Annotated in this window: 50 protein-coding genes and 2 pseudogenes (1 of these 52 running past the window's edge); 28 read left to right on the top strand and 24 right to left on the bottom strand. The window is 69.8% G+C overall.

The window, feature by feature from the left end; genetic code table 11:
* The 4 genes from ABB07_RS12925 to ABB07_RS12910 form a co-directional block, all read right to left on the bottom strand.
* Positions 1 to 714, bottom strand: partial view of a multifunctional oxoglutarate decarboxylase/oxoglutarate dehydrogenase thiamine pyrophosphate-binding subunit/dihydrolipoyllysine-residue succinyltransferase subunit gene (locus ABB07_RS12925; RefSeq protein WP_208898859.1) — the 5' portion only. The gene continues 3,096 nt to the left of window position 1, outside the view; only the first 714 of its 3,810 coding nucleotides appear in the window; its start codon is at positions 712 to 714; its stop codon lies beyond the left edge, outside the window.
* Between the two features lie 303 nt (positions 715 to 1,017).
* Entirely contained in the window at positions 1,018 to 2,133 is a 1,116-nt protein-coding gene (locus ABB07_RS12920) for a HAMP domain-containing sensor histidine kinase (RefSeq protein ID WP_208898858.1), read from the bottom strand.
* Positions 2,130 to 2,870, bottom strand: coding sequence for a response regulator transcription factor (locus ABB07_RS12915; RefSeq protein ID WP_031163266.1), 741 nt, complete (start codon positions 2,868 to 2,870; stop codon positions 2,130 to 2,132). Before ABB07_RS12915 ends, ABB07_RS12920 begins: the two co-directional genes overlap by 4 nt.
* 125 nt (positions 2,871 to 2,995) lie before the next feature.
* Positions 2,996 to 3,673: a spermine/spermidine synthase domain-containing protein gene (locus tag ABB07_RS12910; RefSeq protein WP_208898857.1), complete on the bottom strand. Its 678-nt coding sequence runs from the start codon at positions 3,671 to 3,673 to the stop codon at positions 2,996 to 2,998.
* Positions 3,674 to 3,869: 196 nt separating this feature from the next.
* On the opposite strand from ABB07_RS12910, the gene ABB07_RS12905 reads away from it, so the two are divergent.
* From ABB07_RS12905 to ABB07_RS12880, 6 genes are all read left to right on the top strand, one after another.
* Positions 3,870 to 4,745 (top strand): rhomboid-like protein, encoded by an 876-nt coding sequence (locus tag ABB07_RS12905; protein ID WP_208898856.1) that lies wholly within the window; start codon positions 3,870 to 3,872, stop codon positions 4,743 to 4,745.
* 138 nt (positions 4,746 to 4,883) lie between these two features.
* Positions 4,884 to 7,310: an endopeptidase La gene (lon, locus tag ABB07_RS12900; protein WP_208898855.1), complete on the top strand. Its 2,427-nt coding sequence runs from the start codon at positions 4,884 to 4,886 to the stop codon at positions 7,308 to 7,310.
* Positions 7,311 to 7,475: 165 nt separating this feature from the next.
* On the top strand, positions 7,476 to 8,426 hold the full coding sequence (locus ABB07_RS12895; protein ID WP_244189338.1) for a serine/threonine-protein kinase: 951 nt from the start codon (positions 7,476 to 7,478) through the stop codon (positions 8,424 to 8,426).
* Positions 8,427 to 8,645: 219 nt separating this feature from the next.
* On the top strand, positions 8,646 to 9,242 hold the full coding sequence (locus ABB07_RS12890; protein WP_208898854.1) for a hypothetical protein: 597 nt from the start codon (positions 8,646 to 8,648) through the stop codon (positions 9,240 to 9,242).
* Between the two features lie 171 nt (positions 9,243 to 9,413).
* A complete protein-coding gene (locus tag ABB07_RS12885; RefSeq protein ID WP_208898853.1) occupies positions 9,414 to 9,866 on the top strand; it encodes a hypothetical protein in 453 nt (150 codons plus the stop codon).
* A 14-nt stretch (positions 9,867 to 9,880) separates the two neighbouring features.
* Positions 9,881 to 10,423 (top strand): hypothetical protein, encoded by a 543-nt coding sequence (locus tag ABB07_RS12880; RefSeq protein WP_208898852.1) that lies wholly within the window; start codon positions 9,881 to 9,883, stop codon positions 10,421 to 10,423.
* A gap of 1 nt (position 10,424) precedes the next feature.
* Here ABB07_RS12880 and ABB07_RS12875 read toward each other — a convergent pair whose 3' ends face one another.
* Together ABB07_RS12875 and ABB07_RS12870 are read right to left on the bottom strand one after the other, a co-directional pair.
* Positions 10,425 to 12,791: a SpoIIE family protein phosphatase gene (locus tag ABB07_RS12875; protein WP_208898851.1), complete on the bottom strand. Its 2,367-nt coding sequence runs from the start codon at positions 12,789 to 12,791 to the stop codon at positions 10,425 to 10,427.
* 249 nt (positions 12,792 to 13,040) lie between these two features.
* Positions 13,041 to 13,883, bottom strand: a complete 843-nt coding sequence (locus tag ABB07_RS12870) for a lysozyme (protein WP_208898850.1) — start codon at positions 13,881 to 13,883, stop codon at positions 13,041 to 13,043.
* 236 nt (positions 13,884 to 14,119) lie between these two features.
* Here ABB07_RS12870 and ABB07_RS12865 point away from each other — a divergent pair, with 236 nt between their 5' ends.
* Positions 14,120 to 14,611, top strand: coding sequence for a MarR family winged helix-turn-helix transcriptional regulator (locus tag ABB07_RS12865; protein WP_055708808.1), 492 nt, complete (start codon positions 14,120 to 14,122; stop codon positions 14,609 to 14,611).
* A 67-nt stretch (positions 14,612 to 14,678) separates the two neighbouring features.
* Here the strand turns inward: ABB07_RS12865 and ABB07_RS12860 are convergent, their stop codons facing one another.
* On the bottom strand, positions 14,679 to 15,470 hold the full coding sequence (locus ABB07_RS12860; protein WP_208898849.1) for a protein phosphatase 2C domain-containing protein: 792 nt from the start codon (positions 15,468 to 15,470) through the stop codon (positions 14,679 to 14,681).
* Positions 15,471 to 15,842: 372 nt separating this feature from the next.
* Here ABB07_RS12860 and ABB07_RS12855 point away from each other — a divergent pair, with 372 nt between their 5' ends.
* From ABB07_RS12855 to ABB07_RS12835, 5 genes are read left to right on the top strand one after another with little or no spacing between them, the layout of a single operon-like run.
* Positions 15,843 to 18,881, top strand: coding sequence for a sensor histidine kinase (locus ABB07_RS12855; RefSeq protein ID WP_208898848.1), 3,039 nt, complete (start codon positions 15,843 to 15,845; stop codon positions 18,879 to 18,881).
* Positions 18,878 to 19,381, top strand: coding sequence for a roadblock/LC7 domain-containing protein (locus tag ABB07_RS12850; RefSeq protein ID WP_208898847.1), 504 nt, complete (start codon positions 18,878 to 18,880; stop codon positions 19,379 to 19,381). The genes ABB07_RS12855 and ABB07_RS12850 overlap by 4 nt, the downstream gene beginning before the upstream one ends.
* A complete protein-coding gene (locus tag ABB07_RS12845) occupies positions 19,378 to 19,788 on the top strand; it encodes a DUF742 domain-containing protein (protein WP_208898846.1) in 411 nt (136 codons plus the stop codon). The genes ABB07_RS12850 and ABB07_RS12845 overlap by 4 nt, the downstream gene beginning before the upstream one ends.
* On the top strand, positions 19,769 to 20,380 hold the full coding sequence (locus ABB07_RS12840; RefSeq protein ID WP_167528471.1) for a GTP-binding protein: 612 nt from the start codon (positions 19,769 to 19,771) through the stop codon (positions 20,378 to 20,380). The genes ABB07_RS12845 and ABB07_RS12840 overlap by 20 nt, the downstream gene beginning before the upstream one ends.
* A 35-nt stretch (positions 20,381 to 20,415) precedes the next feature.
* Positions 20,416 to 21,669, top strand: coding sequence for a styrene monooxygenase/indole monooxygenase family protein (locus tag ABB07_RS12835; protein WP_208898845.1), 1,254 nt, complete (start codon positions 20,416 to 20,418; stop codon positions 21,667 to 21,669).
* Here ABB07_RS12835 and ABB07_RS12830 read toward each other — a convergent pair.
* From ABB07_RS12830 to ABB07_RS12815, 4 genes are all read right to left on the bottom strand, one after another.
* Positions 21,642 to 22,685, bottom strand: coding sequence for a C40 family peptidase (locus ABB07_RS12830; protein WP_208898844.1), 1,044 nt, complete (start codon positions 22,683 to 22,685; stop codon positions 21,642 to 21,644). The genes ABB07_RS12835 and ABB07_RS12830 overlap by 28 nt on opposite strands.
* 132 nt (positions 22,686 to 22,817) lie before the next feature.
* Complete coding sequence (locus ABB07_RS12825; RefSeq protein WP_208898843.1) at positions 22,818 to 23,132, bottom strand: hypothetical protein; 315 nt, start codon at positions 23,130 to 23,132, stop codon at positions 22,818 to 22,820.
* Positions 23,133 to 23,142: 10 nt separating this feature from the next.
* On the bottom strand, positions 23,143 to 23,796 hold the full coding sequence (locus tag ABB07_RS12820; RefSeq protein ID WP_208898842.1) for a TetR/AcrR family transcriptional regulator: 654 nt from the start codon (positions 23,794 to 23,796) through the stop codon (positions 23,143 to 23,145).
* A 212-nt stretch (positions 23,797 to 24,008) separates the two neighbouring features.
* On the bottom strand, positions 24,009 to 24,947 hold the full coding sequence (locus ABB07_RS12815; RefSeq protein ID WP_208898841.1) for an AurF N-oxygenase family protein: 939 nt from the start codon (positions 24,945 to 24,947) through the stop codon (positions 24,009 to 24,011).
* 124 nt (positions 24,948 to 25,071) lie between these two features.
* On the opposite strand from ABB07_RS12815, the gene ABB07_RS12810 reads away from it, so the two are divergent.
* Together ABB07_RS12810 and ABB07_RS12805 are read left to right on the top strand one after the other, a co-directional pair.
* On the top strand, positions 25,072 to 26,181 hold the full coding sequence (locus ABB07_RS12810) for a ferritin-like domain-containing protein (RefSeq protein WP_208898840.1): 1,110 nt from the start codon (positions 25,072 to 25,074) through the stop codon (positions 26,179 to 26,181).
* Positions 26,182 to 26,314: 133 nt separating this feature from the next.
* Positions 26,315 to 27,295: a hypothetical protein gene (locus tag ABB07_RS12805; RefSeq protein WP_208898839.1), complete on the top strand. Its 981-nt coding sequence runs from the start codon at positions 26,315 to 26,317 to the stop codon at positions 27,293 to 27,295.
* A gap of 22 nt (positions 27,296 to 27,317) precedes the next feature.
* Here ABB07_RS12805 and ABB07_RS12800 read toward each other — a convergent pair whose 3' ends face one another.
* The 5 genes from ABB07_RS12800 to ABB07_RS12780 form a co-directional block, all read right to left on the bottom strand.
* On the bottom strand, positions 27,318 to 28,775 hold the full coding sequence (locus ABB07_RS12800; RefSeq protein WP_208903407.1) for a penicillin-binding transpeptidase domain-containing protein: 1,458 nt from the start codon (positions 28,773 to 28,775) through the stop codon (positions 27,318 to 27,320).
* 94 nt (positions 28,776 to 28,869) lie between these two features.
* Positions 28,870 to 30,231: an FtsW/RodA/SpoVE family cell cycle protein gene (locus ABB07_RS12795; protein WP_208898838.1), complete on the bottom strand. Its 1,362-nt coding sequence runs from the start codon at positions 30,229 to 30,231 to the stop codon at positions 28,870 to 28,872.
* Positions 30,232 to 30,387: 156 nt separating this feature from the next.
* Complete coding sequence (locus ABB07_RS12790) at positions 30,388 to 31,629, bottom strand: sensor histidine kinase (protein WP_208898837.1); 1,242 nt, start codon at positions 31,627 to 31,629, stop codon at positions 30,388 to 30,390.
* Complete coding sequence (locus ABB07_RS12785; protein ID WP_208898836.1) at positions 31,626 to 32,420, bottom strand: hypothetical protein; 795 nt, start codon at positions 32,418 to 32,420, stop codon at positions 31,626 to 31,628. Before ABB07_RS12785 ends, ABB07_RS12790 begins: the two co-directional genes overlap by 4 nt.
* A gap of 421 nt (positions 32,421 to 32,841) precedes the next feature.
* On the bottom strand, positions 32,842 to 33,351 hold the full coding sequence (locus ABB07_RS12780; RefSeq protein ID WP_208898835.1) for a protein-tyrosine phosphatase family protein: 510 nt from the start codon (positions 33,349 to 33,351) through the stop codon (positions 32,842 to 32,844).
* A gap of 100 nt (positions 33,352 to 33,451) precedes the next feature.
* Between ABB07_RS12780 and ABB07_RS12775 the strand changes: the two genes are divergently transcribed.
* Positions 33,452 to 34,255: an NERD domain-containing protein gene (locus ABB07_RS12775; RefSeq protein ID WP_208898834.1), complete on the top strand. Its 804-nt coding sequence runs from the start codon at positions 33,452 to 33,454 to the stop codon at positions 34,253 to 34,255.
* Between the two features lie 177 nt (positions 34,256 to 34,432).
* On the opposite strand, the gene ligD is transcribed toward ABB07_RS12775, so the two are convergent.
* Entirely contained in the window at positions 34,433 to 35,320 is an 888-nt protein-coding gene (gene ligD / locus ABB07_RS12770; RefSeq protein WP_208898833.1) for a non-homologous end-joining DNA ligase, read from the bottom strand.
* A 44-nt stretch (positions 35,321 to 35,364) separates the two neighbouring features.
* Between ligD and ku the strand changes: the two genes are divergently transcribed.
* Positions 35,365 to 36,432 carry a non-homologous end joining protein Ku gene (gene ku / locus ABB07_RS12765; RefSeq protein ID WP_208898832.1) on the top strand — a complete coding sequence of 356 codons (1,068 nt, stop codon included), beginning with the start codon at positions 35,365 to 35,367 and terminating at the stop codon, positions 36,430 to 36,432.
* A gap of 374 nt (positions 36,433 to 36,806) precedes the next feature.
* Here ku and ABB07_RS12760 read toward each other — a convergent pair whose 3' ends face one another.
* Together ABB07_RS12760 and ABB07_RS12755 are read right to left on the bottom strand one after the other, a co-directional pair.
* A complete protein-coding gene (locus ABB07_RS12760; protein WP_208898831.1) occupies positions 36,807 to 36,950 on the bottom strand; it encodes a hypothetical protein in 144 nt (47 codons plus the stop codon).
* On the bottom strand, positions 36,950 to 37,282 hold the full coding sequence (locus tag ABB07_RS12755; protein ID WP_208898830.1) for a hypothetical protein: 333 nt from the start codon (positions 37,280 to 37,282) through the stop codon (positions 36,950 to 36,952). Before ABB07_RS12755 ends, ABB07_RS12760 begins: the two co-directional genes overlap by 1 nt.
* 685 nt (positions 37,283 to 37,967) lie before the next feature.
* Between ABB07_RS12755 and ABB07_RS12750 the strand changes: the two genes are divergently transcribed.
* The 3 genes from ABB07_RS12750 to ABB07_RS12740 all read left to right on the top strand — a co-directional run bounded on the left by ABB07_RS12750 (position 37,968) and on the right by ABB07_RS12740 (position 40,904).
* Positions 37,968 to 38,243, top strand: a complete 276-nt coding sequence (locus ABB07_RS12750; protein ID WP_208898829.1) for a hypothetical protein — start codon at positions 37,968 to 37,970, stop codon at positions 38,241 to 38,243.
* A gap of 322 nt (positions 38,244 to 38,565) precedes the next feature.
* Entirely contained in the window at positions 38,566 to 38,772 is a 207-nt protein-coding gene (locus ABB07_RS12745; RefSeq protein ID WP_208898828.1) for a hypothetical protein, read from the top strand.
* Positions 38,773 to 39,431: 659 nt separating this feature from the next.
* Positions 39,432 to 40,904, top strand: a complete 1,473-nt coding sequence (locus ABB07_RS12740; RefSeq protein ID WP_208898827.1) for a sialidase family protein — start codon at positions 39,432 to 39,434, stop codon at positions 40,902 to 40,904.
* A gap of 191 nt (positions 40,905 to 41,095) precedes the next feature.
* Here ABB07_RS12740 and ABB07_RS40790 read toward each other — a convergent pair.
* Positions 41,096 to 41,366, bottom strand: a pseudogene (locus ABB07_RS40790) (GntR family transcriptional regulator); the annotation flags it as partial.
* Between the two features lie 147 nt (positions 41,367 to 41,513).
* Positions 41,514 to 41,729 (bottom strand): hypothetical protein, encoded by a 216-nt coding sequence (locus ABB07_RS12735; protein ID WP_208898826.1) that lies wholly within the window; start codon positions 41,727 to 41,729, stop codon positions 41,514 to 41,516.
* Positions 41,730 to 43,199: 1,470 nt separating this feature from the next.
* Between ABB07_RS12735 and ABB07_RS12730 the strand changes: the two are divergent.
* Positions 43,200 to 43,903: pseudogene (locus tag ABB07_RS12730) on the top strand (IS5 family transposase); the annotation flags it as partial.
* A gap of 230 nt (positions 43,904 to 44,133) precedes the next feature.
* Here ABB07_RS12730 and ABB07_RS12725 read toward each other — a convergent pair.
* Positions 44,134 to 44,844 (bottom strand): hypothetical protein, encoded by a 711-nt coding sequence (locus ABB07_RS12725; protein ID WP_208903839.1) that lies wholly within the window; start codon positions 44,842 to 44,844, stop codon positions 44,134 to 44,136.
* A 1,270-nt stretch (positions 44,845 to 46,114) separates the two neighbouring features.
* Positions 46,115 to 46,468 carry a hypothetical protein gene (locus ABB07_RS12720; protein WP_208898825.1) on the bottom strand — a complete coding sequence of 118 codons (354 nt, stop codon included), beginning with the start codon at positions 46,466 to 46,468 and terminating at the stop codon, positions 46,115 to 46,117.
* Positions 46,469 to 47,091: 623 nt separating this feature from the next.
* Between ABB07_RS12720 and ABB07_RS12715 the strand changes: the two genes are divergently transcribed.
* From ABB07_RS12715 to ABB07_RS12690, 6 genes are all read left to right on the top strand, one after another.
* A complete protein-coding gene (locus ABB07_RS12715) occupies positions 47,092 to 47,793 on the top strand; it encodes a hypothetical protein (protein ID WP_208898824.1) in 702 nt (233 codons plus the stop codon).
* A complete protein-coding gene (locus tag ABB07_RS12710; RefSeq protein WP_244189337.1) occupies positions 47,751 to 48,209 on the top strand; it encodes a hypothetical protein in 459 nt (152 codons plus the stop codon). The genes ABB07_RS12715 and ABB07_RS12710 overlap by 43 nt, the downstream gene beginning before the upstream one ends.
* On the top strand, positions 48,209 to 48,535 hold the full coding sequence (locus tag ABB07_RS12705) for a hypothetical protein (protein WP_208898823.1): 327 nt from the start codon (positions 48,209 to 48,211) through the stop codon (positions 48,533 to 48,535). Before ABB07_RS12710 ends, ABB07_RS12705 begins: the two co-directional genes overlap by 1 nt.
* 4 nt (positions 48,536 to 48,539) lie before the next feature.
* A complete protein-coding gene (locus ABB07_RS12700) occupies positions 48,540 to 48,860 on the top strand; it encodes a hypothetical protein (RefSeq protein ID WP_208898822.1) in 321 nt (106 codons plus the stop codon).
* Positions 48,861 to 49,286: 426 nt separating this feature from the next.
* Positions 49,287 to 50,639 (top strand): nucleotidyl transferase AbiEii/AbiGii toxin family protein, encoded by a 1,353-nt coding sequence (locus ABB07_RS12695; RefSeq protein ID WP_208898821.1) that lies wholly within the window; start codon positions 49,287 to 49,289, stop codon positions 50,637 to 50,639.
* Between the two features lie 274 nt (positions 50,640 to 50,913).
* Positions 50,914 to 53,688, top strand: a complete 2,775-nt coding sequence (locus ABB07_RS12690; RefSeq protein ID WP_244189757.1) for an HsdM family class I SAM-dependent methyltransferase — start codon at positions 50,914 to 50,916, stop codon at positions 53,686 to 53,688.
* A gap of 591 nt (positions 53,689 to 54,279) precedes the next feature.
* On the opposite strand, the gene ABB07_RS12685 is transcribed toward ABB07_RS12690, so the two are convergent.
* Positions 54,280 to 54,813: a hypothetical protein gene (locus tag ABB07_RS12685; protein ID WP_208898819.1), complete on the bottom strand. Its 534-nt coding sequence runs from the start codon at positions 54,811 to 54,813 to the stop codon at positions 54,280 to 54,282.
* Between the two features lie 1,201 nt (positions 54,814 to 56,014).
* Between ABB07_RS12685 and ABB07_RS12680 the strand changes: the two genes are divergently transcribed.
* Both ABB07_RS12680 and ABB07_RS12675 read left to right on the top strand, forming a co-directional pair.
* Positions 56,015 to 56,371, top strand: a complete 357-nt coding sequence (locus ABB07_RS12680; protein ID WP_208898818.1) for a PadR family transcriptional regulator — start codon at positions 56,015 to 56,017, stop codon at positions 56,369 to 56,371.
* Positions 56,368 to 56,710: HAAS signaling domain-containing protein (locus tag ABB07_RS12675; protein ID WP_425264713.1), on the top strand; the 343-nt coding region annotated here is incomplete at its 3' end. The genes ABB07_RS12680 and ABB07_RS12675, both read left to right, overlap by 4 nt.

The following is a 56,710-nucleotide window of genomic DNA, read 5'->3' as shown; positions in this document are numbered from 1 at the left end:
GAGGGTCGGCTTGCCGTCCTTCTCGCCGAACGACCAGTTCATCGACGGCATGGCCTTGATGGCCTGCACCATCGCGTACCCGATCAGGTGCGTGAAGGAGATCTTCCCGCCGCGGGCGCGCTTGAGGTGGTTGTTGATGACGATGCGGTTGTCGAACAGCAGCTTCACCGGGACCGCGCGGACCGAGGTGGCGGTCGGCAGCTCCAGCGAGGCGTTCATGTTCTTCGCGACCGCGGCGGCCGGACCGCGCAGCGTGATCAGCTCCGGGCCCTCGGCGGCCGCGGCAGCCTTCGCGACGGGGGCGGCCTGCTTCGGCTGAGCCGGCGCCTGTGCGGGCGTCGCCGGCTTGGCCGGGGCGGGGGCCGGAGCCGCGGCGGGCTTCGGAGCGGCCGCGGGAGCGGCCGGAGCGGCGGCCTGCGGGGCCGGAGCGGCCGGCTGGGCCGGGGGAACCGCGGGCTGGGCCGGAGCGGCCGTGGAGGTGGTCTCTGCGGCCCCCGCGGCCGCAGTACCCGCCGCAGCCGGGGTGGCAGGAGCCCCCGGCTTGTAATCGGCGAAGAAGTCCCACCAGGCGCGGTCTACCGAATTCGGGTCCTGGAGGTACTGCTGATAGATCTCGTCGACGAGCCACTCGTTCGGACCGAACGCGGCAGCGGGGTTCTTCCCGGCTTGGTCGTCGGTGGAGACGCTCGGGTTACTGGGGGACTGTGGCGACACGGCGGCAACCGCCCTCTTCCGCTTCACAAGGTGATGGACAGCGGGAATAAAGGCTACGCCTCCACGGCCGGGAAGGTCAGGTCGAGCAAGGTCATCGTCGCGTAAGTCACATCGGAAATCTTGTTTCAGGGCTTGATATGGCGGGAAACAAGCGTGGTTCCGCAGATGAGAGGGTGCACCGGCCCAGGCCCGGCGCGTGTGCGTTCGACCGATCGCGCGGGCCTGCTCCCGATCACACGTGTCCAGCTGCACGGCAGGGGCGCGGACGCTCGTGGATCTTGTGCTTCCGGTTCGAACTTTACGTCAACTTGAGACGGAGGACAGTCCCGGAAGGGTGACGATGATCCGGCAGCCCCGCTCGGATTCGGCCACACCGATCCGGCCACCGTGCAGATCCACCGCCCAGCGGGCGATCGCCAGGCCGAGCCCGGTGCCGCCGTCGCTGCCCGGCCCGTGCGGCCGGGTCACCGCACCCCGGTTGAACCGCTCGAAGACCCGGTGCCACTCCGACCGGGGGATGCCGGGGCCCTCGTCCAGGACCTCCAGCTCCAGCGACTCCGGCCGCGGCCCGCGCCGCGCCCGCACCGTCACCCGGCCGTGCGGCGGGCTGTGCTTGACGGCGTTGTCGATCAGGTTGGCGACGACCTGGTGGATGCGCTCGGGATCCGCGTGCGCGGTCAGCTCCGGCGGGGAGACGTCCAGGTGCAGATGGACGTCGGTACGGGTGTGGCTGCCGGAGCCGGAGGCCATGCCCGCGCGCACCGAGGCCACCATGTTGGCCTCCTTCAGCACGCCCGACAGGTACGGCCACACCTCGAAGCGCCGCATCTTCAGCGGTACGACGCCGTTGTCGAGCCGGGACAGGTCCAGCAGGGTCTCCACCAGCCGGCCGAGCCGCTCGGTCTGCTTCAGGGCCGTCCGCATGGTCTCCGGGTCGGCCTCGGTGACCCCGTCGACGATGTTCTCCAGCACCGCGCGCAGGCCCGCGATCGGGGTGCGCAGCTCGTGCGAGACGTTCGCGACCAGCTCCTTGCGCTGGCTGTCCTGGGCCTCCAGCTCGTCCGCCATGACGTTGATCGTCCGGGCCAGGTCGCCCAGCTCGTCCCGGCGGCCCTCGCTCACCCGGCGGGTGTAGTCGCCCTCGGAGATCGACCGCGCCACCGCGTTCATCTCGTCCAGCGGCATGGTGAGGGAGTGCGCCACGAACTGCGTGATGAGCAGGGTGGCGATCATGGAGAAGACCGTGATGAAGCGCAGCTCGGTCTTGGTGTGCACCGCGATCATCGACAGACCGGTGGTGATCAGCACCGAGATGACGACGAGCGCGCCCAGCTTGGTCTTGATCGAGAACGGGCGTACGCCGCCCCAGGGATCGTCCCCGGGGCTCCTCCGCGCGGCCTGCCGCCCGCCGTCGCTCATGGGGTGGGCGTCTCCAGCGCGTACCCGACGCCGTGCACGGTACGGATCCGCTCGGCGCCGATCTTCCGGCGCAGCGCCTTGATGTGGCTGTCGACCGTACGGGTGCCGGAGGCGTCCGCCCAGTCCCATACCTCGGCCAGCAGCTGCTCCCGGGAGAGCACCGCGCGCGGGGTGTTCGCCAGGCACACCAGCAGGTCGAACTCGGTGGGCGTGAGGTGGACGTCCTCGGACTTCACCCGCACCCGGCGCTGGGCGTGGTCGATCTCCAGCTCGCCGAGCCGCAGGATGCCGGAGCGCGGGGTGGCCGCGGCCAGCGCCGCCCGCTCGACCCGGCGCAGCAGCACGTGCACGCGCGCGGCGAGCTCCCGCATGGAGAACGGCTTGGTCATGTAGTCGTCCGCGCCGACCCCGAGACCGACCAGCATGTCGGTCTCGTCGTCGCGCGCGGTCAGCATCAGCACCGGCACCGGGCGCTGCGCCTGCACCCGCCGGCAGACCTCCAGGCCGTCGAAGCCCGGCAGCATGATGTCGAGGATCAGCAGGTCGGGCTGCCAGGCCTCGGCCGTGTCGACGGCGGCCGGGCCGTCCGACGCGGTCTGTACGAGAAATCCCTCGGCGCGCAGCCGGGCCGCGATGGCGTCGACGATCGTGGGGTCGTCCTCGACGACCAGCACCCGGCGCTGTGCGCCCGGGGTGGTCGTCGCCGCGCCGCTCTGGGAGGTGTGTGTCTGCTCCATCGCCCGCCCCTGCTTGTTGCTTTCCGGAACCAGTGGGGTGATCCCATGTCTGCGAGTGACGCTTGGTTGATCCGTTGAATGATCCGCGTCAGGGCAGCACATTACGGGGATCCACCGTGCCGCCGCTATCCAGGTCGGACGGCGAGGTGTACCGCGTCCGGAACGCCCCGGGCAACCGGCACCTCTTCGGTACGCACCTGTTGGAACCCGGCATTCCGCAAGGTACCTTCAAATTCCGGAGACGGCTGGGCGGACCACACCGCGAGCACCCCGCCGGGATTCAACACCCTTGCGCAGGCGGCGAGTCCGGCCGGTGAGTACAGGGTGTCGTTGTCCTCCGTGACGGTCCAGCCGGGGCCGTTGTCGATGTCCAGGCAGAGCGCGTCGAACGTGTCGGAAGTCTCATTGACGAACGCCACGAGGTCGCCCCGCACGATCTCGGTGCGCGGATCGCCGAGCGCTCCGGCGGAGACCTGGGCCAGCGGCCCGTCCCGGTGCCAGTCGATGACGGCGGGCTCCCGCTCGACGACGGTGATCCGCCCCCACCCCGGGTCCGCCGCGGCATGTGCGAGTGAGAATCCCACTCCCAGCCCGCCGATCAGCACCTTCGGCTCCGGTCGCCCGTCCAGCGCCCGGCGCGCGGCGTCGACCAGCAGCCGCTCCGAGCGTCCGTCGGAGGTGTCCATCAGGAAGCAGCCGTTGGCGATGATCTGCAACAGCGCTCCGTGCCGGCGCAGCACCACCTCGCCGTACGGGCCGTCGCGCCGGTCCAGGACCACGGGGGAGTCATACGCGGCAGTCATGCTCCCATCCTCCTTGAACACACCTTGACCTGCACGGGAATTAGGCATGTCGCACTGATGTGCACCCTTGCGGTGGGAGACGTGGACGCCTCCGCAACGTAGGAGGTTGCTGTGAATCGGCTCTCGCGTGGCGTCGGTCATAGACAGCGGCCCCCGGAACCCGAAGTGTGGGCCGGAACGGAAGGAGCGCCACAGCGTGGAACGGACCGCGACGGGCCCTGTGACGGCCGCGTCCCCGCCCCTTGCGGGCACGCCCCTCCCGGACGGCACCGCCGCCGTCCAGGTCCCCGCGATCGCGGACCTGCTGGACGGCATGCCCCGTCAGCGGCATGCCGCGCCCCCCGCTCCCGGACCGGCCGTCGCCGCCCCGCGCCCGGCCGCACCGCACCCGCTGCCACCCCTGCTTCCGCTGCCGCGGCTGTGGCGCCTGCTGCCCACACCGCTCGGCACCCCGTTCGCCTTCGCCTACACGGCCGTCCTGGCCGTCACCTCGGTGTTCGCCGCCCTGGCCGACCCCGCCCTGGTGAACGCCCTCTACCAGGCCTCCAGCACGGACGTGGCCCATCTGGTGCGCACGCCCGCGGTGGTGCTGCTGGCCAGCGCGCTGTGGATCGCGGGCGGTGTGCTCTCGCCGTACGCGCTGGCGTTCGTGCTGGTGCTCACCGCGCTGGAGCGGCGCATAGGCGGGGGACGCGCGGCCTGCGTCTTCCTCGCCGGGCACGTCCTGGCCACGCTCGCCACCGAGATCCCCGTGGGCCTGGCCGTCCTGGCCGGCCACCTCCCGCCCACCTCGCTGCACCGCCTCGACTACGGCATCAGCTTCGGCGTGGCCGCCAGCATCGGCGCCCTCTGCGGCCTCCTCAGCCCCTGGCTCCGCTGGCCCCTTCTCACCCTGACGGCCGGCGAACTCCTGAGCGACCTGATGGCCTTCGAGGACCCGATGACCAACTGGGGCCACCTGATCGCGCTGACGATAGGGGTGGCGAGCTGGCCTTTTGTACGCCGGTGGCAGGAAGCGCCCCAGAGGGGCTGTAACGATGTGCGGCTCCGCCGCGCGACCGGCCACAGCTGAGCCACACCCGCGAACGCACCTTCCACAGCACCCCCTTGGGCGAACCTGATCGCTCAGAGCGAACAAACCCCGGGAACACCAGCAAGCTCCCCAACGGTTGAGTCGGCATAGCTCAACTTGACTGCCGAAGGGGAGATCATGGCTACTGAGTCACCGGCGTTCACGCTCACCCTGCCCGTGCTGCCGCTCGACGACGAGGTCGTGCTGCCCGGCATGGTGGTTCCGCTGGACCTGAGCGACGCCGAGGTACGGGCCGCGGTGGAGGCCGCGCAGGCCGCCGCCCGCTCGGAACCCGGAAAGCCCAGGGTGCTCCTGGTGCCACGCATCGACGGCACGTACGCGAAGACCGGTGTGCTGGGCACGGTCGAGCAGGTCGGCCGGCTGGCCGACGGTGACCCGGGGGCCCTGATCCGCGGCCGCAGCCGCGTGCGCATCGGCGCCGGCACCACCGGTCCCGGCGCGGCCCTGTGGGTCGAGGGCGCCCGCATCGACGAGAGCGTCCCGGACCCGCTGCCAGGCCACGTCGCCGAACTCGTCAAGGAGTACAAGGCGCTCGCCACCACCTGGCTGAAGAAGCGCGGCGCCTGGCAGGTCGTGGACCGCGTCCAGGCCATCGACGACGTCTCCGCGCTCGCCGACAACTCCGGCTACTCGCCATTCCTCACCACGGAACAGAAGGTCGAACTGCTGGAGACCGCCGACCCGGTGGCCCGGCTGAAGCTCGCCACGCAGACGCTCCGCGACCACCTCGCCGAGCAGGAGGTGGCCGAGACCATCGCCAAGGACGTCCAGGAGGGCGTCGACAAGCAGCAGCGCGAGTTCCTGCTGCGCCGCCAGCTGGAGGCCGTCCGCAAGGAACTGCGCGAGCTGAACGGCGGCTCCAAGGATTCGGCCGAGGAGTCCGACGACTACCGGGCCCGCGTCGAGGCCGCCGACCTGCCGGAGAAGGTCCGCGAGGCCGCGCTCAAGGAGGTCGACAAGCTGGAGCGGTCCAGCGACCAGTCCCCCGAGGGCTCCTGGATCCGCACCTGGCTCGACACGGTCCTGGAGATGCCCTGGAACGAGCGGACCGAGGACGCGTACGACATCCAGGGCGCCAAGGCGATCCTCGACGCCGAGCACGCCGGCCTGGAGGACGTGAAGGAGCGCATCACCGAGTACCTGGCCGTCCGCAAGCGGCGCAGCGAGCGCGGACTGGGTGTCATCGGCGGCCGGCGCGGCGGTGCCGTACTGGCCCTCGTCGGCCCGCCCGGCGTCGGCAAGACCTCGCTCGGCGAGTCCGTCGCGCACGCCATGGGCCGCACGTTCGTCCGCGTCGCTCTCGGCGGCGTCCGCGACGAGGCCGAGATCCGCGGCCACCGCCGTACCTACGTCGGTGCGCTGCCCGGCCGGATCGTGCGGGCCGTCAAGGAGGCCGGGTCGATGAACCCCGTGGTCCTGCTCGACGAGATCGACAAGGTGGGCTCCGACTTCCGCGGCGACCCGGCCGCGGCCCTGCTCGAGGTCCTCGACCCGGCGCAGAACCACACCTTCCGTGACCACTACCTGGAGGTCGAACTCGACCTGTCGGACGTGGTGTTCCTGGCCACCGCCAACGTCCTGGAGGCCATCCCGGAGGCGCTCGCCGACCGGATGGAGATCGTCCGCCTGGACGGCTACACCGAGGACGAGAAGGTCGTCATCGCCCGCGACCACCTGCTCCCGCGTCAGCTGGAGCGGGCCGGACTGGGCGCGGACGAGGTCGCGCTGGACGAGAGCGCCCTGCGCAAGCTGGCCGGTGAGTACACCCGCGAGGCGGGCGTGCGCACCCTGGAGCGGTCGATCGCACGGCTGCTCCGCAAGGTCGCGGCGCAGCACGAACTCGGCGAGCGGGAGCTGCCGTTCACCGTCCGCGCGGAGGACCTGCGCGATCTGATCGGGCGCCCGCACCACGTGCCCGAGTCCGCCCAGGACCCGGCCGAGCGCCGTACGTCCGTGCCCGGCGTGGCGACCGGTCTCGCGGTCACCGGCGCGGGCGGCGACGTGCTCTTCGTCGAGGCCTCCCTGGCCGACCCGGAGACGGGCGCGGCGGGCCTGACCCTGACCGGTCAGCTGGGTGACGTGATGAAGGAGTCGGCGCAGATCGCGCTGAGCTTCCTGCGCAGCCACGGCGCCGAACTGGAGCTTCCGGTGGCCGACTTGAAGGACCGCGGGGTGCACATCCACTTCCCGGCGGGCGCGGTCCCCAAGGACGGCCCGAGCGCCGGCATCACCATGACCACCGCGCTCGCCTCCCTCCTCTCCGGCCGCCTGGTCCGCACGGACGTCGCCATGACCGGCGAGGTCTCGCTGACCGGCCGGGTGCTGCCCATCGGCGGCGTCAAGCAGAAGCTGCTCGCCGCCCAGCGCGCCGGGGTCACCACCGTGATCATCCCCAAGCGCAACGAGCCCGACCTGGACGACGTCCCGGCCGAGGTGCTGGACAAGCTGGACGTCCACACCGTGACCGACGTCCGCCAGGTCCTGGAACTGGCGCTCGCGCCCGCGACGAGCGGCGCGACGCCGGAGGTCCCGGTCGCGGCGTGACGGACGCAACCGGATGAGTGAAGGCCCGGGTCCCGTGAGGGAGGCCCGGGCCTTCGCCATGCGCCCGTACGAAGGCGCCGTCCGCCCGTACGGAGGCCCGCGGCATGCCCGTACGGGAATTCCCCGCCAAGTGCCCACAAAGGGATCACTCGATAGAATTCAGGCGTGAGTTGGCCCCCCAGGACCCCCTCCGGTCTGATCGGGGCCGAGATCGCGGGCTACAAGGTGGAGCGCGAACTCGGTCGTGGTGGCATGGCGGTCGTCTACCGCGCCAGGGACCTGCGCCTCGGCCGGACGGTCGCCCTCAAGCTGCTCGCCCCCGAGTACACCAGGAACGACGCCTTCCGCCGCCGTTTCGCCCAGGAGTCCCGGGTGGCCGCCGCCATCGACCATCCCAACATCGTCCCCGTCTTCGAGGCCGGCGAGTACGAGGGGCTCCTCTACATCGCCATGTGCTACGTCGCCGGGCAGGACCTGCGCGCCCTGATCGACCGGGAGGGCCCGCTCCCGGTGCCGGTCGCGCTGCGCATCGCGGCCCAGCTGGCCTCCGCCCTGGACGCGGCGCACGCGCGCGAGCTGGTGCACCGGGACGTCAAACCCGGCAACGTCCTGGTCGCCAAGGGCGTCGACAGCGACCACCCCGAGCACGTCTACCTCACCGACTTCGGGCTGGCGAAGAAGTCGCTGTCGCTCACCGGGTTCACCACCGCGGGCGAGTTCGTCGGCACCCTGGACTACGTGGCACCCGAGCGGATCGCCGGGCGCCCGGTGGACGGCCGTGCCGACCTGTACAGCCTGGCCTGTGTGGTGCACGAGATGCTCGCGGGTGCCCCGCCCTTCCGGCGGGAGGACCACCTCGAACTGCTGTGGGCCCACCAGTACGACCCGCCGCCCGCGCTCAGCTCGGCGCGGCCCGGTGTCCCGGCCGCCGCCGACGAGGTGCTGGCCAAGGCCCTGGCGAAGGCCCCGGACGACCGTCACGGCACCTGCCTGGAGTTCGTCGCGGCGCTGCGGGCCGCCGTCGCCGACCGTGGTGCCCGCCGTCGTACGCCGACCCTGGTGGACCGGGTCCCGCCACCGGATCCGCCGGCCTGGGCCCGGCCGTTCCTCACCTGATCCCGTACCGCTTACGCGACTTTTACCCGACGCCTGTGGGTGCGTCAAGTCCCGAGTCCTCGGAACGTGACCCCGATTTCCCGTTCGGGCTTACTTGAAGCACGGCCTCACCGAAAAGGAAATGAGGCGGTCCGAGGGGCGGAAATCCTTCCGGAAATCCCCTCCGGTAAATCCTCCGGGTAATCGCTCGGGAAATCCTCACAGCAATGGAGAAAGCTCATGACTCGTAACGTTCACACCCACGCCGACGCCCGCCCGAAGCGCCGAGGCCTCCGTTTCGCGACCCTGGCCGCCTCCGCCGCACTGGTCACCGGTGGCGTCCTGCTGCCCGTCTCCGGCGCGATGGCGGCCCCGATGCCGACCTCGACCGTGGCCTTCGTGCACGGCGGCGGCGCCGGTGGTGCCGGTGGGGACGGCGGTGGCGGCCTGGTCGGCGGCGGCGGTGGCGCCGGTGGATCCGGTGGCGGCAGCGTCCTCGGCACCGGCGGCGACGGCGGCAAGGGCGGCAACGGCGGCGACGGCGTGCTGGCCGGTGGCGGCGGCGGTGGCGGCGGTGGCGGCGGCGAAGGCGTCGTCGGCGGCAAGGGCGGCGACGGCGGCAACGGCGGCTTCGGCATCCTCTCCGGCGGGAACGCCGGCAGCGGCGGTGGCGGGGGCGACGGCGTCCTCGTCGGCGGCAAGGGCGGCAACGGCGGGAAGGGCGGCAACAGCATCTTCCAGGGCGGTAACGGCGGCAAGGGCGGCAAGGGCGGCTTCGGTGGCCTCTTCGGCGGCGCCGGCGGGTCCGGCGGGGCCGGTGGCTCCAGCCTCTTCTGACCGTCTCCTGTCCGACCGTCTCCTGTGACCGTCGACGGGGTCGGCCCCCTGCTGACCCCCACGGGGTGGAGGCCGCCCAGGCCTCCACCCCCTCCCCGGACCTCTCACCTCACATCACTTGACCCGCACAGCACTGACCCGCACATCACTTGATCCGAAACGGAAACCCCGATGTTCACCAGGCACTCCCGGCGGCCCCTCGTCCTCGCGGCGGCCTCCGTGACTCTCGTCACCATCGCCGCGTGCGGCGCCCAGGCAGCCACCCACACGGCCCCGGCCGCTCCCACCGGCTACACGGCCCTGGCCCACCAGGCCGGCCACTGCGGAGAAGGCGGCGAAGGCGGTAAGGGGGGCGAAGGCGGCAAGGGCGGCGCGCCCGGACAACCGGGTCAGCCGGGCAAGCCCGGAAAGCCGGGCTGCCTCTCGCTCCACGACCTGCCCGACAAGCCGAAGTCGGAACTCTCCCTGACGGACCGCGCCCGGATCGCGCTGACCGTGCTGACCGGCCGGGCGACGAAGGCCGACGTGGCCAAGAAGTACAAGATCCAGGAGAAGGAGGTCGAGAAATGGGAGCGCCAGGTTCTGGACGGCGACTGGCTCGGCCTTCTCGGCGACGCCACGTGAGAAACGGAAATCCCATGCGCAGGAATTCCTGGAAATTCGGTATCGGCCTCGCGGTCTCGACCGTGGTGATCACCGGGGGCGCGATGGCCCCGGCCGCGATGGCCGACACCGGCCCCGCCGGCGGCGGAGCGGGCAGCGGCTCCGCCGGTGTCGGCAGCGTCCACCCGGTCGGCGGCGCCATCCACGCCATCCACGTGGGCAACGGCAGCGTCCGCATCGGCGACTCGATCTGCGCGGGCAACTGCAACGGCACCGTCAACGGCACCAAGGGCGGAAACGGCGGCATCTGCGCCGGGCTGTGCAACGGCAGCGCCAACGGCGGCGACGGCACCACCGGCGCGCCGGGTCGTAACGGCGGCAAGGGCGGCAACGGCGGCATCTGCGTCGGCGTCTGCTCGGGCAGCGTCAACGGCGGCGCCGGCGGGAACGGCGGCGACGCGGTGGGCGGCGGCGACGGCGGCGCCGGCGGGCGGGGCGGCAACGGCGGGATCTGCCTCGGCGTCGGCTGCGAGACCAGCGGCAACGGCGGCCGCGGGGGCAACGGTGGCAACGGCTGAGTCAGCCGGCGGCCGTGGCGAGCGACTGCTCCGCCCACACCGTCTTGCCGACCCGGTCGTGCCGGGTGCCCCAGCGCTCGGCGAGCTGGGCGACGAGCAGCAGGCCCCGGCCGCCCTCGTCGAAGATGCGGGCGCGCCGCATGTGCGGGGTGGTGCCGCTGGAGTCGTACACCTCGCAGATCAGCGTCGAGTCCTGGTGGATCAGCCGGAGCCGGATGGGCGGGCGGCCGTAGCGGATGGCGTTGGTGACCAGCTCGCTGACCATCAGCTCGGTGGGGAAGGCGGCCGCGCCCAGGCCCCAGGCGGCCAGCTGGCCGCAGGCGAGGTGGCGGGCGCGGGCGACGTCCTCCGGGTCGCTCTCCAGCTGCCAGGCGGCGACCCGGTCCTCGTGCAGGACCCGGGTGCGGGCGACGAGCAGGGCGATGTCGTCGTCGGGCCGATGGGTCAGCAGCTCGGTGAGCACGTGGTCGCAGACCGCGTCCAGCGACCGGGCGGGCCGGACGAGCGCCGCGAACATCTTGTCCAGCGCCTCGTCGATGTCGTGCTCGCGGGCCTCGAACAGCCCGTCGGTGTACAGGGCGAGCAGGCTGCCCTCGGGCAGCTCGGTCTCGGTGGCCTCGAACGGCAGCCCGCCGAGCCCGAGCGGCGGGCCCGCGGGCACGTCCAGGAAGCGCACGGCACCGTCCGGCGTGACCACGGCGGGCGGCGGATGGCCGGCCCGGGCCAGGGTGCACCGGCGGGACACCGGGTCGTATACCGCGTACAGACAGGTGGTGCCGATGCCGCCGGCGGTCTCGGCGGTCGGGTCCGTGCTGCCCTCGTCGGCGGCGAGCCGCAGCACCAGGTCGTCGAGGTGGGTGAGGAGTTCGTCGGCGGGCAGGTCGACGTCGGCCAGGGTGCGCACGGCGGTGCGCAGCCGGCCCATGGTGGCCGAGGCGCGGATCCCGTGCCCCACCACATCGCCCACGACGAGCGCCACCCGCGCCCCGGACAGCGGGATCACGTCGAACCAGTCGCCGCCCACCCCGGCCCGGGTCGCGGCGGGCAGATAGCGGGTGGCGATCTCCAGGGCCGCCTGGTCGGGCAGCGTGTGCGGGAGCAGGCTCTGCTGGAGGGCCATGGTGGTGGTGCGGGTCCGGCCGTAGGCGCGGGCCTGCCGGATGCCGTCGGCCGCCTTGGCGGTGAACTCCTGGGCCAGCCGCAGGTCCTCGGGGCCGAACGGCTCCCGGCCGGGGCGCCGGCCGAACAGCGCCACCCCGAGCGCGCTGCCCTGGGCGAGCAGCGGCACCGCCAGCAGCGAGCGCGCCCCGGACGCGCGCAGCCAGGCCGCGCCCGGGTCCACCGCCGCCCACTCGGCGACGGGCGGCTCCGTGGTGTCGTACAGCAGGGGCGGGCCCGTCGTCAGACACCGGGCCGGAGGTGAGTCCGGCGGGCAGACGACCGCCTCGCCGACGCCGCTGCCGTAGGCCGGTCCGACATCGTCGGGTACGGCGCGCAGCGCGGCGCGGCGCAGGACGACCGGGCTGGTCCGCGGGGCGGGTTCCCGGCCCGCCTCGCGGGGGGCGTCGAGCAGGTCGACCGCGATGACGTCGGCGAGCCGGGGGACGGTGACCTCGCCGAGCTCCTGCGCGGCGCGGGCCTGGTCGGCGGCCATGCCGACCTGCGCGCCGCTCTCGGCCGGCGGGCGCTGCCGGGCCGCGGAGTCCTGCGCGGGTGCCTGTGTGGACAGGCAGACCGCGCGCACCCGGCCGTCGGCGTCCTTGAGCGGGGTGAGGACGAGACCACGGCCCAGTTCCGTGCCGAGCCGGGCCCGGGCCTCCTGCGGCCGGCCGGTCTCCAGCGCGAGCCGCATCGACCGGTCGGCCTCCTCGCTCGCGGCGCTCGGCACGATGTGCGGCAGCCGCAGCCCGCGCATCGCGGCCTCGGGGAGGGCGAGGGCGTGCTCCATGCGGCGGTTGGCCCGCACCAGCCGCAGATCGGCGTCGAAGATGGCCAGCGGGAACGGGGACTGCAGGAACGTCCACTCCTCCAGCGGCTCGCCCCGGGGCGGCTGCGCACGGGCCGTCACCGCGCTCACCACGAGCCAGTCGGTGACGCCGGTGTCCGAGGTCCGGCGGTGCGCGAGCACGCCCAGCTCCAGCAGCCGGCCGTCGCGGTGCCGCAGCGGCACGGTGCCGTTCCAGCGGTCCCGGCCGGCGACGATGCGCCGGGCCGCCGAGCCGTCGGTGGCGAGGAGTGCGGTGGCGGGCCGCCCGACGACGGCCGGTGAGTCGTAGCCGAGCAGCCGCTGTGCGCCGTCGCTCCAACCGGTGAGGATGCCCTGCTCATCGATGGTGGCCGTGGCCGTGTACGTCGACTGTCGCTCCATCGCCGCTCATCTCGCCCTTGCTCGGCAGGCTCTCCTGACCAGCATGATCCCGGGCGGCTTTGAGCACCAACGCAGGGTGGGCGGGAAGTCCCGACCGGCCGCGACCGACCGGCGACCTCCCGCCGTGCGGACGACGTCCCGCCTTCCGGCGGACACTAACCGTTGGCCAGGGCCTGCACCCGGTCCAAGGCTCCGTTGCTGTGTCCGCCCGGGGGCGACCCCCGGACCCCCGGCCGGGAGGGTGTTGGCCTAACCGTTGGCGAGGGCCTGCACCCGGTCCAGTGCCCCGTTGAACTTGTCGTGGTCGCCGACGGTCGGGCCGGACGACGTGTACTGCCACATCGTGTAGTACGACCAGCCGGCCGGCAGGGTCCCCGGGTCCGAGGCGTAGCGGGCGATCCACAGCGGGTTGTTCGCGGCGAAGCCGCCGTAGTTGCCGGTGCACTGGGTCCACCAGCTGGTCGCCGTGTAGATGACGGCGTCCCGGCCGGTCAGCGACTTGTAGGTGGTCAGGAAGTCGGCGATCCAGCCGACCATCTGGCTCGCGGTCTTGCCGTAGCAGGCGGCGCCGTACGGGTTCCACTCGATGTCGAGCGCGCCGGGCAGGGTCTTGCCGTCCCGGGACCAGCCGCCGCCGTGGCCGACGAAGTAGCTCGCCTGGGTGGCGCCACTGGTGGTGTCCGGGGTGGCGAAGTGGTAGGCGCCGCGGATCATGCCGACGTTGTAGGAGCCGTTGTACTGCTGGGCGAAGTACGGGTTCGTGTAGTACGTGCCTTCCGTCGCCTTCGTGTACGCCCAGCGCACCCCGCTGTTCCACAGGGTCGACCAGGCGACGTTGCCCTGGTAGCCGGCGACGTCCACGCCCTCGGTCTGGGTGACGTCACCGGAGGTGGGGGTGCCGGCGTGGCCGTCGTGCGCGAGGACGCCCATGCCCATGTGGGCGGAGCCGCGGCTGGGCGTGGTCGCGGCGTGGGCGGAGGTGAGCGGGAGGGTGAGGGAGAGCGCCGCGAGCAGGGCCGTGACCAGGACGGCGAGGGGGCGCGGGCCGAAGGAGCGGTCAAAGCGGTCGGAGCCGGGTCTGTGCACGGGCATGACGTGCCTCCGGGGAGTGGGGTGGGGGGAACGTGGCTGTGACCGTGTACCGGATGCCGCACTGGCGTGGGCATGCCAGTGATTGCCTGGTAAAGAAGCTACGCACGTAGATACGGCGTGGGAAGGGGGTCCGGACGCCGCCGTTGGTCTAGCCCTGCGAAATACTGACAGAGCTGCGGCAATGACGACGTTTGACAGAAACTTTCAGGACCGCGAAACCGAGCAGGGGTGCTGACGTGCACGAGGACGGAAACGGCGACGCGCATCGCGGCGCCCACCAGATGACGCCCACTGGTGCAGACCAGGAGTTCCTGGCGCTGGAACGGGAGTTGACCGTGCTGCTGAGGCGGGCCCGGGCCAACCAGGGCGAGATGGCCCGCGAGGTCCATCCCGACCTGGAGTCCTCCGCGTACGGCCTGCTCATCCGCCTGGACGAGTGCGGCGGCCAGCGGGCCACGGAGCTCGCCGGCTACATCGGCGTCGGCAAGGCCACCATGTCCCGCCAGCTGCGCGCGCTGGAGGAGCTGGGCCTGATCGCCCGCGAACCCGATCCCGCCGACGGCCGCGCCTGGCTCGTCACCCTCACCGACGAGGGGCGCGGCCGGGTCGGCAAGGTCCGCGAGGCCCGCCGCGCCCGTTACGTCCGGCAGCTCGCCCACTGGGACCGCCGCGAGGTCGCCGAACTCGCGCGCCTGCTGCACCAGTTGAATGGCGTCATGGAGAAGTAGGCGCCCGGAGCGGTGGCGCCGGCGTCGGCCGCGCGGAGCCGGGGCCGGAGCCGGGGCCGGTGGCCGCTCACAGCTCGGCGTAGACCACCGTCGCGTCGTCGTGCGTCTTGCTCCGCCCCAGGAACGCCCGCTCCTCGCGGTCCGCCGCCTCCAGCTCCCGCACCCGGTCCACCAGGGACCGAGCACCACCCTGCTTCGCGACCGTCGCGAACAGGGCCTGCCAGTCGCCCTCGTGGAACTTCTCCGTCCAGCGGGTCGCGCCGTCCGTCAGCGCGGCCAGGGCGCGGACCTCGCGCCGGGGCACCGTGCCGGCGACCGCGCGGGCGGCCACCGAGGGATCGGCGGCGGCCGTGAAGAAACCGCCCTCCTTGTTGCGCAGGGTGGCGTCCACCAGGGCGTCGGTGGCGAGCGCGGAGCGCGGGAGGCGGGCCAGCCGGTCGTCCAGGACCGGGGTGACCGTCCCGTCGGCGCCCTGCAGCAGCAGCGCGGAGTCGGACAGCACCAGGTACTCGACGGTGTCCGCGGACCAGCGGGCCAGGGCCACGGTCGCCTGCGGGGTGCGCGGGTGAGAAAGGTCACAGGTTTGCGCGTGGGCCTCTGCGGTCCGGCCGATCGCCCGCGAGAGAATCTCCGCCAGCGTCAGATCTCCGCGCGAAACGGTCAGTTCGGTCAGCGTGCCGCCGAGCCGCGCGGTGAACCAGGGGACGGAATGCAGACACCCCGTCCCACCTCGCGGCGGAGTCACCCCGTCCAGGACGATCACACAACCTCCCTGTCCGGAGGCGGGTAGTCCGACAGCGGCGAAGTCCTCGTTGGGTCGGTTCGCGGCACCGGGTTCCGAAACGAGATCAGTTCGCATCCAGCCAGTCTGCACGAGGCCTTCACAGGATCCGCCAAAGGCTGGCAACCGTCGCCGAATTGGCACGACCTCGCAGGTCAGGCGCCTGGTTTGGGAGGGAATGATCCGCTCCGGGAAGGCGTGGTGGCGAATACTGCCAAAGCCCGCCCCGCGCGTCCAACCGGCATGCCGCGAAGCGGCGTCACACGCGTCACAGGAACTTGCCCGCCAACTCCCCTCCGATGTTCACTCCTTCGGGTGGCGGGTCAGGTGATGCGCGACCGCCGCCCACCGGCGCTGGGAGGGTCGGGGACCGTACGAACCGGGTGTACGCACCACTTGGCACCGAAATGACGGGGCGCCACCCGGGCCCTTGGGTAGACGAGTTCAGGAATGCGAGCACCGGTGCAGATGAAGCGGCCTCGGCGCACAGGCAGGCAGACGGACCCCACGGGGACCGACCGGCAGACACCCGTGGGCACCGGCCGCCCCACCCATGTGCGCACCCGGCTCGTCATCGCCGTCGCCGTGGTGGCCGCCGCCGTCGCGGGAGCCGGCGCGCCCTCCCTGCTCTCCGCCTCCCAGGACGTCAGCGATTCCCAGGACCTGGTGACGCTGGCCACCCGCACCCAGGACGCTCTGGCCCTCGCGAACTCCCTCGCCGACGAGCGCGACGAGGTCACCTCCTACATCGCGGCGGGACGCCCCGAGTCCAAGGCCCCCTCCGAGGACCGCAGCACCCGCGTCGACCGGCAGGTCGAGGACCTGCGCGCCGACCCGGACCTCCCGGCCACGCTGCGCACCGACCTCTACGGCATCTCCGTCACCCGGCGGGCCGCCCTCACCGGGAAGACCAGCGCGCTCCAGACCCACCAGGCCTACTCGGCCACGATCACCGAACTGCACCGGCTCGCCGAAGAGCTGGCCGACCGGATGCCCCCGCGGGCCGGCTCCGGCGCCCACGCGCTCGCCGAACTGGACACCGCCGTCCAGCAGTCCGCCGCCGCCCGCGGCCTGCTGCTCGCCGCGCTGAACGTGCCGTCCACCACCCGCACGGTGATCAACCCCGTCACCGGCCTGCCCACCACGACCTCCAGCACCTCCGAGGCCGACCGGAAGCAGCGCGACGAGCTGACCGCCGCCGCCCAGCAGTCCCGGCTGCGCGCCGACGCCGCCCTCGCCGACTTCCGCGACACCGCCCCCAAGACCGCCGTCGACTCCTACGACTCCACGGTCACCGGCTCCGACGTCAACTCGGCCGAGAAGTACCTCGCCCGGCTCACCGGCCGGCCGACGCTGGCCGACAGCGAGCTGACCACCAGCACCAAGAAGCTGGACGCCGCCCTGTCCGCCCGCGTCGACCTGATGCGCGGCGCGGAGTCGGCCCTCTACGACCACCGCACCAAGGACCTGGCGAAACTCCGCGACGACGACGTCACGGCGCTGGAGATCCGCGTCGCGGTCCTCGGCGCCCTGATGCTGGTGGCCGTGGGCCTCGCCACGGCCATGGCCCGCACCCTGACCCGCCCCCTGTCGGTGCTGCGCCGCGGCTCGGCCCGGCTGGCGGAGTCCGCCGACCCGACCACGCAGGAACCGATCGCCTTCACCGGCCGCAACGACGAGTTCGCCCAGGTCGTCCGCTCGGTCAACGCCCTGCACGCGCACGCGGTCGCTCTGCGCGAGCAGACCGTCGCCGCGAGCGAGCGCGTGGCCACGCTGGAGACGGACCGCAAGCACCTGGTCGGCCAGCGCCAGCAGATGGCCGACGCCCGCGAGGCCCTCCAGGCCGAGCTGAGCCAGGCCGCCGAGCAGATGGAGCGGCTGCGCACCAGCATCGGCGGCACGTTCGTCAACCTGGCCCTGCGCACCCTCGGCCTGGTCGAACGCCAGCTCGCGGTCATCGAGGGCCTGGAGGACCGCGAGCAGGACCCGGACCGCCTCGCCACGCTCTTCAAACTCGACCACTTCGCCACGGTCATGCGCCGCCACAGCGAGAACCTCCTGGTCCTGGCCGGCGCCGAGCACGTCCAGCAGCACCACGGCCCGGTGCCGCTGGTCGACGTGGTCCGCGCGGGCGTCAGCGAGATCGAGCGCTACGAGCGGGTCCGCATCGCGGCCCTGCCCCCGCACGCCCATGTGGCGGGCTTCGCGGCGGACGACCTCTCCCACCTCCTGGCCGAGCTGATGGAGAACGCCACCTCGTTCTCCCCGCCGGACCTCCCGGTGGAGGTCTCCGGCTGGCTCCTGGAATCCGGTGAGGTCATGCTCTCGGTCCAGGACGAGGGCATCGGCATGGCGCCCGACCGCCTGGACCGCCTCAACGCCCGCCTGGCCGACTTCGACCCCGAGTCCTCCTACGACAGCGAGGGCGACGCCGGCCTCGGCCTCGGCCTGTACGTCGTCGCCCGCCTGGCCCACCGCCACGGCGTCCGGGTGCAGCTGCGCGAGCAGAAGCAGGGCGGCATCGCCGCGGTGGTCGTCCTGCCGGCCACCCTCTTCAGCGAGGCCCCGGCCACCGCCCTGCCCCCGCGGACCTCGTCCATGAGCACCACGGGCACCTTCTCCCTCCCCGGCGCCGACGCCGAGGTCAACTCCAACGTCCTGCACGGGCGCACCAAGGCCACCGACCCCCTGGTCGCCCTGGCAGAACAGGCGCTCCGCGGCTCGGTTGCCTCTGGCGGTACGGCCGAGGAGGGCGCCTCCGGAGTGGCGGCCGCGGAAGGTGCCGTCGCCACTCCGGCCGACGAGCCCGCCGCTCCGGAGGAGCCGGCACGTCCGACGACTCCAGGAACCCCCGCGGGCGACACCGCGACGACCTTCGGCACCTTCAGCCAGGAGGCCGCCACCGCCGGACCGAGCGGTGAGCCGGAGGACGCCTTCGAGGGTTCCGCCCAGGACGCGGTGCGTGAGGCCTTCGGTGCCGGGCAGGCGGAGCCCCCGGCTCACGAACAGGCCGCCCCCGCCGCCCAGGACACGGAGACCCGCCCGAAGGCCCCGGCGGAGACGTTCGCCGAGTCGACGATGGAGCTGCTGCTCCCGGACCTGACGCAGGAGCCCACGGCCGACGCGCCGCGGGCACTGTCCACGCACCCGGTGGCCGCCGACGGCGGACGCGCCCCACAGGGGCCACCCGCACCCGACGACGAAAGTGGTACGGGTGGTGCGGGTGGGAACGAAATCCCCGCCGAAGGCGAAGCCGGGGCGGAGGAACGGCTCACCGCCAAGGGCCTCCCCAAGCGCACACCCAGGATCACGGTCCCGGCCCAGGCGGCCCCGCGCCAGCGGCCCCGCTCGGTGGACGCCGAAGCCCTCCGCAGGAGACTCGGCGGCTTCCGCCAGGGCGCCCAGGCCGGCTACCGCGACGTAGAGGCAGAGATCGCAGCACGTACCGAAAACGCCACGGGGGGCACAGCCGAGGAGGCAAGCAGTTGACCGCGCCCAGTACCTACGGACTGAGCAGTGAAGCCCGCAACCTGCACTGGCTGCTGACCAACCTGGTCGAGGAAGTCCCCGGCATCCAGTCGGTCGCCGTGGTCTCCTCGGACGGCCTGCTCCTGCTCTCCTCCGACCCGGGTCACACGGAGGAGGCCCGTCAGGCCCGCGGAGCCAGGCGCAGCGGCCCCCGCGGCTCCTCAGCCGACCTGGCCACCATCGTCTCCGGCATCGGCAGCCTCACCGTCGGCGCGGCGAAACTGATGGACTCCGGCGGCGTCAAGCACACGATGATCGCGATGGAGGAGGGCAGCCTGTTCGTGATGTCGATCAGCGACGGCTCGCTGCTCGGCGTGCACGGCAGCGCCGAGTGCGACATGAGCGTGGTGGCGTACCACATGGCGCTGTTCGTCGGCCGCGCCGGCCACGTCCTCACCCCGGAACTCCGCAGCGAGCTGCGCAAGTCCCTGGAGGCCGAGTCGGCGGGGAGTGCCCGATGAGCGGCACGCCGAAGAGCCTCCCCGTGCGCGGCGGCGACCGCAAACCCGCCCGGGTCCGCCCCTACTCGCTCACCGGCGGCCGTACCCGCTTCGGCCACGTCCTCCTCGTGGAGACGTTCGTCGCGGCGCTGGAGGCCCCGGAGGAGCGCAAGGAACTGACGAACGGCTCGCTCTCCCTTCGGGTCATGCCGGAGATGCAGGCCATCGTCGAACTGTGCCGCCGTATGCGCACGGTGGCCGAGATCGCCGCGCTGCTGAAGATGCCGCTCGGCGTGGTCCGCGTGTTGCTCAGCGACCTGGCGGACCAGGGAAAGATCCGCGTCTACGGAACGGGAACCGGGCACGGCACCGGCCGCCCGGACCGCGCTCTGCTGGAAAGGGTGCTGAGTGGACTCCGTCGTCTTTGAGGACACCGACGAGGACCTGAGGTCCTGGCAGACGGACCGCACCCGCGCCCCCATCGCCACGAAGATCGTCGTGGCGGGAGGCTTCGGGGTCGGCAAGACCACCCTGGTCACCTCCGTCTCGGAGATCACGCCCCTGCAGACCGAGGCGCTGATGACCGAGGCGAGCGAGGAGACCGACGACCTCACCGCCACCCCGGGCAAGCTCACCACCACGGTGGCCATGGACTTCGGCCGCATCACGCTCGACGACGACCTGGTGCTCTACCTGTTCGGCACGCCGGGCCAGCAGCGGTTCTGGTTCATGTGGGACGACCTGGTGCGTGGCGCGATCGGCGCGGTCGTCATGGCCGACACGCGCCGGCTGAAGGACTGCTTCCCGGCGCTGGACTACTTCGAGAGCTGCGGACTGCCGTACGTGGTGGCGGTCAACCACTTCGACGGCACCGAGCTGTTCGAGCCGGAGGACGTACGGGAGGCGCTGACGATCCCCGCGCACGTCCCTGTCATGATCATGGATGCGCGGCGTCGAATTTCGGTCATCGAGACCCTGCTGTCCCTGGTCGGCCACGCGCTGGACGAAACCCCCGAGTAGTCCCCGAGCAGTACCCGTTAGGAGTCCCCACCCGCATGCGGAAGATACTCGTCGTCGGAGCCGGCCAGTCCGGCCTCCAGCTCGCCCTCGGCCTGCAGTCGCACGGCTACGAGGTCACCCTGATGTCGAACCGGACCGCGGACGAGATCCGCACCGGCCGGGTCATGTCGACGCAGTGCATGTTCCACACGGCGCTGCAGCACGAGCGCGATCTGAAGCTGAACTTCTGGGAGTCCCAGGCCCCGAAGATCGAAGGACTCGGCGTCTCGGTCGCGGCCCCCGGCTCGCACGACCCCGGCCCCACGCAGCGGGCCATCGACTGGGTGGGCAAGCTGGACGGGTACGCCCAGTCGGTCGACCAGCGGGTGAAGATGGCCGGCTGGATGGAGACCTTCGCGCAGCGCGGCGGCCAGCTGGTCATCCACGGCGCGGCGGTCGGCGACCTCGACTACTTCTCCCGTACGTACGACCTCGTCCTGGTCTCGGCGGGCAAGGGCGAGCTGGTCCAGATGTTCGGCCGCGACGCCTCCCGCTCCCCGTACACCGAGCCGCAGCGCGCGCTGGCGGTGGCGTACGTCCACGGGCTCGGCCCGCGCCCGGAGCACCCGGACTTCCACGCCGTCCGCTGCAACCTGGTCCCCGGCGTCGGCGAGCTGTTCATCATGCCGACCCTGACCACCTCCGGCCCGGCCGACATCCTGTTCTGGGAGGGCATACCCGGCGGCCCGCTCGACGTCTTCAACGGCGTCAAGGACCCGGCGGAGCACCTCTCCCTGACCCTGGAACTCATGGAGAGGTTCACGCCCTGGGAGTACGCGCGGGCGACGAAGGTCGAACTGACCGACGCGGGCGGCACGCTGGCCGGCCGCTACGCCCCGACGGTCCGCAACCCCATCGGCCGGCTGCCCGGCGGCGGCCTGGTCCTGGGCGTCGCGGACGTCGTCGTGGCCAACGACCCGATCACCGGCCAGGGCTCCAACTCGGCCGCCAAGTGCGCGGCGTCGTACCTCGCCTCGATCCTGGAGCACGGTGACAAGCCGTTCGACGAGGAGTGGATGCAGGCCACCTTCGACCGGTACTGGGACACCGCGCAGCACGTCACCAAGTGGACGAACGCGATGCTCATGCCGCCGCCGGAGCACATCCTGAACCTCATCGGCGCGGCCGGCCAGCTCCAGCCGGTGGCCGACCGCTTCGCCAACGCGTTCAACGACCCGGCCGACTTCGAGAACTTCTTCTACGACCCGGAGAAGACGGCGGCCTACCTGGCGTCGGTCGCGGGCGCCTGAGCGTCCGGTCGTACGGCACCGAGTACCGGATTGGACGCCAGCGGTGACAGCTGGACGTTCGCTCCGGGTCTCGGTGCCTGTACGACCTTGCCGTCGCCCACGTACATCGCCACGTGGGTCGCGTCCGGGAAGTACACCACCAGGTCGCCGGGGCGGAGGTCGCCGAGCGGGATCCGCTTCAGGCGCTGCCACTGCTCCTGGCTGGTGCGGGGGATGGATCTGCCCGCGTACTCCCAGGCCTGGGAGGTGAGGCCCGAGCAGTCGTAGGCGCCCGGGCCCTCCGCGCCCCACCTGTACGGCTTGCCGAGCTGGTACAGGGCGTAGCGGACCGCGCGGGCGCCCTCGGGGGAGGCGGGGCGGTTCGCGGGGAGGGAGCCGGAGGCGGCGAGCTTCTGCTGGGCGGCGGTCACGCCCCGCTGTTCCAGTGCGGCGACCGCGGCCAGTTGGGCGGGGCTGAGGGAGGCCAGCAGCCGCTCCACGCCCGCCAGCCTCTGCCGTACGGCGTCGCGCTGCTTCTTCTGCTGGTCGGCGAGGGTGAGCTGGGCGTCCAGGGCCGTGCGGGCCGCCCGGGCCAGGGTGTCCCGCCGCCTCTCGGTGGCGGCCAGCCGCTGCACCGTACGCGCCCGCACCCGGGCCAGTTCGCCGATCACATGGCCCTCGTCCAGCGCGGCCTGCGGATCGGGGGCGAGAAGGAGGCGGACGTACGGGCCCAGGCCGTCGGTGCCCTGGTACTGCCGGCGGGCCAGCCGGCCGGCGTCGGCGCGGCTGTCCTGCAGGGACAGGCGGGCGCGGGCCAGTTCGCCGTCCAGGCGGGCCACCTCGGCGCGCCGGCGCTTCAGCTGCTCGGCGGTGGCGTTGTAGGTCTCGGTGGCCTGTTCGGCCTGCCGGTACAGCTGCTGAAGCTCCGTCAGCAGCTGGGACACGGACCGCTGGGGAGCCGGTACGGCCGCGGCGGGTGCGGGCACGAGGACGGCCTGGGCCGCCAGCGCGGTCGTACAGGCCAGGCGTGCGAGCATTCCTGACACAGGATCACCTCGGGTGCGGGGAGGGATTCCCGGCGGGCGGGCTGTTCGCCTCCTATCGCACCGCGATAATCAGATGTATCCGTGCGGGGCGCGCTCCCGGCGTGCGCGGTTCGGCGCAAGCAGTCACTCGTTCGTGGCGTCCGGAGCCGCGGGCGGGGCGGCGGACGGCGCGGCGGACGGCTTCGACCAGGGCCACCTGAGCCTGCCGCCGGAGGTGTCGTCCGGGTCGTACAGGTACTTCCACCCCTGGATCAGCCCCAGCCGCCTGCTGTGCCCCCTCGGCACCCGGCGGTAGACGAGCACCGTGGCCGGGCCGCCGTCTGGGTCCGGGACGGGGATGCGGTACGTCTTCGGCGGATGCCCGGTGGGCCCGACCATGACCGGCAGCACCCGCCCGTCCATGGGGCCGCCCTCGAAGGGGGTGTCCTGACTCTTCACGGCTTCAGTGTCAGCCATCCTCGCCGAGCGCGCTGACGACGGCGGCCGTCTGCGGGTCCCGGGCCGCGGTCACGGTGAGTACGGCCACGAACTGCTCCACCAGCCAGGCGCGCAGCTCCTCCACCGGGGGCTCCTTGTCCTCGTCCAGCCAGATCAGGGAGGCCGCCTCCACGGCCGTGATCCAGGTCCGGACGGTCATGCGCAGGCGGGGGCCGGGCCCGGCGACACCCAGGTGGCCGTAGATGTGCTCGGCGGCGGCCCGCCGCACCCCGTCCACGATGGCGGTCGTCCGGGACGTCTCCACCACGCTGCCGCCCTGGAGCAGCGCGCTGAACCCGGTGTCGTGCTCGTCGACGAAGCTCAGATACCGGTCCAGGGCGCGGGACAGGCGGGGCAGCAGGGGACCCTCGCGGGGCTCGTCGAAGCACAGCTGCAGTTCCTCGGCGGCCGACCGCAGTGCCGCCTCGTACAGCTGCTGCTTGCCGCCCGGGAAGTACCGGTACACCAGGGGCCGCGACACTCCGGCGGCCTCCGCCACGTCGTCCAGCGACACGTCCTCGGGGGCGCGGTGGGCGAAGAGGTTCAGGGCGGCGGCGAGGAGCTGACTTCGCCGCTCCTCGACGCTGAGGCGGCGGTAGGCGGGGGTGGCGGCGGGCGGGGTCATGCCGGGAAGCCTAATCGCTCCGCTCAGCAGGCCGTCTTTCGTCTGCCGGTCCGCTGTGGCTGGTCGCGCCCGCGCGGCGGAGCCGCATATCGATACAGCCCCGCGCCCCTTCGGGGCGCTCGTAGCTGCGGGCAGTCGTGCCGCTGGGGCGGCACGGGTGGGCGCGGCGGCATCTCACAGCGAGCAGCGCCCAACCCCCGCCTCGCCCCTGCCTACGCCAGCAGACCCGACGACCTCCACAGCCGCCGCCCCACCCCCCGCAGCACCCCGATGTCGTCCAGGAAGTCCGTCAGTCGCTTCGCACCCGTCTGCATGACCTCGCGGCGGTGGCCGCTCGCCTTCACCTGGGCCATCGCCTCCCGCTTGTCCAGGCCCACGTTCGTGTAGACCTCGGGGTTGACGAACGCGACGGAGAACACCCGGGCGAACTCGCCGGAGGTGATCCGGGTGAACTCCTGGGACCACTTCGGTGCCGTCACCATCTGGCGCCGCAGTTCCTCGCGGGCGTACCGGACGTGCCGGGCCTCCTCGACCACGTGGATGCGGGTGACGCCACGGATCAGCGGCTGGATCCGCTCGTCCGGGAAGGTCAGCCGCTGCATCCAGTCCAGCACCTCCTCACCGAGGAGCGTGGCGGTGAAGGAACCGGGGGTGGTGGAGATGGTCTTGAAGAGGCGGCCGAGGTTCTGGTGGACCTTGGCGACCGGGTACCAGGGCGTGCCGCCGTGCGAGATCAGGCGCGCGAACATCTTGGAGTGCCGGCACTCGTCCTCGATCTCGGTCAGCGCGTACCGGACGTGCGCGCTCGTCGCCGCCTTGTCGTAGATGTGCCGGACCAGCAGCTGCATCAGGATGATCTCGAACCAGATGCCGAGCGAGGCCAGCGCCGCCGCCTCGTGCTGGGAGAGCAGGATCCGCTGCTCCTCGCTCATCCGCCGCCACATCGGCGTGTCGTAGAGCGAGACCAGTTCCGGCGGCCAGAACCACTTGCCCTCCTCGAAGGGCGCGTCCCAGTCCAGCTCCTCGTCCGGGTCGAAGGAGTGCTTGGCGGAGGAGGCGAGCAGCCGTTCGGCCACCTGCTCCCGGTCCTTGAGCAGGCCGAGCGCATCGCGCAGGCCGTCCAGCGCGTCCGCTTCCGTCAGGGTCGTCATGGCTCCCTCACCTCGTTACCCGGGGGTAGTCGTCCTGGCCTCTTATGAGACTGCTTGTCAGCAAGCCCGTCAATCCCCTGCGCATGACTTGTTGACTTCGCGTCTACGTGTGAGCCTGCGAGGTATGCCGACCCATGACCTGTACGCCAACCACCCCGGTGACACCCCCTGGCAGGTGCCCGCGAGCGGCGCCGCCCGGTTCAGCTGGGAGTACGACGACGGCCGCGAACGCCTGCTCGCCCTGTACCAGAAGGGCAAGGACAAGCAGTGGGACGGGCGGACCCGTATCGACTGGGACCTGGAGGTCGACCCGTACGACGCCCTCGGCACGCCCGAGGAGGCCATGTCCCTGTACGGCACCAGGTACTGGGACAGGATGACCGAGAAGGACAAGGGCGAGCTGCGGCGGCACTACGCCTCCTGGCAGTTCAGCCAGTTCCTGCACGGCGAGCAGGGCGCGATGATCTGCGCGGCCCGGATCGTGGAGTCGGTGCCCGACCTGGACGCCAAGTTCTACTCCGCGACCCAGACCATGGACGAGGCCCGGCACGCCGAGATCTACGGCAGGTTCCTGCACGAGAAGATCGGGCTGGTCTACCCGATCAACGACAATCTGCAGTCGCTGCTCGGCGACACGCTCCGGGACAGCCGCTGGGACATGCCGTACCTGGGCATGCAGGTCCTCATCGAGGGGCTGGCGCTGGCCGCCTTCGGGATGATCCGGGACACCACCGACAAGCCGCTGCCCAAGCAGATCCTCACCTACGTCATGCAGGACGAGGCCCGGCACGTGGCCTTCGGCCGGCTCGCCCTGCGGGACTACTACAAGCAGCTCACCGACGCCGAACTGCGCGAGCGCGAGGAGTTCGTCATCGAGGGCTGCTATCTGATGCGGGACCGGCTCAGGGGCGTGGAGGTCCTGGAGAACTTCGGCATCCCCAAGGCCGAGGCGGAGGCGCTCAGCGAGCGCTCCGAGTTCCTCCAGCTGTTCCGCAGGCTGCTGTTCAGCCGGATCGTGCCCTGCGTCAAGGACATCGGCCTGTGGGGCAAGCGGCTCCAGCAGGCCTATGTCGACATGGGCGTCTTCGAGATGGGCGACTCCAACCTGGACCTGCTCATGGCCCAGGACGAGGAACTCGCCGAGCAGCTGGACGCCGAGCGGTTCGCGGCCGAGGAGCGGGAGCGGGTGGCTGAGGTGCAGGAGGCCATCGAGTCGGGGGCGGCGGAGGGCTGAGGCGGGCGGTGGGCCGACGCGGGGGTGGGCCGAGGCCGCGGTCAGCTGAGGCCGCGGTGAGCCGGGGCCGTTGCCGGGCCGTTCCTCCGGGTGCGGTAACAGGTCGTTCACCCCGGTGCAGTAGCGTGCGGGCGTGTCCACGCCTCCGCCACCGCAGCAGCCGTACCCGAACGGCCAGCCGTACCCCAACGGCCCCCAGCAGCCGCCGAACCCGTACGCCCCGCCCTCCCCGCAGGCCGCCCCCGGCCCGTACGGCCAGCAGCCCGCGCAGGGAGCCCCCGGCGCCTACGGCCAGCAGCCCGCACAGGGAGCCCCCGGCGCCTACGGCCAGCAGCCCGCACAGGGAGCCCCGGGCCCGTACGGCCAGCAGCCCGCGCAGGGAGCCCCCGGCGCCTACGGCTACCCGCCGCAGGCGCCGTACCCAGCGGAGCCCGGGTATCCCCAGCAGCCGTACCCGGGCTGGGGCGCGCCGCCCGTGGCCCCGCTGCCGAAGAAGCGGCGGGTCGGGCTGATCATCGGGATCGTGGCCGGTGCCATCGTCACGGTGGTCGTGGTGCTCGTCGTGATCGGGATGGCGGTCGAGAGCGGCTTCCCCGAGGCGAAGAACAAGCTGACGCTGCCCCAGACCCTGCTCGACGGCAAGTACCGGCTGGCCCAGGACCTCTCCGACTCCGAGGGCAAGAAGATCGAGGACGAGGCCCACGGGGCCTGGGACGCCAAGGACCTCCACGGCGTGGTCGGCACGTACAACCTGGACGGCGACGCGGCCAAGGGCACCCTGGTGGTCTCGGGCATGTACGGCCGGTTCCAGAACACCGACACGGCCCGGCGGAACATGATGAAGGGCGCCGCCCAGGGCGACAACGCCAAGGTCGCCGTCCCCGCGAAGGACTTCGAGCTGAGCGGCGTGACGATCAGCTGCGAGGTGGTGACGCAGGAGCAGCTGGGCACGAAGTTCACCGTGCCCATGTGTGCCTGGGCCGACGGCAACACGGGCGCCACGGTCGCCACCGTGAACACGCCGCTCCCGACGCAGGACCCGTCGCAGATCGATCTGGAGGCGGCCGCGCGGAACACCCTCAAGGTCCGCTCCGAGGCGGTCCGGCCGATCTGACCGACGGCCCCTCGGCCGGTGCTCACCGGCCGAGGACCGCCCGCATCACGTCCCGGGCGATCGGCGCCGCGTCGCCGCCGCCGCTGATCTCGCCCCGGTTCGCCGAGGCGTCCTCCACCACCACCGCGACCGCCACCTGCGGCTCCAGCGAGTCGTCGGCCTGCGCCCAGGAGACGAACCAGGCGTACGGCACGCCCGTGTTGCCGACCCCGTGCTGCGCGGTGCCGGTCTTGCCGCCGACCTGGGCACGGGGGATGGCCGCCCGGCGGCCGGTGCCCTCCCGGACCACGTCGGTCATCAGCTCCTTCAGCCGCTCGGCGGTCGAGGGGTTCAGCACCTGCCGCACCGGATGCACCGCGCTCCCGGCCACCGTCTCACCGCTGCGCCGGGTCGTCCGCTCCACCAGGTACGGCGTCCGCAGCTGCCCGCGGTCCGCGACGGCCGCCGCGACCATCGCCATCTGCAGCGGAGTGGCCCGCGTGTTGTACTGCCCGATCGAGGACAGCGCCAGCTGCGCCCGGTCCACATGCGGGTCGAAGGTGCTGGGCGCCACGGAGAAGGGGATCCGCAGCCGGGTGTCGTTGAACCCGAACGCCCCCGCCGTGGCCACCATGCCCTGCACCCCGACGTCCACGCCCAGCTTGGCGAACACCGTGTTGCAGGACCACTCGAAGGCCGCCCGCAGCGAGGCGTCCCGGCAGCCGTCGGCCTCGTTGGTCAGCCGCGTCGTGGTGCCGGGCAGCCGGTAGGGGTCGGGCGAGTCGGTGCGCGCGTCCAGGTCGGTGACCAGGCCCGCGTCCAGCGCCGCCGCCGCGGTGACCACCTTGAACGTCGACCCCGGCGGATAGGTCTGCCGTACCGCCCGGTTGAGCATCGGCTTCTCCGGGTCGTGGTTGAGCCGCGCCCACGCCGAGGCCACCGCCTCGCCGTTGCCCGACAGCACCCCGGGGTCGTACGACGGACTCGACACCAGCGCCAGGACGCGGCCGGTGGCCGGGTCGATCGCGGCCACCGCGCCCTTGCGCCCGGCCAGCCCCCGGTACGCCGCCTCCTGCGCCTTCCGGTTCAGGGTGGTGACGACGTTCCCGGCCGGGCCGAGCCCGCGCGTCACGTCGTTCCACAGCGGCAGCGGCGACAGCATCGGATCCGTGCCGGAGAGCACCCCGTCCCCGGCGTGCTCCAGGAACGTGGTGCCGTACGACTGCGAGGCGAAGCCGGTGACCGGCGCGTACAACGGGCCGTCCTTGTAGGTGCGTTCGTAGCGCAGCTGCTCGCCGGTGTCCACGGAGCCGGTGATCGGCTCGTCGCCGACCAGGATGTCGCCGCGCGGATGGCCGTAACGGGCGATCTCGGCGCGCCGGTTGGCGGGGTTGTCGGTGTAGACCCGGGACTGCACCACCTGCACGCGGGCCGCGTTGACCAGCAGTGCCGCCAGCAGCAGCGTGCAGAACGCGCAGGCGTGCCGGATGTAGCGCGCCATCGGCCGCCCGCCCTCCTGGAAGCCGCCGTACTCGCTCACGGTGCCTCCCGCCCGCCGTACTCGCTCACGGTGCCTCCCAGCCCGCCGAACCCGGTCACGGTGCCTCCCGCCCGTCGTACTGGCTGCGGGCCGAGTCGCTCACCCGGATCAGCAGCGCCACGATCGCCCAGTTGGTGACCACCGAGGAGCCGCCCTGGGCGAGGAACGGCATCGCCATGCCGGTCAGCGGGATCAGCCCGGTGACCCCGCCCGCGATCACGAAGACCTGCAGCGCCAGGATCGAGGCCAGCCCGACCGCGAGCAGCCGGCCGAAGGGCTCGCGCAGGGCGAGGCCCGCCCGGTAGCCGCGCTCCACCAGCAGCGCGTACAGCAGGATGACGGCCGCGAGCCCGGCGAGCCCCAGCTCCTCGCCCGCCGTGGCCAGGATGAAGTCCGACTTGGCGGCGAACCCGATGAGGACGGAGTGCCCGCGCCCGAGCCCGGTGCCGAGCACTCCGCCGGCGGCGAAGGCGAACAGCGACTGGGAGAGCTGGTTCGGTCCCTGCCCGGCCTCGATGGTGCGGAAGGGGTGCAGCCAGTCCTCGATCCGCTGGTTCACGTGCGGCTCCATCCGCCCGACGGCCACCGCGCCGAGGACGGCGAGCAGCAGGCCGACCGCGATCCAGCCCGTCCGCCCCGTGGCGACGTACAGCAGCACCACGAACAGCCCGAAGAACAGCAGCGAGGTGCCCAGGTCCCGCTCCAGCACCAGCACCCCGACGCTCAGCAGCCAGATCGTCACGATCGGCCCGAGCACCCGCCCGGTCGGGAACTGCAGCAGCCACAGCTTGCGGCCCGTGTACGCGAGCGCGTTGCGGTTGGCGGCCAGGTAGGCGGCGAAGAACACCGCCAGCAGCACCTTCGCGAACTCGCCCGGCTGGATGGAGAATCCGGCGAGCCGGATCCAGATCCGCGCGCCGTTGACCGCCGGGAACAGGATCGGCAGCGCGAGCAGCCCGAGCGCGGCGGCCACGCACACGTACGCGTACCGCTGCAGCACCCGGTGGTCGCGCAGCACCAGTACGACGCCGATGAACAGCCCGATGCCGAGCGTGGACCACACGAGCTGGGCCGGCGCCGCCCGGTCGTGCGGGGTCTCCAGGTCCAGCCGGTAGATCAGGACCAGCCCGAGCCCGTTGAGCAGCACCCCGATCGGCAGGAACAGCGGGTCGGCGTACGGCGCCCGGATGCGCACCGCGAGATGCGCGGACAGCGCGAGCACCCCGAGCCCGGCGCCGTAACCGACGGCCCCGGGCGGGACGGTGTGGGTCCGTGCCAGACCGACCGCGCAGTAGCCGTACACCGACAGCAGTACGGCCAGCACGATCAGGGCGAGTTCGATGCCACGGCGCCGGGGGAGACGTACGACGGCTCCGGGAGCCCGCGCCGCCGCCACGGTGGTTCCGGCCTTGGTCATGCCGGGAACCTACCCAAATGGGGCGACTTGCCGCCGTGGGGCACCCCGAAGGGGCGCGGGGCAATGTGAGATGCGTGGCTCCGCCGCGTGGCCCGGGAAACCACCAGGGCCCCGCACCCGGCGACCCACCGGCGGGCCCGAGCTCTCCGCCCCCGCTCAGCCGACCGGCAGGACCAACGTGGCAACGGCCCCGCCGTCCACCGCGTTGGCGAAGAACAACCGCGCCCCCAGCACCTCCGCCTGCCCCACGGCGATGGTCAGCCCCAGCCCGTGCCCGGTGGCCCCGCCCTCGGTACGGAACCGCTGCGGCCCGTGGGCCACCAGGTATCCCGGATACCCGGCGCCATGATCACGCACGGTCACCACGGCCCCGTTCACCGTCAGCACCACCGGCGGCGCCCCGTGCTTGTGGGCGTTGGCCACCAGGTTCCCCAGCACCCGCTCCAGCCGCCGCCGGTCGGTCTCCACCCGCGCGTCGGTCAGGACGCGCACCTCCGTGTCGGTGCCCGAGGCCCGTACCACCCGCCGGGCCAGCGCCCCCAGCTCCTCGGTGTCCACCTCGAGCTTCTCCCGCCCGGTGTCCAGCCGGGAGATCTCCAGCAGGTCCTCGGTGAGGGTGCGCAGCGCCGCCACCCGGTCCCGCACCAGCTCCGTCGGCCGCCCCGGGGGCAGCAGCTCCGCCGCCGCGTGCAGCCCGGTCAGCGGGGTGCGCAGCTCGTGCGCCACGTCCGCGGTGAACCGCTGCTCGCTCAGCAGCTTGCTCTGCAGGCTCGACGCCATGGTGTCGAGCGCCGCCGCCACCGCGGCCACCTCGTCCTGGGGCCGCGACGGATCCTTCGTACGGGGGTCGTCGACGCGCGCGTCCAGGTCGCCCGCGCTGATCCGCCGGGCCACCCGGGCCGTGCCGTGCAGCCGCCGGGTCACCCGGGTCACCGCGAACACGCCGACCAGCACCGTCGCCCCGATCGCGAGCGCCGACGACCACAGGATCGAATTGTCGAGCGCGGCGATGGTGCGGGACTGCTGCGAGTAGTCGACCGCCACGGCGAGGGCACGGTGCCCGGCCACCGGGCCCGCCGCCCACATGGTCGGCCGCCCGTCGTGCTGGGACACCATGGTGCCGCGGTCACCGGCCGCCGCCAGCGCGCGCAGCGGCGCGGGCAGCCCCTGGGGGTCCACTCCGGCGTTCGGCATCAGCGTGTCCCCGGCCTCGTACGCCTCGGTGGCGTCCGCGAGGCGGGACAGGGCCGTGCCGCGGGCCTGGCCGACGGTCTGGTTGGTCACCGAGACGTGCACCAGGACGCCGAGCAGCGCGGCCAGCGCACAGCACATCACCGTGATGAACGCGGCCGCCTTCACGGCGAGAGCCCCGGCCCACTGGGGCAGTGCGAGCCTCATCGGGCGCTCGCCGAGGAGGAGAGGGAGGGGGAGGAGGTGGAGGTGGACTGCGAGCCGGACGGGGAGGAGGTGGACGGCGCGGGGGAGGCCGAGGGCGAGGGCTTCTTGGCGTGGCGGCCGTTACCGGTGTGCAGGTACTCGTCGCGGGAGAACACCATCGCCCGCTGCCCCGGGTCCCACACCCAGGTCGTGCGGTACTCGTAGCCGGAGATGTCGGCCGGCGAGCGCTCGATCAGTGACCGGCCGGCCAGCTCCACGCCGAGGATCGCGTCGTTGTCGGCCAGCACCTGCACCAGCCTGTGCTTCTCGACGGTGTAGACCCGCACGCCGGTCTGGTTGGTCGGGTAGAGCCGGAAGCCGAGCGTCATGTCGTCCCGGCCGTCGCCGGTGAGGTCCCGGTAGTACGGCATCAGCAGCGGGCAGCGGGCCCGGTCGCCGCCCGGCCGGCAGTCCTTCAGCCGGTCCACGGTCGCGTGGTAGGCCCCCTTCGACCCGTAGTCGTCCGGATGCGCCTTGACCTCGGCCTCCACCACGTCCACCGGGTCCACCTCGCGGATGTCGTCGCCGGGGACCGTGATGCCCTTGACGACCTCCCTGGTCGCCACGTCGTAGGGGTAGGCCGGGCTGGACGCCGGACGCAGGTCCGGCCAGAGCTTGGCGGGGCTCACGGCCGCCGGGGTGGCGCCGGCGCCCCGCAGCCCGCCGGCGTCCCCGCAGGCCACCGCCGTCGCCGACAGCAGGGCGACGGCGGCCGCGGTGAGGGCGATGCGCGCGGGACGGCGGGCTGGCACGGTGCTCCTGGGGTGTCGGGGTCACTGGGGTCGCTCGGGCCCCGTACACCTTATGCGTAGACGAGTAAATTCCGATGTAAGTACTTTTTGCACCCATGGGGGTGACGCTCGAAGAGAGGCTACTCGGCCTGCGAAAAGACGCTACTGGCTGGTCGTGAGTCGCTGCTCCGCCAGTGCAGAGCGGGTGCTCGCCAGTGCGGAGCGGCTGCTTCGCCGGTGAAGAGTGGCTGCTCGGCCGCCGGGGAGCCGCTGCTCGGCCGCCGGGGAGTCGCTGCCCGGTCAGCGGGGGGACGCTGCGGCCGGCGAGGGGACGCCGCTCGGTCGGCGCGGGGGGATGCTGCGGTCGGCGAGGAGACGCCGCTCGGCCGGCGAGGGGGCGCCGCTCGGTCGGCTGAGGCTCGCCGCTCGGCCGCCGGAGGCGCTATTCGGCCAGCTCCTCCAGCAGCCGCACCGTCGACAGGCCGGCGCGCAGGTACTCCACGAACAGCTCGTTGTGCAGCGCCCACGCCGAACGCCGGGCCCGGATCAGCTGGATCACCTCGTCCGGCGGGGCGTGCCCCCGCTGGAGCAGCGCGTGCGCGACGACCAGGCCCGAGCGGTTGTACCCGTGGTAGCAGCGCACGAGCACCCGGCGCCCGGCGTCCAGCGCGTCGTTCGCCGCCCGGGCCAGCCGGATCACCCCGGCGAGCTGCGTCCCGTCCAGCGGGCCGTCCGGTATCGGCCACACATGGTGTTCGACCCCCGGATCGGGGCCGTACCCCGGCAGCCGCAGCAGTGACTGCACCACGTCGAACTCATCGCGTACGACGGCGAGCTCCGTCCGTCCCGAACGTCCCCGGAACTCGTGCCCGCCCATCCACAGGCCGGGCACGATCTCGTTCCACGGGCTCTCCGGAGCCGGTACGTCGGGCTGCTTTCCGCGGATCCGCAACGGCGCCTCCCCAACTCCCCCTCGCGGGGCCGTCCTCCACGGTAACCGGTCTTGCCCCGGGAGCACCCCGCCTGTTCCCATGGTCGAGGGGTGATGGCGCATGAGCGCACTGCGCGTGGTGCCGGCCTATCGGCACGGCCGGGAACGGCTGTACGTCTGCCGCCCGGACGGAAGCAATGCCGCCTGGTACGACCGCGAGACGGGCCGGGTCAACCTGCTCGGCGAGGATTCCAGGGAGGACGTACTGGAAGCCCTGAAACCGTTCCTGACCGGCCCGGTGACCGTGGGCCCGCCGCCGGTGCCGACCCCGGCGGAGCTCGCCCGGCTCACCCTCCACCCCGACGACGACCTCGCACCCAACCGCCCCGGCGAGGCCCTGCTCGTCGCCCTCGACCGCGATCCCGGCCCCGCCCACCGGCTGCGCCCCGACCCGCGCCGCCGCGCCCTGCTGGCCGAGGAGACCATAGGCGGGGCCCTGGACGGCCTGGAGGGCGCCGGCTGGCACACCCTGCACTCCATAGCCCTGCCCGGCGGCGACCGCATCCACCATCTGCTGCTCGGCCCCGGCGGCCTGTTCGCCGTACACGCCCTGTACGCCCGCAAGGCCCGGGTCCTGGTCGCCGATCCGATGGTCACCGTCGGCCGCCGCGAGGCCGAGCCGCTGCTGCGCCGGCTGCGCGCCGCCGCCGACCGGGCCTCCCACGCCCTGACCGCCGAGGTGCGCCCCGTACTGGCCCTGGCCGGCCCCGCCGAGGTGACGGTGACCGCCGCGCCGCGCTCGGTGCGCATCCTGCAGGACACCGAGCTGGCGGGCCTGGCCCGGTCCGGCGGCGTACTGAAGCCGGCGGACGTGGAGGCGCTCCACGGGATGGCACGGGACCGGAATACGTGGGGGAGGGTGTAGGCCGGGGAGGGTGCGGGGCGGAGAGGGTGCGGGTCAGCCGGAGGGTGCGGGTCAGCCGGAGGGTGTGGGCCAGGGGGAGGGCGTGGGCCCAGGGGCAGGCGCAGGCCGGGGGAAGGCGGCGGGTCAGCCGGAGGGTGCGGGTCAGGGGGCGGCGCAGGCGGGGGGGGAAGGTGCGGGTCACGGGAGCGGCGTGGCCGCGTCCGGGTCCAGGAGGCCGGCCATCAGATCGCCGAGGTCCTGCAGCCGCGGCGCGATGTCGCCCGCCTGGAACTCCAGCTGAGCGGGGTTGCGGCAGTCGGCGACCTCCTCCCAGGTCACCGGCGCGGACACCAGCGGGGCCCGGCGGGCGCGCAGCGTGTACGGCGTGGCCGTGGTCTTGCGGCCCGCGTTCTGGCTCCAGTCGACGAACACCTTCCCCGGTCTGAGGCTCTTCGTCATCCGGTGCACCACCAGCCGGGGCATCGCCCGCTCGGCCTCCACGGCGAGCGCCTTCGCGTACTCGCTGGTCTCCTCGGACGACGAGCCCCGCACGGAGGCCAGCAGATGCAGCCCCTTCGACCCGGCCGTCTTCGGGTACGCCTCGATGCCGTCCGCCGCGAGCCGCTCGCGCAGCCACAGGGCCACCTGGCAGCAGTGCACGACGGTCGCGGGCGCGCCCGGGTCGAGGTCGAAGACCAGCCGGTCGGCCTCGTCCGGGTGCTGCACCAGCCACTGGTGCGTATGGAACTCGGTGACGAGATTCGCCGCCCAGACCAGGCTGGCCAGATCCTGCACCACCACCATCCGGGCCGGACTGTCCGCCGAGGACCGCGGCACCTCGGCGGTGGTGACCCACTCGGGCGTACCGGGCGGAACGTTCTTGGTGAAGAACAGCTGCCCCTCCGGTCCGTCCGGATAGCGCAGGAAGGACACGGCCCGCTCGCGCAGGTGCGGCAACAGCACATCGGCGCTGGTCGCGTAGTAGTGCACCAGCTCCGCCTTGGTGAAGCCGGTCTCCGGATACAGCACCTTCTCCAGGTTGCTGAGCGCGACCCGCCGCCCCTCCACCTCTGTGATAGGCGTCATACGATGACAATCCCAGACAAACTGGTGAAGGAAGGGTGCGGCACGTGCGATCCATATGGAACGGCGCCATCTCCTTCGGGCTCGTCAGCATCCCGATCAAGCTGGTGAACGCCACGGAGAGCCACGCGATCTCCTTTCGCCAGATCCACACCGAGGACAACGGCCGCATCCGCTACCGCAAGGTGTGTGAACTGGAGGAACGCGAGGTCACCCAGTCGGAGATCGGCAAGGGGTACGAGGACGCCGACGGCACGATCATCCCGATCACCGACGACGACCTCTCCCACCTCCCCATCCCCACGGCCCGGACGATCGAGATCGTGGCCTTCGTGCCGGCCGACCGGATCGACCCGCTCCAGATGGACGCGGCGTACTACCTGGCCGCCTCCGGCGCCCCGGCGGCCAAGCCGTACACCCTGCTGCGCGAGGCCCTGAAACGCAGCAACAAGGTCGCGATCGCCAAGTACGCCCTGCGTGGCCGCGAACGCCTCGGCATGCTCCGGGTGGTCGGCGACGCCATCGCCATGCACGGCCTGCTCTGGCCGGACGAGGTCCGCGCCCCCGAGGGCGTCGCCCCCGACGCCCACGTGACCATCCGCGACAAGGAACTCGACCTCGCGGACGCCCTGATGGACACCCTCGGCGAGGTCGACCTGGAAGACCTCCACGACGAGTACCGGGAGGCCCTGGAGGAGGTCATCGCCGCGAAGGCCTCCGGCGAGGCACCCCCGGAGGCCCCGGCCCCGGCCGCCGCGGGCAAGGTGCTGGACCTGATGGCCGCCCTGGAGAACAGCGTCCGCGCGGCCCGCGAATCCCGCGGCGAACCGGTACCCTCCGGCGGCCCGGCAGAGGTCAGACCCCTGCCGGGCAGGGCCGCACCCAAGGCTGCGGGCGGCAAGAAGTCGACGTCGACGGCGAAGAAGACGGCCACGGCGAAGAAGCCGGAACCGGCCCGGAAGTCCACGTCCGGGACGGCATCCAAGGCGGCACAGGGGGCGAAGAAGACCACGACGGCCAAGACGGCGACGGCCAGGACGACGGCGGCGGCCAAGACGACGGCGGGGAAGAAGACGGCGGCGAAGAAGACGGCGTCGCGCAAGCGGACGGCTTGAGGGCGCGTGCGCGGAACTCGGTTGTCAGTGCGGGACTGGTGGGGACCACGGCATGATTCCGGGCTCATCGTCCGCGCGCATCAGCATGCGAGCACCTTGGGCTTCGATGTGGAGCGGTGGCTACGTCGTCTCGGACACGGCTCAGGGACGACCCTCGGCCGGCCGCTGGTGCCCGGACGGCACCAAGCCGCCGTTCTTGTCGAGGACCTCGGCGTCGGCACATGAGTTCACCCACGCAGTGATGCCCTGGTCATGTACAACCACGTTGAACGGCGACTGCTCCGGCTCCGTCTCGGCGGTGAACGCCCCCACGGGTTCTTCAAGGCGGACGGGGTCTCACGAGAGAGAGCCGCACCCGTCGGCCCCGAGAGCATCTACAAGTCCATGGCGCACATCAGGCAGACCAAGAACACGCCGCCCCCGGCCGACGACCAGGCGGGCAGCAGACGCCAGTACGCGCCGCAGGGGTCCACCACCCCGACATACGGCCGCTTCCGCCGGGCAGTGCTGGGATTCATCACGCGGCCTCTTCGAGCCACCCCGCAGGAAAGAACGGCGTAGGGACCAGTGCCGCGAAGGCGATCTGAGCCATGACCTGGAACACCAGGGGTTCGCTGGCGCTGCTCGCAAGGAGGGGGCAAGCGCAGACGACCAGCGGAAAGGCGAGTAGCACACGGAACCGGACCGTGTCCATCCGGTTGTGCACCCAGACCGCGAAAATAGCGATGAGCAGGGTGGGAATACCGATGATCAGCAGCATGCCCATCGCCAGCGTCATGATCTCCAGGAAGCCGGCTTCCCACCAGACGGTCTGCGAGACGGCCACCCACGCCGCGGTGTGGAGGAGCACGTATGTGAGCACACACCGCCCCATGCGGCGCAGGATGTACCCAAGCCTGCCGGCAGCTCCCATCTCGATCCCCGCCCCGTGTCCGAGCTCCGGAATTGAACGCGTTCAACATAGTGCACTGGCCGCCTGACCGGCAGCGTGGGGACCCATGACGGCCACTGGAAGGCGACCCCTCTGGCGTCAGAAACGGATGTACGCGGCCCGCCGCCCAGCGCTGGCTACTGGGCAGGAGACCGGCATAGCCCCAGCACCTCGCGGCGAAGCGGAGGCCGGCCGCCTCCCCGGCCGAGCCGCGCCCGCCCGGCGGTGTGCATGTGCAGGGGGCAGGCCTGGCAGGACGCTGGGCCGTCCGATCCACCTGGTTGGCTACCGGCTCCGCGCAATCGCAGGTACTCGGCGCGACCGCCTCCGGGTGCCCAGGACGGGCGGGGGAGAGGATGCGAGGCTGGAGTGAGGGGCCCGCGAGTGGAGGTCCGAGTGTGCCTCATCCGGTCCGGGGCCCCCTCCTTCGGCCTGGCGACCATGTCCCGGTCCGGCTCGATCGATGCGACGCAGAACCGTGCGGTCAGTCTGTGAGCCCGCCGGCCGGGGCACCACTCACCGAGCGTCGCCAGGTGGCCTTACCGCGCGGACCGGCTCGCCGGGACCAGGACCGCGCGACCAACCCGGAAGGCAGGTGCGTCCCATGCGCACGTCGACTCGTATCGCCGGTGCCCTCACCGGCCTGACCCTCACCCTCGGCGGTGCGGTCCTCGCCGCTCCCGCGGTACGGGCGGACATTCCCGCCTGCACGAAGATGGCCGAACTGGCCGGTGCCACCGCTTCCGACTCCGTCACCGCGGCCTGCGGTCGTGGCGTGGTCGGAGACCTGCAGGGTTGTGTGACCGGGCTGACCGCGGCCGGAGTGGCGGGCGGCGCCGCGACCGGCGCCTGCCGGGCGGCGGCCCACGAACCGCGTTAGAGGACCGCGCGCGCCGGCTGCCCGCCGGCACCGGTCGGAGGCAGGTACCACCCGTCTCCTCCTCAACTCCTCAACCCCCGGCCCGCCCGGACACACCGCGGCCCCGGCGGGCAGTCTCGACGCCAAGAACACCAAGGACGCCAAGGACGCCAAGGACGCCCAGGACATCGCCGTCGCCCCGCTCCTGCGGACGCGCACGCGGCGCCCAGCCTCCCCTCGCGGGCCTCATGCGGAGCGCCCATGCTGAGTAAGAGGGCGCCGTAGCCTTGGGACTTGTCCTTCCCGAAGACCGAACGAAGGCGCCTGAGAAGAGGAGGACCTCATGCGCATGCGCAGAATCCTTGGCCTCGCCCTGGCCGCGGCAACCCTTGTCGGCGTGAGCGCCGTCGGCGCTGTCAGCGCCGGGGCCGCCTCGTCTCCGAACATCTCCAGAGACGACTGCACGGCCGCCGGCGGACAGATCGTTTCACGCCCCTACGCCGGCGAGGTCTGCGCGCTGCCTGACGGGACCACGCAGGCGATCACTTGACCGGTCGGCGCACGGCTGGGCAACCAGTCTGGCCGGTGCACCCGGCGCGGTGCGTATGGGGTGACGGCACCCGGGCCACCGTGGGGTGGATCGCCCGCGCCCGTCTCGACACCGCGGCACGCGCGATGGTGGAAGCCGACCGTCTCGAAGCCAAGGCCGTCAACGCTTCGAGACGGTCCGCGCCGTCCTGAACACCGCGCTCGCCGCCGTCCTGAACGGCCTCGGCCACGTCGTCATCCAGTGACCGACGAGGCCGTTGGCATTTCCTGGCTGTATTGATTCGGATTGGGTCCAGCAGGCCATCCCGCTCCACCAACCCGTCTCACCCACCAACCCCTCTGAGCCAGGGCCGACCCCGCCGGCATCGCCAACCGGTATGCGGCCCACGGCCCTCTCCGGGGACCTACGGCACGGCGCCTCAGCAACACGACCAAGGAGCCGACCGGCACGACGCACCTGCCGGTCGGCTCCGCCATGCTCCTCGACGGCCCCGGGGATGACTCCGTCGTTCGGCCCATCAAGGGCACCGGCCGCAACGCCGAAGAGGACAAGCGGAGTCGCCCACCCCCGCCTTCCCGTACGCCTCCGCGCCCGCGCCCCAGGCCGCCCCGATGACGGCGGTCCCCTACCCCGGCCGACAGGCCCGGAGGAGATCCCGCATGCGCCTCTTCCCACCCCTGGCCGCCGTCACCACCGCCGCGCTCCTGCTCGTCACGGCCACCGGCGCGACTCCCGCCGCAGCGGACCGGAACCCAGACGGCACACCCCTGGTCAAGGTGTCCCACGGCGACCCGTACGCGACGTGCACCGTTGGAGCGAGGTCTCCCGACAGCATCGTCTACCCGGCCACCGAGGTCGAGCCGTACCTGTCCGTCGATCCGCGCGACCCCGAGCGCGTGGTCACCGTGTTCCAGCAGGACCGCTGGAACGACGGCGGCGCCCGTGGCCTGGCGGCCGGCTGGACCACGGACGGCCACACCTTCCACCGGAGCACGTTGCCGTTCAGCCTGTGCGCCCCCGGCGGCGCGGACTACGAACGGGCCACCGACCCCTGGGTGAGCACCGGGCCGGACGGCACGGTCTACGCCGGCGGGGAGGGCGTCGACTTCACGAAGAGCACGCGTACGGCCCTGCTGGCCGTCACCTCCCGCGACGGCGGCCGCACTTGGCGGAACCTCACCACCACGCACGTCGACGAGCAGCCGTTCTTCAACGACAAGCCCTCACTCACCGCCGACCCGATCCGCAAGGGCACCGCCTACCAGGTCTGGAACCGCCTCGACAACGACCCGCCCGGCCCCAGTTCCCTCGACGGTCCCGGCTACATCTCCCTCACCCGCGACGGCGGCCGCACCTGGAGCAAGGCCAGGCCGTTCGTCGACACCAGCACCGTGCCCAACACTCAGACCATCGGCCATCTGATCGTCGCCGACCGGCGCACCGGCATCCTGTACGACTTCTTCGACCGGATCACCTACTCCGACGACCTGAGCACCGTCGTCGAAGCACGCTACGAGGTGGTCACCTCGACCGACGCCGGAGAGACCTGGAGCGCCCCGGTCACCGTGGCCCGGGACACCTCCGTACCGGAGGTCGACCCGAACGACCCCACCAAACTGCTGCGCGACGGGACCACCCTGCCGAGCCCGGCCGTCGACCCCGAGACAGGAACGCTGTACATGGCCTACGAGGGCTCGGACTTCTCCGGTGGAAAGTTCGACTCCGTCCAGCTCGTGCGGTCCACCGACGGCGGACGCTCCTGGGGGACCCCGGAGCTGATCAGCCCCAGGGGCGTTCCGGCGTTCTCACCGTCGATCGCGGTCGCCGAGCGGGGCACGGTCGCGCTCACTTACCACGACCTGCGCTTCCTCAGGCCCGGCAACACCACCACCCTGCCCACCGCCTACCAACTGGCCACGCTGCGGCACGGAAACCCGAAGCTCCGGACCGAACGACGGATCACGCGGGTCTTCGACTGGCTGCAGGCCCCGTTCGCCGGGGGATACTTCCTCGGCGACTACCAAGGCCTGGTGGCAGACGGCAAGAGAGTCCGGGCGGTGCTCACCGAGACCCACTACGGCGCACCAGAGAACCGTACGGACGTGTACACCAGCAGTCTCCGCACCCGCTGACCGACGCGGACGCCGTCGGCCGGCCCGACCGCCGACGGCTGCGGGCAGGCCTCGGACCCACTCCGTGACCACGTGGGACGGGGAGGTTCGGCCGCGTTTGCCGGTCCGCCGGACACGGAAGGGGCACGCGCGGGGCACGCCTGAGACCTGGCATCCGAAGATCCGATGCGCCGGCGGTCGTCAGCCCGCCGACGGTTGATCGGGATCTCATGGACGATCTCGCGATGAGCGACGGGCACCACGATGTCCGCCGTCTCACGGGCCGCCCCTGGTCGCTGTAGCCGGATGCGCGTGACGAGGCGGCCTTCTGGATGCCGAGCAGTGATGCCTCCTCGGCAGTCGCCTGCCTTGGCTCCGGGTGCTCCACGGCGTCGCTGACGGTGACCCCGATTACGGCCATGCGGTTCACAACGCCCGCCCCCGCGCGGGGCCCCCTTCAGGGAGGACGACGAGAGTACCGGCCGGCGATTCCAGCTCCCGCCTGCCGCGTGCTTCCGGGCCGACTCGGACCTGGCGTGCCCGACGGTTGGGCACAGTCCCTTCGACTCCCCCGGCTACGCTCGCGCGGGAGCGCCCCGCGGCGCGTGGCTGCGGGGCGCCATATGGGATTCAGTCGATCTGCTCCCCGTCGTGCGTACCGCCCTTGCAGTAGTTGCCCGTCTCATTGATCGCGGGCGTTCCGCCGCCCTGCTTGCACTGAGAAGGCGTGACGTAGGATGGCGCACCCTGTGCTGTGGTGGCGGCGGCGGTGGCGGCGCCTGTGAGGCCGAGTCCGGCGAGGGCTGCTGTGGCGATGACGGCGGCGAGTATGCGTCGAATGCGCATGTGGTTCCCCTTTCACGGATTGCCTCGATTGGGGCACTAGCCAGCTTGATCTTCACCCATGTGGGTGGCACGCCATGTTGCGCCATTCGGGTGACGGTGCGGTCGGGTGCGGGGCCGGTGCCGCGCCCGTTCAGACAGGCCCTGCAACGAACAGACCACCCTGCCCGGATGGGTTCTCCCTTGCTCCGGAGGGTGCAGCGTCCGCAACCGGCCCCATGGTGAGAGCCGTGTCGACTGGCTCGAACGATACGGTCGACCGACGCGTTCCCGTGAATGCCGTGCAGGCGAGCCAGTCGCTCACTGCCGTCTCCTATGCCGGATCGTGGGATCGCTGCCGTGGACGCCGCCTGGTGGCTTTCTACGCGGTGCTGTACTACGCGGGACTCTGGCCCGCTGATGCGGTCGGGCTACGGCTGCCGGACTGCCACCTGCCGGAGAAGGGCTGGGGCACCCTGACACTGCGGAGAAAACATCCGCACCGCTCAGGACTTTCCTCTCCTTCATGTTCCTTCGTGTGCGGCAGGGGATTGCGCTCGCTGCTTGGGAAGCTTCCGTTTCTTGCGTTCTCCGACGCTGTGTCCGGTTGCCTTCGAGGGAGCGTCGGATCGTGTGCCTGCCTTGGCGCTTGCCGCGAGACGTTCTGCTGTTAGATAGTGGCTGTTGAGTACCGGCTGGTCGAGATCGGAAAGCTTTTTCAGCCTGCTCGGTGACAATCCGGTGATACTCGTTGATCTGCCCCTGATTTAGACCCATGAGCGCGGCAAGCTCCGTATCTTTCCGAAGCTTCTCAAGTACTTCTTGCTTGTACTCTTCTTCCACCTTGAGGACTTGGTTGAAGCGCTAGTTCTCATTGTCCAGTTGCTGCCTGCGTGTGATCAGGAAGACGGTCAGCGCAGAATTAGGAAGGGAGCCTAGCGTCTCGGTCGTGTACCGCCGCCGCTTGTGATGATTTCTTGCCGTTTCCGGCTCGACTGGCGCCCTGCCAAGGGTGCGGCCGCGTACATGGCCGCCAATACCGATGAGTCGGGCAGCGGCGACGGCTGATGGCCGGCGGTTGAGTATGTCGGCGGTGTGTCGCGAACGCTGAGAGGCAACGAGAGAGGGTGGGTCTCAGTGAGACTGACTCCCGCCTTCTTCCGTCGGTATCCGCCCTGGTCAGCGCCTGATTTCTGCTGATCCTCAGCGAGTGCCTCCGACAGGATTCGAACTTGCGTACACGGCTCCAGAGGTCATGCGCATGACGCCGCTGACCTGCGTAGATGCACACCCAATCTCACGCACTGCTCACGCACAGGGCCGTGTGCTCCCGCTGACATCGGCCTGTGCACTGTCGTCGTCGGGAGTGCTGTAACACCTGGGTGTTACAGCCTCGGGACCCGGACAGTCGGACGCTTGCCGTCGAAGGATGTCCGGTCCATTCGTGCAGGTCAACGCTCTAACCGGACAGTCGGACGGACATCGCCGTGGATCGTGTCGGATGAGCTGTGGGATCGCCTGGAGCCGCTACTGCCGCAGCGTGAACGGCGCTTTCGGTCCCCAGGCCGCAAGGCGTTACCGGACCGGGAGGTGCTGTGCGGGATCCTCTACGTGCTGCACACCGGCATCCAATGGGAGTACCTCCCGAAGGAGCTGGGCTTCGGCTCGGGCATGTCCTGCTGGCGACGCTTGCGGGACTGGAACGAAGCCGGCGTCTGGCAACGGCTCCACGAAGTCCTGCTGGCTGAACTGAACGCAGCCTCACGGCTGGACTGGTCCCGCTGCGTGGTCGACTCCTCCCACGTCAGAGCGCTAAAAGGGGGAGCCGCACGGGCCTCTCGCCGGTCGCCCGGGGTAGGGCCGGCTCGAAACACCACCTCATCACCGACGGACACGGCACCCCGCTCGCCGTCCTGCTGACCGGCGGCAACCGCAACGACGTCACCCAGTTCCTACCCTTACTCGATGCGATCCCGCCGGTCCGCGGCCGGGTCGGACGACCGCGCCGCAAACCCGACTCGCTCTGCGCTGACCGCGGCTACGACCACGACCTCTACCGCGACCAGGTCAGCGAACGTGGCATTGTGCCCGCCATCGCCCGCCGCGGAGCACGACATGGCACCGGACTGGGCACCTACCGCTGGGTGATCGAAAGAAGCTTCGCGTGGCTGCACGGCTTTCGGCGCTTGCGGATCCGTTGGGAACGCCGAGCCGGCATCCACGAAGCGTTCCTCAAACTCGCCTGCTGCCTGATCACCACCGACAACTCAGCTCATTGTGTTAGCCGTTGTAAGGGCCTCTGCGGCCAGAGGGGCGGGAATGAACAGGTTCCCGGCCCGATTCCTGTATTGTGCACCTGGCCGGAGAGCGCCGGCCCAATTCCGGTGAGCCGGCGTTCTCCAGCGTGCGCATCAGGTGGCTGCTGGCCTCAGTCCTCGCCGAATGTGCCACCCCCGCCGAATCCGCCACCCTCGCCGAATCTGCCACCCTCGCCGAATCCGCCGCCCTCGCCAATCCCGTGGCGGCAGATGACGCGGAAGCTGGCGATGACTCCGTTCTTGACCTTCACGCCGTCCTCCATCTCCTCGTGGTGCTCGCCCTTCTCGTGGTGCTCGCCCTTCTCGTGGTGCTCGCCCTTCTCGTGGTGCTCGCGCTCCTCGCAGTTCTCGTGCTCGTTCTCCTTCTCGTCCTCGTCCTTGACCCTCGGGCAGACGCCGTTGGCGGAGCTGAAGGGGCCGACGGTGGCGATGGGGGCGCCGTTGTCGCAGACGGCCCCGCGGAAGACCTCGACCACGTTGCGGCTGTCGTTGCGGATGTTGAGGGTCTTGGCACCCAGGCCGCTGACGACGGTGATGCAGCCGTCGGGGCGGCCGGAGAATTCGCGCTCGTTGAAGAGGATCCTGCCCTCGAAGTGGCGGCGGGGCCCCCCTCCTTCTCTTCCTTCGTTGCCCTTGCCTTCGTTGCTCTTGCTCTCGTTGTTGTTGGGGGTGCTGGGACCGCCGGACGGTGCCGCCGTGACCGTCGGGGCGGCCTGGGGAACCGGATCCGAGGCGGCCGAGGCGTAGGTGATACCAGTCGCGGTCATGGCCGCGGCGGCCGCGACGGCCGTGGCGATCTTGCGGGAACGGATCGTGAACATATCGCTTGCTCTCCTCTGAGACTGGGACAGGAGCGCCCGCTGTGGCAGCCGGTGCGTGATTGAACGTACTAACACCCCTTATCGCTGTCATATCGAGCAAATCGGAATCCCGGCTCCGTGGGGCTGATCGGGTACACGGAGCCCCTCGACGTCACTCGGGGACAGAGCTGGCGAGCAATCAAATGCACTGCGGACACAAGCAGTTGGGTAGCAATTAGCCCTTACAGGTGATCTTCTGACGTCTGGTCACCCGTGATGCTGGTGGGGGTGCCGGGAATTGTCGGCGAGTCGCTGCTTGACATGCGGCCTGTCGCAGGTTCAGAGGAGGCCATGTGAACGGGAGCTGTCCGACGAACGTAGCCGCACGCAGCAGGATTCGCCCAGGCCGGACGGTGACCAATGCCAGCGGGCGTGGTCTACCCGCCGCGTCCAGAGAATCAAAGGGCGTGGCAAGACCTGTCTTCTTGCCCCGGGTCTTGTCGGGGATCTCGGGAAGCTGGGTTTCCGCTGCTCAGGAGCCGTGGGCTCGTGCGTCTGGGTGGTCGTCGTGGGTCGTCATCGGCCGCTGTTGAGCAGCCTCGGACTGCCCAGGGACGGCCCGGCGTGGCAAGTCCGGGACGTGCGCAATCCCCAGATGGGTTGCCGCCGAGCCGGTCTACTTTCCGCTAGAAACCTGTTGGCTATCTCTCGTGCTCGGGGAGGCTGAGACCGGTCAGCTTGTACCGATCCGAGACCTCGTCCGCTTGCTGCTGGATACGGTTCCGCAGCTGTGCCAGGGCCTCATTGAACCGTCCGTCGGAGCCTGGTCCGAAGCGCTCCCCGCTGGGTCCGCCGGCCTCGATGAAGTCCGTGAAGCCCTCACGCATAGCACGAAGCCACATGCGCAGGTCGCCCCCTGGCTTCTCCAACTGGCCAAGTTACCCGGAGAGCGGCGCCCTGCACTCGGCGGCCGACGCAAGGCATGCCTCCGCCTCGATCTGCGGGCGTGCGCGGCCGATCGTAAGCACACGCTTGTCGGCAAGGAAATCCAAGACCTTATGCGCGATGACTCTGTCGGACTTCGTGAACTCCCAGTTGATACCAAATCCGAACGCACTGAACGCCGTTGGCCGCATCCCCATCGGGCCCCCTCATGGTCGTTGTCCCATGTCTATCAGCCTCGGTTGCACCTGGGGCCGCTTGCAGCCGATTGGTGCCCTCAGCTTGGAAAGCTGCGCTCATTCGGGGGCGGGTACGGCAGCTGACCTGGGCGGTTGCCTGGTACCAGGTCTCATCGCCCTTGGTCGCTTTCACCGCGGTTCCCAGCGGTTCCCCGCCCCATCTGGTGCTCTTGTGGTGCGCCGGTCGCGTCGTCGCCTGGTGCTGTCGACTCGTCGGCTTCGCCGTACAGGTTGGCGCGGAGGCGCTCCTTGGCCGCTTCCAGCTGCGGGCCGTAGTCAGGTATGAAGATCTCGCTCAGCCTCTTGTCCAGCGTTCCTGAGATCGCGTAGATCGGCGACCAGACAGCTCGCTCGTGCACGATCCCCTCAAGGTCATCGGACCGGAACATGACTTGGTAAAGCCAGTCCGACAGTACGAACGCTTGATCGCGCGTGAGCCGGATAGTGATCGCATCTTCGTCCACGTCCTCAACCTAACCGCCTCGACTGGCGGTGTCCTGGGGCCGGGCTTCCGTGCGGGCCAACACCCTTTCCAAGTCTGTTGGTGGCTCGGAGGCGTGAGCGTAGGGGCGTTCACCTGCGTTCATGGTCGGTTGGCCGTGGAGGCGGGGGACAGCTCAAGGTCTCGCGTGAACGGCCGTGAACGGCGCTGAATGAGACGGAAACTGAGACGGACGCGGGACAGCCGGACCTGCCGCCTCGCCTGGTCAGCAGCGGAAGGGAGCCGTAGCACGTCGACGTGCAGGAGGAAGTCTGTGATCGCTGGCTCACCGTCGAGCGGTACGAGGACCAAGCCGAGATCGTCCACCGCTTGCCACGCGCGCGGGATACGAAGGACGTCTGAGTCGTCATCCTCCAGGGTTGCCCGGGCCCACTCCTCGATGATGGGCCGGATGTGGAGACGCTGCCCAGGGAGACCGCGCATGGCGCCGCGCCAACACCGATGGGCCACACCTGTACTTCAGGCCCGCAATATCACGTGCGGGCGTGGGGTGGGGGACTGCTGTGGCGCAGGGGAAGGTGCGTACACTGTCGTGACTTTGAGCGGACCGGGTACCGGCCGCCGGCGTGCTCCCCTCCCCCCACCATGGCCGGCGTTGAGCGCCCGGTGCGCTCCCTTCATGGGGAGGAACGGGTGGCTCAACACCCTCACAGACGCAGCCGTCTGCTGGCCGCGGCCACCGCGACCGTGCTCGCGGCAACCTTCGCTGGTCCCGTCGCCTGGGCGGACACCGCCGCACCAGCACCGGTCACCGCGCCAATCACCCTGCCGGCCGAAACCGTTCCGGCCTCCGTCGACCCGGGCCAGGTCGCCGGCGTCTCCTCAACCGGCGTCCTGCACGGTAGTTACGGGAACAGCTACGCCTGGACCGACTTCGCCTCCGGGACGACCACGCAACTGGCGCTCCCGGCCGACACCCGGGAAGCCCGGTACGCCGGCAACGGGCTGGTGGCGTTCTACGCCAACGGCGCCAGCGGCACTCCGCTGGTGTTCCAGAGCCTTTCCGACGGCAGCCGCCAGACGGCCTGCGACTGCTACGTGTACGGCGCCTTCGCCGGAAAGGCCCTGGTGTCCAACCACGGCAGGGGGCTGGCACTCGCCTCGCCGGACGGCACTCTCACCCCGGTCGCCGCGCCGACCGGTGCCGTGTTCAGCAGCTCGGTCTGGGGCGGTGGGGACAACGATCACATGATGATCCCCTATGAGCAGAATGGCGCTCAGTACTACTTGTGGACGATCCGCGGATGCCCGCGTTGCTGCCGACTGGCCGCTTCTTCGACGTCTTGAGCGTGGACCAGCGCCTCGGCATGGAGATGTACGACCGGCTCCTGCGCAGTGGAATGCCGTTCGGGCCTACGGCCATCGACCGCAAGGCACAGCGCGTCGGGTTCTTCCTCAGCTCCCAGAGTCGCGAGTCCTTCACGCACTACCTCGAACGCGAAACCTCGACTCCTCCGACGTACCGGTACCTCGATAAGGGCTCGGCCGTCGTCGTCCCCGGCCCCATTCCGCTGTTCGATGACCGGTACCAGTGGCTTCGCCCGCCCACGCGTCGACCGGAGGCCAATCCGCTACGCCCTGTCGCCCTCGCGACGGCGCTGGTGGCCTCCGCTGAGCTGCTGGCAAGGATCGACCGCTTCGATGAGCAGTACCCGACCCCGTACGCCGCGGTCGCTGCCCTTCCCGAGGAGACCGACCGCTGATGCCGCATGAACCGACCGACGGACACGACGCTGCCACGTGGTCGCCTCTCGACAGCGAGGGGTGGTACGCGGCACGGAACGCGACGACCGCCCTGCGGGACGCCCTGGTGCGGGCCGGTCTGGAGAAGGATTTCCCCTATCTGCGTGCGGACTTGAACGCCTTCGGGCACGGTCTCGTCGAGTTGGGCCGGGTTTCCCCAGACACGGCTGAGCGCCTCGCGGAACTCCTGCGCCTGGCAATGGCCAGCGGATTCCGCCGGGACCGTGACGGCGACGAGCACGAGCATGCACCGGCCACCAGCGAAGAGCACAAGGGAAGGATCTAGGACCATGACCGACCGGCGGGGAGTGTTGGCCAAACGAGCGGAGGACCTGGTTCCCGGCGTGGCCTACGTCCGTGGCTGGGCACGCGCACGACGAAGCGCCGGCACCTTGGCCGATCAACTCGTTCTCCTCGGACTGGACTCCGACTTTCCCAGCCTGGCAGCTGACGTGAACGTCTTCGGCGACGGATTGGTGCAGCTCGGCACCGTTCACCCCGAAGCAGCCGAACTGCTGGCGAAGCTGATCACTGCTGGACTGGACGCGGAGATGGACAGCAAGGTGGATGAAGCGCATCCGAGCAGCCGGCACGAGACGCCTGCGGCCTGAATGCTCCCCGGACTCCCGGTCGGCCGCGAATCGATCGCGCTCCTACACTGAGCCGGCCTGGTCCCGTGCGACAGCGTTCCCCAGCGCTGCTGTACGGGGCTAATTGCTGTCCCGGCGCCCTCGGTTGGCCTGCCGCTCGGCCGGGACCGGCGCCCCAGCGCCGCAGCCCGGACGAACGGCAGGCCACCGGATCGGGGTCCAACTCCGGGGCAGCCCAGCTCACAGGCGGCGCAAACGTGCAGCCCATCCCCTCGGGCCTCCAGAAGTTGCGCCGCGGACTACGACCGACCGGCAGCAGACTGAATGGATGCATCAGCGTGGCTCTCTTACGGCCCCTCCCGCATGAACGGCCGGGGCGCGGGCCCGGGGCCGCATCTCTGCTGCAAAACGGATGACTCGCACCCGTCTAGCGCGGACAATGACCGGGTGATCAGCCGCGAGGAAGTCGATGAGATGAGTGCCGTGCTCGGTGTCAACGCCGCTGATGTGCAGCGCGACTACGTTTTCGGTTGGCTCCTTGCGGGCCTGTATGGCGAGAGCCAGTTTGCTGACCGTCTCGTCCTCAAGGGCGGAAACGCCTTTCGTAAGGGGTATTTCCACGCCACTCGTTTTTCAGGCGACCTAGACTTCGCTGCACCCGACGCCGTCGACCCTGACCAGTTGCTCGTTGCCTTGAACCAGGTCTGCCGGCTCGTCCAAGCGCGTACCGGTGTCATCTTTGACGTTGAGCGCAACCGTCAGACCGGCGGCCATGGCATTGGGAACGACAAGACAGTCTACAAGTACACGCTTTACTTCACGGACTTCTACGGAAATCGGAACAACGTGACTATCGGCTTGCGTATGGACGTCACCGAGTTCGGTCGCCTCTATCGAGCTCCTCAGACACGTCGGCTCATCCACCCCTACAGCGACAGATTCGACTGCGCTGTCGACATCTGCGTCGTCAGCTTGGAGGAGGGCCTAGCAGACAAGCTAAAGTGTCTGCTGCAGCGTCGGTCCTCATTTGATCTATTTGACCTAGTTTATTCGATCTTCGTGAACAACGACATCGAGGTAGACAAGCGCGCCATAGTCACTACATTTCTGAAGAAGACTATCTTCACCCCCAGCCCCACGGCCGCGCTTTCACTCTTGTTAGCTGTGCCCTTTGAAACTATGCGCCACTACTGGGAGCACAAGATCGTATGCGCCCGAGAAAGCCTGATGGACTTCGCAATAGCTGTCGACCGCTTTAAGGACGAACTAGGGTCGCTGTTCTCTACGTTCCGATATGGCGACGACGGAGAGCTGGCGTTCTTCCCTGCCGAGATCCGCACCCCCATCATGGAAGCCGGCGCAAAGCGCACCCTGCTGCGCATGACCTATGAAGGTACCGAACGTCTTGTGGAGCCTTACTCGTTGCGGTTCAAGAGACGCAGGGATGGAGTCGGGCAGGAATACCTCTATGCATGGGACCAGACTGGCGGACGATCTGGACCTGGCCTCAAGTCCCTGGTCAACTACAAGGTTGACAATATTGCGGTCACGGACATCGCCTTCGAGCCTCGCTATGATATCGAGCTAGCCAAAGCTGGCGAGCTTGGCGATCGTACTACCTTCTCCAGCTCCATCCGTCAGCGGCCGGTCGTTCGACGCAGTCCCGCAGCGGCGCGCTACCGCGTCCAGTGCGCTTACTGCGGCAAGACGTTCTCCTTTGGCAGTCCTTCGACTCGGCTGGGCGCTCACAAGGATCGTTACGGCAACCCCTGTCACGGGCGCAGGGGCCACCGACTGTGACCCGGGGCTTCTATCGCATCTCAGCTGAGTGCCAGGAGCACGCGCCCACAGTCTGCTGGCGGAGCGCCGGGCCTCGCTGAGCTGCTCACCTGTGTTCATGACTGATACGCCAGGCGCTCGGTGAAGGCTCAGGTTCGCGGCTGAACAGCCATCAGGTTGACCATGTGTCCCCAGCAACGTCCGTAAGTTAGTAGAGTGCGGTCCGCGAACTTCGAAGACCTACTCCTGCCGTGTGCACCGCGACGGGACGAAGCGGATGGTGGCTGCCTTGAGCATGGAAGAGCTTGCCCAAAAGGGATACCTGACTCCCGAAGGAGTTCAGGGTAAGCGCTTCGGTGACTATGAACTTCTCGATCTTGGCGCCACCTCTGTCGCACGACTCGCTAAGGCGGGTCTCGACTTCACGCCCGCCAGCTCTATCCCCTTCCCCTGTGAGCGCTACAAGGCTCCCAAGAACGCCCATCTTTGCAAGCCGGACAGCGTCTATGTAGAGCGGGTGGCAGGACGCTTGGTTCCGATCGCCGTTGCCGAATGGAAGGATAAGTCGAAACTAAAGAGAGACGAGGATATCCTCGCGGCCGCGGAGCAGGCTGTTGTTGGGGCGCTTGCTATGGGTGTTCGTTTGGCTCTCACTACCGATGGAGAGCGGTATCGCTACATTGATGCTGCAGCTTCAGCCGACGCAGGGAAGATTGTCGAGATCCCGGAAAGCAGAGACTTCAACCCGTCGGTCCTTTCGGATCTTTACCGCGGTGAGTCCGATGTGGAACGGGACCCCCGACCCCTTTCTGAAACAGTTTGGCAGATTATCTGGCACGCTACGAAGGCTGAGCCAAAGGACTGCTTGCTAACCTTCGTTGAGATCTTCATGCTGAAGTTTCTCTCCGACAACCTGCCCCTCTCGGTCTTCCCGAAGGACTACCGGTTTGACGTACTACTTAAAGATCCAGACGAATTCAAGCTCGAAAAAGGTCTATCTCAGATCGAATATTATGTTCGCACCATCCGGCCGCGAATCAAGGAGATTTTCGCCGAGCGATTGGTGGTGGACGATGAAAAGGTGCGAGAGTTGTTCGGGATGGCGACGATCACTTCGCACACGTCAATCATTAATGGCTTCGCATTCTTGAAGTCGTCTCCTACAACGACCATCTCCTCGTATAATCGTGTTTTCTGTCAAATTTTGGAAGAATTCCAAAGCTACGGCTCCTTGACGAATATTGACAAGGAATTCAAACTTCGCCTGTACGAGACGTTCCTAAAGCGGTCGGCACGTCAGCAGCGTCTGGGCCAGTTCTTCACCCCCAGAAACATCGTGAAGCCAATGGTGAAGATGGCTCAGCTTAATGCTCTACCCGAAGGTGCCACCGTACTGGATCCCGCGGCCGGCGTGGGCGGATTCCTTCTGGAGCCGTTGCTGTTCCCCGATGCCCTTCCGGGAAATGTGACATTCGCTGATGGAAAACCTTATCAGCGAGTAAAGCTCATCGGTGTCGATGTAGATGCCTCTACTAACATACTCGCTAAAGCGAATATGCTTCTGCATTTGGCCGAATCTGTCCGAGATCCGCAGACCACCTCCGAGGCCCTCAATCAAGCGCTGACCAATACGTTCATTTTGATGAATGAGAATGAGACTTTGGGCAGCCTTCTTTATCCGCCTCAAGAATCTGTTGATGTCATCCTTACGAACCCGCCCTACGTCACGCAGGGGTCGGCCATCTATCGTAAGGAACTTGATCACATCAAGAGTAAAAGAAACGGTGTCTATCTGGAGGACTATTACGACACGGGCGGCCTTGGTGTCGAGGCGCTTTTTCTTCGTTACATTGCGGGAGCCTTGAAGCCTGGTGGACGGGCTTTCGTGATTGTTCCGTTGGGGCTCTTGAACCGAACGGCACAAAGAATGAAGAAGGAGTTGCTCCGTGAATGCAACATCCTTGCTAGCCTACAACTCCCGCGTAACGCATTCTTCAACACCGCTCAGCCGACATACATCCTGGTCCTAGAGAAGCGCAGGGTCAGCGGCCAGTCCCGTCCACCCGTATTCTGTGGAATCGCTCGAAGTATCGGTGAAACTCTGGACCACGAAAGGGTGCCGACGCCTAACGACAATGATCTGGCAATACTGGCTGATCTATTCGTTCGGTACTCCAATAACGGCGCTGACGGTTCAGTAACTCGGCCCACAACGTACGCGGATTGTATTTTCGCTAAGCTGGTTCCAGCGAGTGAGTTTGCTCCAGATGAGCGTTGGGACGTGATTCGTCATTGGACGGACTCCGAACATGTGGCTTTGGGGGAACGCTCGGAGACGATCGACCGAGCAGACTTCATTGACGTTGCAACGGAGACGCTCCAGGAGTTGATTGACGATCTACGAGCGGCCAAGGAAGAGCTGGCAGAACTTCAGACAGGTCCGACCAAGACGTTCTCCCTCTCTGATTCGAGCAGATTCCAGGTGCGTTCTGGCATCAGGATTCGAAATGTCGATCTCCGGGAGCACCCTGGCGATGTGCCAGTCTATTCAGTGTTCACTCGCCCTGAAACGGTCAAGGGCTACATCAGCAAGGAGTGGTTGCTGGAACGCGGGGTTGAGCCGGAGCCGTATCCGTCCGTGACGGTAATGGCGACCGGAGCTTCGGCTGTCGGGACCGTCTTTTACCGTGAAGCCAACTGCGTGATGACGGATGATGTCGTTATCGTCCAGTCGTGGCCTATGGAGGACGACCGTCTGCAGCTGTCCTTTGAGGATGATGCCGAGAGCGTCGAGGAATCCATTGATGACATAACCCCGGAACATGACATTGACTTGGCATACCTTGCAGTGGCCTTGTCTCAGACCATCGCTCAGGGCGGCTATCTTTATGAGGCCAAGCTCTATACAAAGCGTGTTGCTCAATTGTCTGTCGAGGTACCGGTAAATGCAGAAGGGGATCCTGATATCGAGCGGCAGCGGCAAATTGCCGCGGTAGCGAAACGTCTGGATCAAATCCGATCCAAGCTTCAAGAGACAGGGGCGTGGAGTAAGAGCGTCCGCCTCGCCTAAAATCGGCTGTTCGGTTGGGCTTCGTTCCGCAACTCAGGGCGGCGGAGTGTCAATGGATGTGGCAGGCGGCGACAACTGCCCGTCGAGGCGAGCCGGCCTACAGCCCCTCTTGCTCGAAGACGCGAGACGCGATGCCCGTGGTCGGCTCAGGCCGAGCTGCTGTACAGCCACTACTGATCACAGGTCTCGCTGACCAGCGGGACTGACGAAGCCCACGGCTCTGACCTGGTCGGATGCCGTGGGCTTCTGTCGTTGTCGGTCGGTGTCGGGTGGCCTCGGACGGCCCAGAGACGGCCCGAACGTAGGTAGCCGCACAGGAGACCGCAGCGCGGCTGCACTCAGTCCTGCCCTACGATCACCCTGACTGCGTGGCCGGCAGCTGTAGACCCGCAGCATCGGCCCGTTGTGGAGGGGGCCAGCCCCTTTCGAGCCGGGCCAGTGGGCTGACACCCGTTGAGGGGCTGGTGTTCCGCGGGCGGGGCCAGCGATTCCTTCCGGGTGTCCGGAGTTGGTGGAAGATCCGTCGGAGGGACACTACCGAGGGCATCGTCGGAGCGATCACCGGCACCCTGTCGCGCCCGCGAAGCCTCCTCACATGCCGCCCTCTCGGAACGCCTCGGTCATCCCCGCCACTCCACCGACCAGCGCGCTGAGCAGCATCACAGCGCTCAGCGAGCCGAGCAGTACCAGCCACGAGCGGGCTACTCGACGCTCACTGGCCTTGCTGCAGGCGGCCAGAATCCCTATGAGCAGCACCATCAGGCCAAGCAAGGAAATCGCCAGCCACCCGCACGAGGCCGCGACGCCTGTTTGCGCGTATCCGCCGGAGGCCGTCAGCTGCAACGCGACCGTGCTGCCGACGGGCAGGCGTGTGTCGATCGTGGCCTCAGGTTTCACGACGGTCCCGTCAGAGGAGCGAAAGATGCCGCTGCAGTGCGGATACCGGTGGCCCCCGACGTGCTCCCAGACGCATGTTTCGACCCGAAGATGACCCGGCGTGCCCGCCAGGCCCGTGGCGTAGGCAAGATGTGCTCCCGCGAACCAGGTCAGGGCGGCGCCTGCGGCAAGCAGACCGACGATCAGAAGCACCGGACGGCCTGCCCGGGGCCGACCGTAGCGATTCATCCGTTTTCCCTCCGAGCGAGTCTGACCGGGACACTAGCTCGGGTCCGGCGCAACATCACTCATGGTGCGGCAAAGGCTAGGGCCAACACGCTTTCCAAGTCTGTTGGTGGGGTCAAGGGGTGCGGCCATGGCCGTTCGCCTGCGTTCATGGACGGACGAATGCCGGGACGGCTGCTACCGATGGACCTGTCTGTACGGCGGTGAACCTGGCTCAATGAGACGGAAACTGAGACGCCCTGGCACGGAGCCAGACCGCCTCTACCTGGTGCCCTGCTGACTGGCATGGGACTGGCTACGAGAAGGGTGGAGCAGTCGGCAGTCGGCTAGGAGTCATGCGGCTCCGGCTCTCCGCCTCTCACGCCTGCGGCGTGAAAGGGCACCGGCGGTGCCGGCGATCGCCGTCAAGAGGGAGCCTCCGAAGGTCCATGGCAGCTGAGATGTGAATGACGGGAGGGGCTGAGTCGCGAAGACGCGTGCCACCAGCAACCCGAGGAAGGCACCAGTCAACGTGAAGCCCCAGCCCCAAGCCAGGAGCGTCCAGCCGCTCTGAGCGTCACTCCATCGATTCACCCTGCGTACCCAGTTCACGCGCACATCATCAACGGCAGGTCCATGTAGAAGCAAGGGCCATGATCGCTGCCGCTCCCATAGCACGCGCCGTCAAGCAGCAGCGCACCCGGCCACAGACTGTAAATCTGCCGGCTCAGCCTTCCCAGGTTCGAATCCTGGCGCCGCCACAGTAACGGGAATCAGCCCCTGACCAGCAAGTTTGGTCGGGGGCTGATCTCGTCTAGGGCTATCGCGAGTCTCCGTGATTCCCCGCGGTTCCCCCCTCGATCTGGCACGCTCGTGGCACGGCTCGGTGACCTTGATCACGCGGTCGGCGGAATGACCCAGTCAAGCGCCCCCGTGTTCGGACCCTGGAGCACTAGTTTCGAAGATCACGTCTCCGGCCGTGGGGCGACCAGGTGATAACGCCTACCAGCGAGTTCCTGGTGGGTTCGCCGGAGTTCCCCGGTGTTCCCCGTGGTTTCCCGTTCCATCGGGCTCGATCAGCGACCAGGGCGCCCCGAAGGACCGGACGACCACTCCCGACGAGCCACGGTCGGCAAGCTGCTTTGAAGCCACATGCGGCGCTCCCGGGCCACCGAACAACTTACGGAGTTGCTTTGTTGGTAGCCCGCCAGGTACCTTGCGCCGCATGGTAGCTCCTGATGAGCCACGTTCAGGGATCAGCCAACTCAGGAGGGGTGTACTGCAGTTCTGCGTCCTGGCGCAGCTGCGCGACCGCGAAAAGTACGCCTACGAGCTGGTACGTGAACTATGTGAGGTGCCCGGACTGGTGACCAGCGAGGGCACGATTTACCCCCTGCTGTCCCGGCTTCGAAAGGACGAGTGGGTCAGCTCTTTCCTGCGCGAGTCCGAGGTCGGGCCGGCGCGCCGCTATTACGCGCTGACGTCCGCAGGACGCCAAGCGTTGGAGAAGTTCACGAGCGACTGGGCGCAGTTCCGAACATCCGTCGACAACATGCTGGACAACGAGGAGGACCACCGATGACGTCTGTGCGCAAACAGCTCGTCGAGGAGTACTTGAAGCGCCTGGACAGCGCCTCGGTGGCTCTCGCGCCGCAGCGCCGTGTGGAGCTTAGAGAAGAGATTCGTGAGCACATCGACGCGGCTGCGGACGAGGTGGAGATCCTGGACGCGACTGCCGTACGTGCCATCCTGGGGCGGCTGGGATCTCCGGAGGAGATCGTCTCGGCTGAGCAGGGTCCGGCATCCACGGGCTCTACGCCCGCGGTCGCCCCTGACTCTGCTCTAGCCACTCACGTGACCGAGACGCAACAGCCCCCACTGAGCAGCACCAAGAACGAAGGGCCAGAGCTGACCGACCCTC

This window comes from Streptomyces incarnatus (assembly GCF_001027185.1).
GTDB lineage: Bacteria > Actinomycetota > Actinomycetes > Streptomycetales > Streptomycetaceae > Streptomyces > Streptomyces puniciscabiei.
Note: the sequence above shows the minus strand (reverse complement) of the source record. Positions and strands in the feature narration are given on the sequence as shown.

Excerpts from the sequence above, each read along its gene's own strand:
- ABB07_RS12815 (WP_208898841.1), bottom strand. The coding sequence starts at position 24,947 with ATGACGACCCTGACGGAAGCGGACGCGCTGGACGGCCTGCGCGATGCG.
- ABB07_RS12735 (WP_208898826.1), bottom strand. The coding sequence starts at position 41,729 with ATGCGCATTCGACGCATACTCGCCGCCGTCATCGCCACAGCAGCCCTC.
- ABB07_RS12790 (WP_208898837.1), bottom strand. The coding sequence starts at position 31,629 with ATGAGGCTCGCACTGCCCCAGTGGGCCGGGGCTCTCGCCGTGAAGGCG.
- ABB07_RS12890 (WP_208898854.1), top strand. The coding sequence starts at position 8,646 with ATGACTCGTAACGTTCACACCCACGCCGACGCCCGCCCGAAGCGCCGA.
- ABB07_RS12700 (WP_208898822.1), top strand. The coding sequence starts at position 48,540 with ATGACCGACCGGCGGGGAGTGTTGGCCAAACGAGCGGAGGACCTGGTT.
- ABB07_RS12830 (WP_208898844.1), bottom strand. The coding sequence starts at position 22,685 with ATGCTCGCACGCCTGGCCTGTACGACCGCGCTGGCGGCCCAGGCCGTC.
- ABB07_RS12800 (WP_208903407.1), bottom strand. The coding sequence starts at position 28,775 with ATGGCGCGCTACATCCGGCACGCCTGCGCGTTCTGCACGCTGCTGCTG.
- ABB07_RS12760 (WP_208898831.1), bottom strand. The coding sequence starts at position 36,950 with ATGAATCCCAGCACTGCCCGGCGGAAGCGGCCGTATGTCGGGGTGGTG.
- ABB07_RS12680 (WP_208898818.1), top strand. The coding sequence starts at position 56,015 with ATGGTAGCTCCTGATGAGCCACGTTCAGGGATCAGCCAACTCAGGAGG.
- ABB07_RS12845 (WP_208898846.1), top strand. The coding sequence starts at position 19,378 with ATGAGCGGCACGCCGAAGAGCCTCCCCGTGCGCGGCGGCGACCGCAAA.
- ABB07_RS12810 (WP_208898840.1), top strand. The coding sequence starts at position 25,072 with ATGCCGACCCATGACCTGTACGCCAACCACCCCGGTGACACCCCCTGG.
- ABB07_RS12725 (WP_208903839.1), bottom strand. The coding sequence starts at position 44,844 with ATGTTCACGATCCGTTCCCGCAAGATCGCCACGGCCGTCGCGGCCGCC.
- ABB07_RS12880 (WP_208898852.1), top strand. The coding sequence starts at position 9,881 with ATGCGCAGGAATTCCTGGAAATTCGGTATCGGCCTCGCGGTCTCGACC.
- ABB07_RS12740 (WP_208898827.1), top strand. The coding sequence starts at position 39,432 with ATGCGCCTCTTCCCACCCCTGGCCGCCGTCACCACCGCCGCGCTCCTG.
- ABB07_RS12855 (WP_208898848.1), top strand. The coding sequence starts at position 15,843 with ATGCGAGCACCGGTGCAGATGAAGCGGCCTCGGCGCACAGGCAGGCAG.
- ABB07_RS12775 (WP_208898834.1), top strand. The coding sequence starts at position 33,452 with ATGAGCGCACTGCGCGTGGTGCCGGCCTATCGGCACGGCCGGGAACGG.
- ABB07_RS12685 (WP_208898819.1), bottom strand. The coding sequence starts at position 54,813 with ATGAATCGCTACGGTCGGCCCCGGGCAGGCCGTCCGGTGCTTCTGATC.
- ABB07_RS12705 (WP_208898823.1), top strand. The coding sequence starts at position 48,209 with ATGCCGCATGAACCGACCGACGGACACGACGCTGCCACGTGGTCGCCT.
- ABB07_RS12920 (WP_208898858.1), bottom strand. The coding sequence starts at position 2,133 with ATGAGCGACGGCGGGCGGCAGGCCGCGCGGAGGAGCCCCGGGGACGAT.
- lon (WP_208898855.1), top strand. The coding sequence starts at position 4,884 with ATGGCTACTGAGTCACCGGCGTTCACGCTCACCCTGCCCGTGCTGCCG.
- ABB07_RS12915 (WP_031163266.1), bottom strand. The coding sequence starts at position 2,870 with ATGGAGCAGACACACACCTCCCAGAGCGGCGCGGCGACGACCACCCCG.
- ABB07_RS12690 (WP_244189757.1), top strand. The coding sequence starts at position 50,914 with ATGGAAGAGCTTGCCCAAAAGGGATACCTGACTCCCGAAGGAGTTCAG.
- ABB07_RS12715 (WP_208898824.1), top strand. The coding sequence starts at position 47,092 with ATGGCCGGCGTTGAGCGCCCGGTGCGCTCCCTTCATGGGGAGGAACGG.
- ABB07_RS12875 (WP_208898851.1), bottom strand. The coding sequence starts at position 12,791 with ATGGAGCGACAGTCGACGTACACGGCCACGGCCACCATCGATGAGCAG.
- ABB07_RS12745 (WP_208898828.1), top strand. The coding sequence starts at position 38,566 with ATGCGCATGCGCAGAATCCTTGGCCTCGCCCTGGCCGCGGCAACCCTT.
- ABB07_RS12750 (WP_208898829.1), top strand. The coding sequence starts at position 37,968 with ATGCGCACGTCGACTCGTATCGCCGGTGCCCTCACCGGCCTGACCCTC.
- ABB07_RS12710 (WP_244189337.1), top strand. The coding sequence starts at position 47,751 with ATGCCCGCGTTGCTGCCGACTGGCCGCTTCTTCGACGTCTTGAGCGTG.
- ABB07_RS12910 (WP_208898857.1), bottom strand. The coding sequence starts at position 3,673 with ATGACTGCCGCGTATGACTCCCCCGTGGTCCTGGACCGGCGCGACGGC.
- ABB07_RS12885 (WP_208898853.1), top strand. The coding sequence starts at position 9,414 with ATGTTCACCAGGCACTCCCGGCGGCCCCTCGTCCTCGCGGCGGCCTCC.
- ABB07_RS12860 (WP_208898849.1), bottom strand. The coding sequence starts at position 15,470 with ATGCGAACTGATCTCGTTTCGGAACCCGGTGCCGCGAACCGACCCAAC.
- ABB07_RS12835 (WP_208898845.1), top strand. The coding sequence starts at position 20,416 with ATGCGGAAGATACTCGTCGTCGGAGCCGGCCAGTCCGGCCTCCAGCTC.
- ligD (WP_208898833.1), bottom strand. The coding sequence starts at position 35,320 with ATGACGCCTATCACAGAGGTGGAGGGGCGGCGGGTCGCGCTCAGCAAC.
- ABB07_RS12870 (WP_208898850.1), bottom strand. The coding sequence starts at position 13,883 with ATGCCCGTGCACAGACCCGGCTCCGACCGCTTTGACCGCTCCTTCGGC.
- ABB07_RS12795 (WP_208898838.1), bottom strand. The coding sequence starts at position 30,231 with ATGACCAAGGCCGGAACCACCGTGGCGGCGGCGCGGGCTCCCGGAGCC.
- ABB07_RS12820 (WP_208898842.1), bottom strand. The coding sequence starts at position 23,796 with ATGACCCCGCCCGCCGCCACCCCCGCCTACCGCCGCCTCAGCGTCGAG.